Genomic DNA, 57,671 nt, shown 5'->3' on the forward strand with positions numbered 1-57,671 from the left:
CGGGTAGTCATCAGATAACACAAAATAAACGAGCATTCTGACTTATTTATTTTTTGAAGATGCCTAATAAAATAGAGAGAATGGGTTATTTTATCAGCCCATTCTCTCTACTTTTTATTTTAAGTTTATTTATACTTCTATTCTAGTTGGATTAGCTCTATTAAGGGTATCTATGTGATATGGAGATACAACAAGGATGTTACAGAAAAGCAAAAGAATCAAAATGAATTTTTTCATATAATTCATCTCCTTTTTCAGTAATTGCTATTTAGGTTATTATACTCCTTAGTAAAATTTTTATACATTTTTTCTACTTTATCATAAGTTTCATTGCTTGAAATATAAAGTGAATCCATAAAATCTTCCTTTATGTCCTTACTTTCCCTACGGACTTTTTCAGTTACAATAGCATATTTAATCTTATATAAGTAGTCATTATATAAAGATACAGTTTTTGAATAATCGTTATAAATTGATGAAAAATTATCTGGTATGGACATTTGCGATAAAACGTTTTGTACTGAAGCTAATTTTTTAGAAGTATCATCTATATTAGAAATTAAAAGTTCATAGGCCGTATTTCCGCTACGACATTTTAAAACATCTTCATAAAAGTCATGCTTTAGACTGTCTAATGATATGACTAACTCTTTTAAAGTGTCAAGAAATTTAGTAGCTTCTGCTAATTTTAAATCAGATATTCTTTTAAAATTATTAGTAGATATACAATAATCTATTGTAGAATTTATTACTGAATACATTGGAACACCTAAATCATAGTTAGAATTATCCATATTAATCAATCCATAATAGTTTTCTGCTGTATCTCTAAAAAGCTTTAGATTATTAGCTGCTATTTCTATGTCATTTCCAGCAGGATTTTTAAGCATGGCTTCAAGCTGCTCAATGATAAGAATATTTTCATTTAGACCTTTTAATAAATTTTTATGATTTTCTGCATAATTTGTGTCTTCGGCATAAGGATTAGAATTTAAATCTACAGATATATCTATTAGGTCAGTTTTCATTTCAGGTAGAGAACTAAGAGCTTTTTCAACATTTATGTTATTATTATCTAAAAAGTCTTTAGATCTATTATTAACTTTTAAGATGGCATTCATAGTATTATAAATATATCTCTCACCTTTATTAAAAGAAAAGTTACTAAAAAAACCGTAGCTCAAAAAAAATAAAATTATACCAATAATAAAAACGCATAAATATTTAATTACTACATTGTCTATTTTGAATTTTTTATCACCCACTTACAGCATCCCCCTTTGTATATTAAAAAGAATATTATAATTCTTTATATTAAAGTAAAAACTAAAATATTCATGGTTATTTATATTTATTTAATAAAAAATTTTTGTTCTAAAAATTAAATTTTATATTACAAATATGAGTATTGGTGTATAATTAAAATAGTATTATTGTTAGGTGGTGACTGTATGGAAAGCTTAAATTCGCTTATAAATATTTTTAAGGGAATGACTATATTTTCTCTAATTGACATCCTGGTGGTTTCTTTTATCTTTTATAAAGGTTACACCTTAATAAAGGAGACTAGGGCAGAGCAATTATTAAAAGGAATTGTGCTTATATTTTTATTAATACCTATAAGTGATGTTTTAAATTTAAGAACCTTAAACTGGATATTGGAGAATACTTTAACTATTAGTGTTATTTCCATTATAATTATATTTCAGCCTGAGATTAGAAAGGCTTTGGAACATATCGGAAGAACTTCCTTCGTAGATAAAATAATTTATGAAGATGAAGAAGTTATGAAAAATGTGATTAATGAAATAGTAGATGCTGTAGAGACATTAGCTGCAGATAAGGTTGGGGCACTTATAATATTAGAACAAAAGACAGGGCTTGGAGATATCATAAATACAGGAACTAAGATAAATGGAGATGTATCTTCGGCGCTACTTCAAAATATTTTTGTTGTAAATACTCCTCTTCATGATGGAGCAACTATAATAAGAAATGACAAAATTATAGCATCTGGATGTTTTTTACCACTTACCAATGATGATAAGTTAAATAAACAATTGGGAACAAGACATAGAGCTGGAATAGGAGTCACAGAGGTAGCTGACTGTATAACAATTATAGTTTCTGAGGAAACGGGAGTAATTTCTTTAGCTTTAAATGGAAGACTACTTAGAAATTATGATAAGGAGAAGCTAAGAAACGTACTACTTAAAGTAATGAGGAGTAGACAAAATAGAAAAGAATCATTTAAAGAGAGGGTAAGGCTATGGAGAAACAAAAAAGACAAGACATCATAATAAGAATTTGTTGCATAGTAGCAGCACTAGTATTGTGGATGTATATTCGTAGCAGCGAAAACCCTGTAACTACTAGTGTAATAAAGTATGTGCCAGTTCAAATACTCAATGAAGATACCCTAGAAGATCGAGATTTAGTGTTGATACCAAACCAGGATTTTTATATAAATTTAACGGTAAAGGCTCCTGCATCAACGATTAAGGATTTAGATAAAAATAAAGATTTTGCTCTTGTAGCAGACCTTCAGGGGTATGCTTTAACACCAGGAGAAAATAAAATTCAAGTTAAAGTAAAAGAAGTAACTCCTGGGGTTTCTGTTGTAAATGCTGATGGACTCTTAATGAAAGTAGATGTAGATACTTTAGCAAATAAATATGTAAATGTAACATCTAGAACTTCAGGAGAAGTAGCAGAAGGATATTATAATGATAATCCTGAACTATCACCTAATTCTGTAAAAATATCAGGGCCGCAGAGGTATTTAGATCAAGTAGTTGAAGCGGTAGCACAAGTAGATATAACTAATGCAAATGCTGATATAGATGCAACAAATAAAGTTACTCTAGTAAATTCAGATGAAAAGGAAGTCAGTGGACTATCTGTATACCCAGAATACGTGCAAGTAAAGGTTAAGATTAAAAAAGGTAAGTATTTAGGGGTGCATGTACAGACTACAGGAGCAACTCCATCAGGCATAGAGATATTAAGCATGGAAGTTGCACCAAAGAGTATAGAAGTAGTTGGTGCAAGTGAATTAATAGATCAAATTAAAGATATAAACACAGCACCTATAGACCTTAGTAGCATAACTGAAAGTACTACTGTAGATGCAAATCTAATAATACCTGATGGAATACACAGTGTGAATAATGTGCAAACTGTAAAAGTAAAATTTGCAGTAAAGAAACATAGTGAAAAAACTTTAAGCATACCAATAAACTATCCTAATTTAGGTGAAAATCTTACTCTAGAAAACTCTACAACAACACTTAAATTAACTATTACAGGAGAAGAGAGTGAACTTAACAAAGTTAATGAAGATACCGTTAAGGCTACAGTAGATTTAAAAGGTTTAACGGAAGGGTCTCATGAGGCTAAGATTCAGGTATCAGGAATACCGAATACAGTACAAGTTAAGGGTCAGACACCAGAAAGTGTAACTATAACCATAACCATAAAACCAACAACAGAGGAGAAAAGTAGCAATGCCAGTTAAGATAAATAATTTAGTTTTAGGGATAAATGAAGATAATTTAGCCACCTTAAAATCAAAGGTGGCTAATAAACTTAGAATAAAAGAAAGTGATTTTAAATCCTTTAAAATCACTAAGGAATCTATAGATGCTAGAAAAAAATCAGATATAAAGATAAATTATGCTGTAGAGATAGAGTGTGACAATGAATCTAAGGTTATAGCTAGAGCAAATAGCAATGATGTTAGATTAGGTGGAGATAGCTATAAGGCTGACTTTGAAATTGGAACAAAGAAACTAGAAAATAGACCTATAGTAGTAGGCATGGGACCCGCAGGATTGTTTGCAGGCCTTCTTTTAGCAGAAAATGGATATAGCCCTCTTATAGTTGAGAGAGGTGAAGATGTAGACGGTAGAACTAGAACTATAGATAGTTTTTGGACTGGTAGGATAATTAATACAGAAAGTAATGTTCAGTTTGGAGAAGGTGGAGCTGGTACATTTTCAGATGGAAAATTAACTACTAGAATTAAAGATCATAGATGTGGATATGTTTTAGAAAAGCTTGTTTCAGCAGGTGCACCAGAAGAAATTACATATATGGGAAAACCACATATAGGGACAGATATATTAAAAAATGTAGTTAAAAATATAAGAGAAAAAATTAAGGAATATGGTGGAGAAGTAAGATTCTCTTCTAAGCTTGAAGATATAGTAATAAAGAATGGAAAAATCTCTGAAATAGTAGTAGATGGTGACCGCATACCTTGTGATAATCTCGTGCTTGCTACAGGACATAGTGCAAGAGATACTTACGAAATGCTATTTTCTAAGGGAGTTTCAATGTCTCCAAAGCCATTTGCTATAGGTTTTAGAATTGAACATTTGCAGCATATGATAGATGAAAATCAGTATGGGGAATATGCAACTCATCCAAAACTAAGGGCAGCAGATTATAAATTAACATATACTAGTGATAAATTATCTAGATCAGTATATAGTTTTTGTATGTGTCCAGGGGGGCATGTAGTAGCTTCAGCCTCAGAAGAAAATACTGTAGTAGTAAATGGAATGAGCAACTATAAGAGAGATGGTATAAATGCTAATTCAGCTTTAGTGGTATCAGTAGACCCTAGTGATTTTGAGGGAAATACACCGTTAGGAGGAATCGCCTTCCAAAGACACTATGAAGCTTTAGCCTATGAAGTTGGAGGAAGAAATTATAACGCCCCAGTTCAGCTAGTGAAGGACTTTTTAAATGATAGAGTATCAAAAAGTTTTGGAAAAGTTAAACCAACATATACTCCAGGAACCGAATTTTCAGATTTAAGAAGATGTGCACCGGATTTTGTGGTAGATGCCATAAAGGAGGCATTACCTGTATTTGATAGAAGAATACCAGGATATGCAGGAGAGGACGCATTATTAACAGGTATGGAAACAAGAACTTCTGCCCCAGTAAGAATTAATAGAACTGAGAATTATGAAAGCGTTAATGTTAGAGGATTGTACCCAACAGGGGAAGGAGCTGGATATGCAGGGGGAATCGTATCAGCAGCGGTAGACGGACTTAGAGTTGCTGAGAGGATTATAACAGAATATTCATTAAAATAAAACAAATAGAAACTTGATATTTATACTATCAATTTGTTAATATAATATTTAAGAAGAGTATTTTATCCATTCTTCTTTTCTTTGGCCGGGGATATAATTTTACAGCAAAAGGTAAAGGTAGAATTTAGGATGGACAGAATTCTTAGAGCGTTGCTCTGTAGAACTCTCTATCCTTTAGGGTAAATTTTGCTAAGGCTTAGAAATTGATAAATTTCATCTAGTTCTAAGCCTATAGCAAAGATGTATTAAAGCTAATATAAATATTTTATGTGGAGGTATAGTTATGAGGGGAGATAAGCAAGTATTAGTAATTAATCCAGGGTCAACATCTACGAAAATAGCTGTATATTTGGGGAAGAAATGTATAGCCTCAGCCAATTTATCTCATAGTGCGGAGGAAGTGAAAAAGTATTCTCATATATGTCAGCAAAAGGATATGAGAACAGAAGGTATATATAATTGGCTCAATGTAAACGATTATCAACTTCAAAGTTTTGCTGCTGTAGTTGGTAGAGGCGGACTTTTAAGACCTATGCCAGGAGGAACTTATAAAATAACTTATAAGATGTTAGATGACCTTATTGTAGGATTCCAAGGACAACACGCTTCTAATTTAGGTGGAGTTATTGCCTTTGAAATCGCAGAGAAGGCTGGAATACCATCTTATATAGTAGACCCTGTTGCTGTTGATGAAGTTGATGATGTAACAAGAATATCAGGCATGGAGGATATATGTAGACGTTCTCTTGTACATGCTTTAAATATTAAGGCTGTAGTAAGAAAGGTATGCGCTGATAAAAATTTGGATTTTGAAAATAGTAATTTTGTTGTAGCACATATAGGGGGAGGAATAACTGTATCACCAGTAAAAGGTGGTAGAATAATTGATTGTAATAATGCAAATGAAGATGGGCCTTTCTCACCTGAAAGAACAGGAGGCCTCCCAGTTGGAGATTTAGTGAAACTTGCATTTAGCAAGAAGTATACACTACAGGAGCTAAAAAATAAAATTACAAGAGAAGGCGGATTAGTGGCATATCTTGGAACTAATGATGGAAGAGAGGCTGATAGACGTATTGATGAAGGAGATAAAAACGCAGAATTAGTATTGAGAGCTATGGCATATCAGCTTAGTAAAGAAATAGCTGGTATGGCTACTGCTCTATGTGGTAAAATTGATGCTATAATTTTAACTGGTGGTATTGCTTATAATAAAAGAGTTACTGACTGGATTACTGAAGACGTAAAATTTATTGCACCTATAGAAATTGTACCAGGGGAAAATGAAATGTTAGCTCTTGCTGAAGGGGCTTTAAGAGTATTAAGCGGGGAAGAAGAACCAAAAATATATGACAATGAAGTAAAATTTGATTAAGGCATCTTCAAAAAATAAATAAGCCAGAATGCTCGTCTATTTTGTGTTATNNGAACCTGTTTCCTTGTCTAACTCAAAATATACTTCCCATCTTTGACTTATTATTTATTTTCAGATGCCTAATATATGGGGGGTCTCAAAATGATGAAAACGTTTGACGAGGTAATTTCTAAAGTTAAATCTCAATCAATGAAGAAAGTAGCTGTAGCTGTAGCCCAAGATGAACCAGTACTCGAAGCTATAAGAGATGCTAAAAAGAATGGTATTGCAGATGCTATATTAGTTGGGGATAAAGAGGAAATAATAAAAATTGCAGAAAATATCGGAATGAATATAGGGGAATATGAAATTATAGATGAGAAAGATGTAAATAAAGCAGCAATAGAGACCGTTAAGCTTGTATCATCTGGAAAAGCAGATATGATGATGAAGGGATTAGTTGATACAGCTACATTTTTAAGAGCAGTACTTAATAAAGAAGTAGGTCTTAGAACTGGAAAACAAATGTCACACATTGCAGTATTTGAAGTTCCAGGCTATGATAGATTATTATTTGTAACAGATGCAGCCTTTAACATGTATCCAGAACTTAAAGAAAAGGTAGATATAGTAAAAAATGCGGTTCAAGTAGCTCATGCCCTTGAAAATGATATGCCAAAAGTGGCACCAATTTGTGCTGTTGAAGTTGTAAATTCTAGTATGCTAGCTACACTAGACGCTGCAAACCTTTCCAAAATGAATGAGAGAGGACAAATAAAGGGTTGTATAATTGATGGACCACTAGCCCTTGACAATGCACTTTCGAAAGAGGCTGCAGCTCATAAGAAAATATCAGGTCCAGTGGCAGGTGAAGCAGATATACTATTAATGGCTAATATCGAAGCTGGAAATGCTGTTTATAAGTGTCTAACATACACTACAGAATCTAAAAATGGTGGATTATTAATGGGAGCAGCAGCTCCGGTTATAGTTACATCAAGAGCAGATTCACCAGAAACAAAGATGAATTCTATAGCACTTGCATCATTAGTGGCAGGAAGATAGGGGGAGGACAAAAAATGGGGTATAAACAATTAATAATAAATCCAGGTTCAACATCAACAAAAATAGGTGTATATGATGATGAAAATCTTATATTAGTGGAAACTTTAAGACACTCATCAGAAGAAATTGGTAAATATAAAGAAATATATGACCAATTAGAGTTTAGAAAAGAAGTAATACTTAAGGTGTTAGAAGAAAAAGGCTTTGACATAAAAGAATTATCAGGAGTAGTGGGTAGGGGTGGACTTTTAAAGCCTATCGAAGGTGGAACCTATAATGTAAACGATATTATGATAAAGGACTTGGAGCACGGAGTTTTAGGACAGCATGCGTCTAACCTAGGTGGAATAATAGCTCATGAAATAGCTATGGAGATAAAGGTGCCATCTTTTATAGTGGATCCAGTTGTAGTTGATGAATTCGAGGATGTAGCTAGAATATCTGGTATGCCTGAAATTGAGAGAAAGAGTATATTCCATGCTTTAAATCAAAAGGCTGTATCCAAGAGATATGCTCAGGAACAAAATATTTTTTATGAAGAATTAAATCTTATTGTAGCTCATATGGGCGGTGGAATATCAGTAGGAGCACATAAGCACGGAAGAGTTGTAGATGTAAATAATGCCTTAGATGGAGAAGGTCCATTCTCCCCTGAAAGAAGTGGGGGACTTCCAGTTGGAGATTTAGTTAAACTTTGCTTTAATGGAAAATACACTATGGATGAAATAAAGAGAAAGATAAATGGCAAGGGTGGAATAGTAGGATACTTACAAACCAATGATGCCAAGGCTGTAGAAGATAGAGTACTAGCTGGAGATAAAGAAGCTAAATTAATATTTGATGCTATGGCATATCAAGTAGCTAAAGAAATTGGAAGATGTGCTGCAGTACTACAAGGAAAAGTTGATGCTATAATATTAACTGGTGGAATTGCATACTCACAATATATAGTAAATTACATTAAAGAAAGGGTGGAATTTATATCACAAGTAATAGTTTATCCAGGTGAGGATGAATTACTTGCTTTAGCAGAAGGCGGACTTAGAGTATTAAAGGGTCAAGAAGCTGCTAAGAAATATAAATAAGGTGAAGCTATGAGTAGAATAAGGGTTTTTACAGGTCACTTTGGAAGTGGAAAGACAGAAATAGCAATAAATTATGCAATCAACTTAGCTAAAGAAGGAAAAAAAGTAGCTCTTGTAGATTTGGATATAGTAAATCCATATTTTTGTGTTAGAGACCTTACACAAGAATTAAAAGAAAAATATAATATAAGGGTTATATCTTCAAATCCTGATTATGTTAATGCTGAGCTTATGGTAGTACCAGCAGAAGTCAGAAGTGTGTTTAATGATAAAAGTTATGAGGTTATTTTCGATATCGGAGGAGATGATGCAGGTGCAATAGCTCTTGGTCAATACAACAGATATTTTAAAGAAGAACCTTATGACATGTATTTTGTGATAAACGGTAATAGGCCTTTTACATCTAACGATAAGGATACTTTAGAGTTCCTTGGAGATATAGAAAGAGCTTCAAGATTAAAGGTGACTCATTTGATATCTAATACAAACTTATCATATGAAACTACAAAAGAACATATAATTAAAGGAGATAGGGAAATAGTAGAACTTTCTAAAAAACTAAATATACCTCATGCTTACACTGTATGTTCAGAAGAACTTGTAGAAGAAGTGAATGGAAAGATATTAGGAAAGATATTCCCAATCCATATATATATGTTACCGCCATGGAGAAAAGATTTAATTTAGCGCTATGATAAATTGACATCTTGTACTAAATAGTGATAAATTATATATGTAAACGTATTTATTTTTATTGTCATTAGGAAAATAAGATAGTAAAATGTAAACGTATTACACTTTGAGGCAGGACATAAAACAGTATATATAAATAAAATATTCAAAACAAATATTCTAAGCAAAATATTCAAAACAAATACTCGAAACAAAATATTCGAAACTTTCTATACAAGGAGGTAAATATTATGGCAAAGGTAACTTTTAGGGAAGAAAGATGTAAGGGATGTGGACAATGTATAAATGCATGTCCAAAACAAATCATAACCTATTCTGAGGAACTAAATGTAAAAGGATATCATCCTGCCACAGTTACAGAAGAAAATATGCCTAAGTGCATTGGTTGTGCATCATGTGGAAAAATGTGTCCAGATCTTGTAATTACAGTGGAAAAATAATAGGAGGGAAAGATTCATGTCAGAAAAAGTTTTAATGAAGGGTAATGAAGCTATAGGTGAAGCAGCTATCAAAGCTGGTTGTCAATGTTTCTTTGGATACCCTATAACACCACAAACAGAAATATCAGCATATCTTTCAAGAAAAATGCCTAAAATAGGTAGAGTTTTCCTACAAGCTGAAAGTGAAGTTGCTGCAATAAATATGATATATGGAGCAGCAGGAACAGGAGTAAGATGCATGACATCTTCAAGCTCACCTGGAATAAGCTTAAAAGCAGAAGGAATATCCTATATAGCAGGTGCAGAACTACCTTGTGTTATTATTGATATAGTTAGAGGCGGTCCAGGACTTGGCGGAATTCAACCAGCTCAATCAGACTACTTCCAAGCAACTAAAGGTGGAGCACATGGAGATTTCAACATGCCAGTATATGCACCATGTTCAATTCAAGAAATGGTAGATTTAGTTCAAGATGCTTTTGATGTAGCTGAGATGTATAGAACTCCAGTTATGGTTATGGGGGATGGAATGCTTGGACAAATGATGGAGCCAGTGGAGTTTAAAGAAAGAAGTGCAAAAGAACTTCCAGAAAAAACTTGGGCTGCTAATGGATTAAATGGAAGAGCTCACCATAATGTAATAAATTCATTATACTTAAAACCAGAAGGCCTTGAAGCTCACAACTTAAAGTTACAAGCTAAATATAAAGCTATAAAAGAAAAAGAAACTAAATATGAATTATATAATTGTGAAAATGAAGTAGATTTAATAATGGTTGCATACGGAACAACTTCAAGAATATGCAAGACTGTTGTAAAATTAGCTGAAAAAGAAGGAATAAAATTAGGTTTAATAAGACCGGTAACATTATGGCCTTTCCCGGTAGAAGCTTTCGAAAAAACTGTTGATAAAACTAAACATGGTTACGCATCAATAGAGCTTAGCTGTGGTCAAATGGTAGAAGATGTTAGACTTGCTGTGGAAGGCAGAAAACCAGTATTCTTCTTTGGAAGAACAGGTGGAATGGTTCCAAGTCCTAATGAAATCCTTGAAAATGTTAAAAAATTCATAGGAGGTGCTAAATAATGGCAATAGTATTTCAACCAACAAAAGCATTATTAGACGTGCCTACCCATTACTGCCCAGGATGTACTCATGGAATAATCCACAGACTAGTAGGGGAAGTACTTGAAGAGTTAAATGTTCTAGATAAAACAATTGGAGTTGCTCCAGTTGGATGTTCAGTTATGGCATATGACTACTTTGCATGTGATATGTTCGAAGCTGCACACGGAAGAGCACCAGCAGTTGCTACAGGAATAAAAAGATCTAATCCAGATAAAGTTGTATTCACATATCAAGGAGATGGAGACTTAGCAGCTATAGGAACAGCAGAAATTGTACATGCAGCTACAAGAGGTGAGAACATAGTTACAATCTTCGTAAATAACTGTATTTATGGTATGACAGGAGGACAAATGGCTCCAACAACATTACCAGGACAAGTTACAGAAACTTCACCATATGGAAGAGATGTTAAACTTCAAGGTCATCCAATAAGAGTATCTGAAATGATAGCTACATTAGATGGAGCTTGTTATGTAGAAAGAGTGTCAGTGGATAACGTACCACGTGTAAATAAAGCTAAGGCTGCTATTAAGAAAGCTTTCCAAAATGCTATTGATGGAAAAGGTTTCTCAATGGTTGAAGTTTTATCAATATGCCCAACTAACTGGGGATTATCAACTGAAGAGTCACTTGGATGGTTAAGAGATAACATGATGCCATTCTATACTCTAGGTGTTAAAAAAGATACAACAACTGAGGAGGGAAAATAATATGGCATCACAAGAAGTAATATTTGCTGGATTTGGTGGACAAGGAATATTATCAATGGGTAAATTCTTAGCTTATGCTGGAATGGATGTTAATATGAATGTTTCATGGTTACCTTCTTACGGTCCAGAAATGCGTGGAGGTACTGCAAACTGCTCTGTTATTGTTTCAGATGAAGCTGTTGGATCTCCAATAGTAACTAACCCTACATCACTAGTTGTTATGAATAGACCTTCTCTTGATAAATTTGAAAAAGAAATTTTACCAGGAGGATTATTAATACTAGATAGTGACTTAATTGAAAGACCGGTTGAAAGAGAAGATATTGAAGTTATAAAAATACCAGCTCAAACAGAAGCTGATAATCTTGGAAGCAAACAAATTGCAAACATGGTACTTTTAGGGGCATTAGTTGCAAAAACTCAAATAGTTTCTATGGATACTTTACTTCAATCTCTAAAAGACCATGGAAAAGAAAAATTCTTTGAAATCAATAGAAAAGCTTTAGAAGTTGGAGCTTCATATATTGTAAAATAGCTTATTAGCTTTAACTCCAGAGAGTATTTAATCACTCTCTGGAGTTTTTTATTTTCAATTTTTATAGTGCTTAGAGTTTTCATAGAACATTATATAAGAATCTAATAGATTTTCTAATTTAGGATGATTAAGTCATATGGTATACATTTTTATTTTAAATCATCTATGAAAGTTGATGATTTATCTTCTTCAATTTTTCAAAATAATCACAAACACAAAAAAATATTGATATGCTAAAAAAACTATTTACATGCGTAACAATGTTATGTTACTATAACAATATAGTAATTGCATATGAAATTTATAGCTATATATAGGGATATACACTGCAAATCATTAATTAGCGTAACATTATTACGTGAGATGTGGGTTTAAAATGAAAGGAGAACAAAAAATATGGTAAATAGCGAGCAATTTGGAGATTTAAGAATATCAGGATCAGGAAGTGCTGCAGGTGGAAGATATAAAGTTGCATCTATCAGTGGAAGTGGAAAAATCGTTGGAGATGTAAATTGTGAGAAGTTTAGTATAAGTGGAAGCGGAAGAGTTGAGGGGGCTGTTATAAGCAATACATTTAATATAAGTGGCAGTGGAAAGGTAACTGGTGATCTAAACTGTGTTACTGGAAGTATTAGTGGGAGTGGATCTGTTCTTGGTTCTATTCATGCAAATAAATTTAGCATAAGCGGAAGTGGAAAAATAGGAGGAAACTTTAAAGGTGAAGAATTTACTATGGCGGGAGCAGGTAAAGTTGAGGGTAGAATAAATGCAACTAATGTTAAGCTTTTAGGAGCTGTTAATGTGGGTCATGGTATTGAGGGAGAGTTTATAACTATAAAAGGTGCACTTAAAACCTTGGGGATGGTAAATGGAGATGAAGTAAATATTGAATTAAATGGTATATGTGAAGTTGAAGAAATTGGAGCTACTAAAGTAAAAGTTTTAAAGGAATATTCTACTATGAATGCTATTGGAAGATTCATATGTAAAATATTTAGTAAAAATTATGGATATCTAACTATTAGAACTATTGAAGCAGATGAAATTTACTTAGAAAATACTATTGCAGATGTAGTTCGAGGGGAAAAGATTACCATAGGAGAAGGCTGCAAGATTAAGAGAATAGAGTATAGTAAAAGCCTAGAAAAATTAGGTTCAGAGTATGTTATTGAAGAGGAAATAAAGCTGTAGAATTGATAATTATTAATTACTAAAGATATAGAAAAAGTTTAGATATAGGTGAGACTAAACTATAAAGAGGAGGAAATAAAATGGTGGAAGAAGATTTAATTTCTAAAAAAGAAATATTAGATATGACGGGAATATCTTATGGACAGCTGTATAGGTGGAAGAGAAAAGATCTTATTCCAGAAGAGTGGTTTATAAAGAAATCAAGTTATACAGGTCAAGAAACATTCTTCCCTAGGGAAAAGATAATAAATAGAATAAATAAAATTTTGGAGCTTAAGGATGATATGCCTTTAGATGACTTAGCTGCTATGTTCACTAATAAGCCGAAAGTAGATGATGTAAATGAAGAGTATGTTATAGAAAAAGAGATTATAAGAGAAGAAACTTTTCCGATTTATAAGGATATGTTTAGAGAGAAGGATAAGTATAATTTTAAGGATATTTTGCTAATGCATATACTTCAAAGCCAGCTAGATCTAGGTAAGTTAACTATCAATGAGATAGAGGTTATGTTAAAGCTTATTGATAAGGAATATAGAAATATAGAAGAAAAAGATGGAAGTGTATATGTAATAAGAAGGTTAGGGATTGGAATTTGTGTAGTAGCCTACAGAGAAAAAATAATTGTGGATGATGGTAGCAAAATCATAGGGGAAGTAAATATTAAAAATACTATAGAGAATCTTAAGATGAGATTGACACTATAGTTTATATTTAAATATAAAGAAAAATGGGGTGTAAAAAATGAACTACGATAATTATGCTGATTTAAAAATCAATGATAGTCTAGTATTACAAGGGGGAACTTATAGAGATATAAAAATAAGTGGAGATGGCACTATAAATGGAGATGTTAATTGTAGAAATATTAGCGTTAGTGGTGATGCAGAATTAAAGGGAAATATATACTGTGAAGATCTATTTAAAGTAAGTGGGGATGTGGATATTAATAGTAGTTTACAATGTGGAATAATGAGAGTTAGTGGGGACGTGGATATCCACGAGAACTTATTTATAAAGGGAGAGTTAAAAGTAAGTGGAGATGTAAATGTAAATGGGAAAGTTACTTGTGAAACTCTTAGGGTTAGTGGAGATATAGACATAAAAAGTGATTTAGAATGTAATGGACTCCTACATCTAAGTGGAAATGCTATTATTGAGGGTAATTTAAAAGGAAATGAGATTGAGGTTTCTGGAGATATAGAAAGTAATGGGAAAATTAGTGGTGGAGATATAGCTATATCAGGAGATATTACTGTAAAAGATGGAATAGAAGGAGAAAAAATAACTCTAAGTGGAGACACAAATAGTGATGGATTAATAAATGGAGATGAGATATATATTAGTATGGCAGGAAACCATCGCATTAAAGAAATTGGTGGAAGATTTGTAGCCGTAACAGAAAATATAGCTAGAGATGGGATAATAGTATCACTATTTACTAATAAAATTAGAAATAAAGGAAGTCTTCAGTGCCAATGTATAGAAGGAGACGATGTGCTACTTAAAAACTCTAAGGTAGATATAGTAAGAGGTAAAAATATTACTATAGGAAAAGGATCAATTATTGATAGAGTTGAATACTCAGGGGAACTTATTATAGAAGAGGACGGAATAGTTAAGGAATCTGTAAGAATATAGTTTCAAATATGGGGAAAAGAATATGTAGATTACACACGTTTATATAATATTTACATCATATAAAATAATGTAGTATAAGTAATCAATAGAAAATACATTTGGCGAGAAGGGAGAAAATCATGGGGGAAAAATTAAAAGATGAAGGGAAAAATATAAGGTTATGGAATAAGAACTTTTTCTTGCTTTGGCAAGGACAGCTAGTATCTATGCTTGGGGACATATTATATATGATAGCATTGGACTTTTGGATACTAGATATGACTGGATCTACTGGACTTATGGGACTTTTAAGCGCTCTTACAATGCTACCAAGAATAGTTTTAGGACCTTTTGCAGGAGTCTTCGTAGATAAGTGGAATAGAAGAAATATCATAGTTATAACAGATTTCATAAGAGGAATATTTGTAACCTTTGTAGGCATTGCTGGTATATTTGGATTTATACAGATATGGATGTTATTTATAGTTGGAATAATTAGTGGACTATGCTCTGCATTTTTTGGACCAGCTGTAAATTCAATAAAACCAGAATTAGTTCATGAATCAAAGTTTGTAAAGGCTAATTCTGTTACTAGTCTTGCAACATCTGGTATGGATATGATAGGAAATGCAGTTGGTGGAATTATATATGTAGCTATAGGTGCTCCGTACATGTTTTTAGCTAATGGTATATCTTATTTACTTTCAGCTTTTACGGAACTATTTATAACTGAGCCTAAAAGAGAGGAAAAGACTGAAAAAATAACTTTTATAGAAGATTTTAAAGATGGATTTAGATTCATTTGGAACTTTAAAACTTTAAGAAATCTATTCTTACTCGCATCATTATTAAATCTTTTTATTAATGCAGCATTTATATTAGTACTTCCATATTTTAAAGCTATGCCATTCTTAGGTCCAGAAAAATATGGTTTATTTATGGCTGTTATTCCTATGGGAATGTTAATAGGTAGTGCACTTTTATCTATAATTAATATTAAGAAGAATAAAAAGTTTAAGATTTATAGAAATAGTGCATTGGTATGTATTGGAATATTACCTATTATAGGTATAGTAGAAAATTTCTACATGATGCTACATATAGCATTTATATCCTTTTTATTTAATGTAATATTTAATACTATATTTAATTCTGCAATGATGTTTGTAGTACCATCAGATAAGAGAGGTAAAATTGGAGCATTAATGAATACCATAAGTGGAGGATTACAACCTATAGGAACTTTGATTGGTGGAATTTTAGGTGAGTTTTTACCTATAAGGGTAGCCATTTTATCTCTTCTAAGTATATCTTTCATATGCACTATAGCATTGGTTTTAGTTAAAGGAAGTAAGGAATTAATGGAGTATGATAGTAGTGATGGTACTGTAGAAGAACTTATAGAGAGAACCAATGGTATGGCTTTAGAAAGTTAGTATGCATTAATAGATTATAGTATATGATAGTTTAATAAAATTATGATCTCATATATAATAAAAGAGCATAACAGTATAGTAGAAGGGGTTTTCGCTGAGAAAGCCCCATTTGTTTTATATGTAAGTTTTATTAAAGTTTCTACACTAAATTTACTTACAATTTTAGATTACACTAAGGAATATTAGTGGATTTTTTATTGAAACTTATATAAGGCACCTTCAAAAAAATAAATAAGTCATAATGTTCGTCTATTTTGTGTTATACTGCGTCAACAGAACCCTTAGATAGTGCTACTATCNNTTTATTTTCAGATGCCTAATATGATAAAAATATCTAAAATACTTATAATTAAACTATTAGTTTACGAAAAGATATAATTACATTAGAAAATGAGGATAAGTAAACTTTTATTGTTAAGATACATAATTTGTATTATAATTAACCTGTATGTTATAAATCACAATTTGACATCATAATACAAACCTAAGAGAGAAAATAACATTATTGTAGATAAAAATCATATTAAGAGGAGAAGAATAGTATATGAGTAGAATATTCGGAACTGATGGAGTAAGAGGGATTGCTAATAAGGAGTTAACTGTTGAATTAGCATATAAACTTGGAAAAGCAGGAGCTTTAGTTTTAACTGAGTGTACTAGTAATAAACCTAGAATAATTGTCGGAATGGATACAAGAATATCAGGAGATATGCTAGAAGCGGCTTTAGTTGCAGGTATTTTATCAGTAGGGGCTGAGGCTCTTTGTCTAGGTGTAGTACCAACGCCAGCTGTTGCATATTTAACAAGAAAGTATAATGCTGAGGCTGGAGTTGTAATTTCAGCATCTCATAATCCGGTTGAATACAATGGAATTAAGTTCTTCAATAAAGAGGGATTTAAACTAAGTGATGAATTAGAAGACAAAATTCAAAAATTAATAGAAAGTGATTTTGAAGGAATTAATGTTCCTACAGGTGGAATGTTAGGTAGAAAATACATTGGTGAAAATGCAATAAATGACTATGTAGAGTTTGCTAAATCTACTATTGATGGAGATTTAAGTGGCATGAAAGTTGCCGTTGACTGTGCTAACGGAGCATCTTATAAGAGTTCAGTAAAAGCACTAAAAGAATTAGGAGCAGAAGTCTTCATAATTAATAGTAATCCAGATGGAGTTAACATAAACAAGGATTGTGGCTCAACTCATCCTGAAAAGCTAATGAAATTTGTTGTGGAAAACAGATGTGATTTAGGGTTAGCCTTTGATGGTGATGCTGATAGATGCTTAGCGGTAGATGAAAAGGGGAATCTTGTAAATGGAGATTTCATGATGGTAATAGCAGCTAAACACCTTAAAGAGTTGGGTAAATTAAATAAAGATACAGTTGTTGTAACTGTTATGAGTAACCTTGGACTTCACATGGCATTAAAGGAAGCAGGAATTAAAACTGTTACAACTAAGGTTGGAGATAGATATGTATTAGAGGAAATGGCTAAAGAGGGATATTCTATTGGGGGAGAGCAGTCAGGTCACGTTATATTCCTAGACTCTAATACAACAGGGGATGGTTTAGTTTCAGGACTTCAGCTTGTAGCAACAGTAAAAAGTACTGGGAAAACTTTAAGTGAACTTGCGGCAACAATGAAGGAATTACCTCAAGTATTAGTAAATGCTAAGGTACCAAATAATATGAAGGATATTCATGAAAAAGATGAAGAAATCATTGCAGATATAAAAGCAATGGAAGATAAAATGGCAGGTTGCGGTAGAGTATTGATCAGACCTTCAGGTACAGAACCACTAGTGAGAGTGATGCTAGAAGGTGAAAATCAAGAAGAAATAGATAAAATGGCTCATGATCTTGCTAAAAAAATAGAAGAAAAAGCAAATTAGATAAATGATAAAAACCCGTGAAATTTCACGGGTCTTTTTTATTAATAAAATTTACCTAGAGTTTTTTGCTGTAGTACATTTGTAGGATAACAAATATAACCATGTATACAATAAGGACAGTCCATAGAGTCCAGAATACAGCAAGGTTAAAAATTCCAGATATCATTAATCCTATATATACAAGAATGTTTAATATAATAGCTGCAGAATACATAGCTTTTTGTGTGATCATTTGATTTCTTTCATCTTGTTCTTCTAATCTTTTTTCTTTTAATTTCTTTTCATCCTTTAAAATCTTTTTTATCTTAATTATAAATACTAAACCTATTGTAATTAATGACGCACCGATTCCTGTATAAAATCCATTTAAAAAATCAGGTAGATAGTCATATTTTCCAGTAGAGAATATAAAACTAATAGCTATAGTGGCAACTCCAAGAATAATAATAATATAAAGTAAAGAAATTCTTTTCTTTAGAACCTTTTTATAATCTTTATCTGTTGTAGCATTAGAAATAATAGCTTTTAATAACATAGATTTTCCTCCTCTAAATCAAAAATAAAAATATCCTCAATATTCATCTCAAAATATTGTGCAATTTTATGTGCCAATACTAATGAAGCTTTATATTTTCCGTTTTCAAGAGAAATAATTGTTTGCCTAGTAACATCAACAGCATCAGCAAGTTCACTTTGAGTAACTTTTCTTTCTTTACGAAGTTCTTGTATTCTATTTTTCAACATATCACTTCCTATTCTATTCATTGCATACAGTTATAGATTTCTAGTAATTTTAAATGTATAGCATGCTTTACAATTTAAGTATAGTACGCTTTACCTTTAATATCAAGCATACTATACATTTTTGTGAAATTATTTTATACTTTAAGTATGAAAAATCTTGGAACCCGAATGGCGGCAACACCTATATAACTAGTTATATAGTTATATAGGTTTATATAAAAATTTTAACTATTTTTATATATAAATATTTGTATAATTAAGATTAGAATTAAATAAATATTAATGATTATGGAATTAATTTGAAATAGAATAATATAAAATTGAATAATATTATAATTGAAATATGTATATATATAGATGAATTTCATTTATTACACACTATTAATAAATACCATTGACCAAAATGCATTAAATGAATATAATATAATGAGATTAATTGGTTTTAGATTTTGGGATATATAAATATTAAAAAATGAAAGTTAAATAATTAATTTTAATATAAGGTTCACAAGCTTAATCACTCTTTATGTCGTATATGTGGAGTATGAGTTTAAGGAGGATATATAAAATGTGTACATCCCTGCTCTTTTATAATACACTTTGAAAACCGAGTGTTAGAAGGGAGAAGATAGTCTAACCACTTAACTAAGCGCCAGAACTTAAGTGAAAAAGGAAGCTAATTCTCGATGTACTGGAATGAGTAAGTTCGCCTAACTAAATCAAAGATTTAGAGGGGAAAAGAGAAAACTCCTTCTCATTGCATTGGAATGAGTAAGTTCACCTAGCTAAATCAAAGATTTAGAGTGTGAAAGAGGAAACTCCTTCTCATTGCATTGGAATGAGTAAGTTCACCTAGTTAAATCAAAGATTTAGAGTGTGAAAGAGGAAACTCCTTCTCATTACATTCGAATGAGTAAGTTCCACTAACCAAATCATAGATTTGGAGTGTCACTTAAGTTGACGAGGATGGGGATTATCGAATCTTCGGCGGGTGCCCCACGGTATCGCACTACCGTTAACGATTGATAAAGACAGAAAGTGATTTCTGTTACAAAGCAATCTGGTGTAAAACCTTAACTAAATGTGGATAAGTTGATAGATGTAATCTGAACATGTGGATGGTTAAAATTAATAATTTTAATTTCATGAAGCAATGTATGTTATTTATGTTGCTTAAAATAGCTATTTTAAATTTTATTAATAGTCATTTTAAAGGGTTATATCAAATCAAAGGTTTTTCTTATTCATATAGAGTTATATCTAATTTGAAATAGAAGACATTTAGGAGGAAGATTTTTATGTGCGGAATAGTAGGTTATTTTGGAAAGAGAGAAGCAGCACCACTGCTTATTGAAGGATTAAGTAAACTTGAGTATAGAGGATATGACTCAGCTGGAGTATCTATACTAAATGATAATGGAATTGATCTTACAAAATGCAAAGGTAGACTTGCGAACCTAGAAGAGAAGTTAGAAATAAATCCAATTAAAGGACATATAGGTATAGGACATACTAGATGGGCTACTCACGGTAAGCCATCAGATTTAAATTCACACCCCCACACTAATGGGAATGGGACTATATCTGTAGTTCACAATGGTATTATAGAGAACTATATGGAACTTAGAGAATGGCTTATAGAAAAAGGCTATGAATTTAAGTCAGAAACAGATACTGAGGTAATTCCAAACCTTGTAAATTATTATTACAACGGAGATTTACTAAAGGCTGTAATGGAAGTTACTAAGAAGTTAGAAGGAAGTTATGCTATAGGAGTTATAGCAGCTGATGAGCCAGATAAATTAGTAGCTGTAAGAAACGAAAGTCCATTAATAGTTGGCCTTGGAGAAGAAGAAAACTTTATTGCTTCAGACATACCAGCTGTATTAAATCAAACAAGACAAGTTTATCTTTTAGAAGATAAAGAATTTGTTCTTATGACTAAAGACGGAGTAAAAATATATGATCAAGATGAAAAAGAAGTTAAGAAAGAAGTATTTAATGTAACTTGGGATGCAGATGCTGCTGAAAAAGGTGGATATGATCACTTCATGATGAAGGAAATTCATGAGCAACCAAAGGCTATAAGAGATACTATGACTTCAAGAATTATTCCTGGTCAGCCAATAAAAATTGATGATATAACTATAACAAAAGAACAAATAGAAAAATTAAACAAAGTATATATAGTGGCATGTGGAACTGCATATCATGCTGGATTAGTTGGAAAATATATTATTGAAAAGCTTGCTAGAATACAGGTAGAAGTAGATATAGCATCTGAATTTAAATACAGAGATCCAATTATAGATGAAAATACTCTTATGATAGTTGTTAGCCAATCTGGAGAAACAGCAGACACTATGTCAGCTTTAAGACTTGCTAAGAAAAAAGGTGCTAGAGTAATAGCTGTTACTAATGTAGTTGGAAGCTCAGCTTCAAGAGAAGCAGATGATATACTATATACTTGGGCAGGACCAGAAATAGCAGTTGCATCAACAAAGGCTTATGTAACTCAATTAATAGCTATGTACACAATTGCTCTATTCTTTGCGGAGCAAAAGGGTACAGTATCTCAAGATGAGATAGAAGCTATTAAGACAGAAATGCTAACTCTTCCAGAAAAAGCTGAAGAAGCTCTTCAATGTGAAGATGTAGTTAAAGCTTTAGCAGCTAAAACATCTGATGAAAAAGACATGTTCTTCTTAGGAAGAGGCCTTGACCACGCTGTAGCAATGGAAGCATCTTTAAAACTAAAAGAGATATCTTATATTCATTCAGAAGCATATGCTTCAGGAGAGTTAAAGCATGGTCCAATTGCTTTAATTGAAGATGGAACAGTAGTAGTAACTATGGCAACTCAAGAAGACTTATTTGATAAGACTGTAAGTAATATGAAGGAAGTTATAGCAAGAGGTGCTAGAGTATTTGCAGTGGCTCAAGAAGGTCATACTGATATAGAAAAATCTGTAGAATCAGCAATCTATATTCCAAAAGTAATGGATTTATTAGCTCCAGTTGTAGCTATAATTCCAATGCAACTATTCTCTTACTATATGTCAATGGAAAAAGGTTGCGATGTAGATAAGCCAAGAAATCTTGCAAAATCAGTTACTGTTGAATAGGTATTAGATAAAAGAGTTTAAAAATTATGAGTTAAGAATTAATTAATACTTTATTAAATGAATATAAAGAAACTGAAAAAGCATTAGAATTAGGAATAGATTGGCTAAATGATAAAGCTTATGCTAAAGAAAAATTAGATTTGGCAAAAGTAATAATAGTTGATTTAAAAAAGTTGTCTAAGGAAATTTAGTAATAAGTATAATATAAGGCTGCACACTCTCACGATTAGTGGATGAGTGTGCAGTTTTTTAGGATATAATAACGTTAAGCAAAGCCACTTGTTGTTTTTTAACATTAAGAGTGTTTAGTGTTTAGAGAATATTTATTAGTCGGGAGACTAGACATTTTTTATGAATTTAAAATGTCTAGTCTTTTTTATTAAAGTGAAAAAATATATCTAAGAGCCCTACTTACACTAGTGACTACTACAGAACCATGATTCTCTTCAGGTGCAATATAGATATTACAGTTATTATTAAAGCCTTTAATTTTATTGTATATTTTTTGAGCTCCTTCAACCATATAACCTTCTCTTTCTCCAACACCTATAAATATATTCTTTTGGCTATTTTCTAAGTTAGGGAAGTTTAAAAGTTCGTAGTCATTCCACCACACTGAGGGACTAAAGGAAATTATATTTTTATATATATTTGATCCTTTCAATAAATTCCATAATACATAATATCCACTTAAAGAATGACCAATTATAGTAATATTATTTTTATCGAAGTTAATATTAGGTTCAATTATTGGTAAAAGTTCTTTTTCTATAAAAGAATTAAAATTCTCACTACCTCCAAGATTATCAGGTATCATAAACTTTCTTTTTTCATCTACAAAATATTTTTCTGCTGGAGCTGTAAAGTCTAAAAATCTTTTTTCTTTTTTTTCAAATTCTTGATGAGATATACCTATAACTATTGAAGGTTTAACTCCAGTTTTAACGTGTACTTGGCCTTGTTGTTTTACACAAGATTTAACTATTTCAAAACAATTTTCACCGTCTAGGACTATTATTAATGGTGAATTATCAGTTTTTGATTCTTCTGGGATATAGAAATTAATATCATAAAAGCTATTAGTATAATTTGATTTTATCTTAAAATTATTCATAGATTTACCCCCTTATGTTAAGATTTAGTAATAAGGCATTATCAAATAAATAATAGACCAGTTTTCTTGCCTATTTGCCACGATACTGCGTCGTCAAAAACCTGGCATAGCGTCACTATAACAGGCTTTTAACTCTTTGTCTTGTGACAAATATGCTTCGAATCTTTGGTCTATTCTTTATTTTCTCATGCCTAAGTATAAAATAATAAAAGGAAAAGGTCAACGATTATGAAGCGAAGTATTAATTGGTTAATTGAATATTTTTCTCGAAGTTCTATTGAGTTTATTGATATTTTTAAGAGCAGTTTACCTCCTAAAGAAAAAGATATTAATAGAAAAACTGCAAAAAACTTATGTGGAATAGTAATACCTATACGAGGAGAATGTTCATTTTCTGTAAATGAAGAAAAATATAGTTTAAATAAAAATACAATACTGCACTGTGGATCAAGTATGGACATAAAAGTTGAAACAGAGAGTTTAGGTATAGAATACTATGTAGTTCATTATAAAAATATTTTGACCACAGAGAAGTTCCAAGACATAGAGAAAGAATCTTTTTATTTAGAAGTTGAGGACAGGCTATCTTTATTAAAGTATTGTGAAACTATTACTGATAAATCATCAAGCCCAGATAATTACTCAAAATTTTCCTGTAAAGTAGACTTTATAAATTTAATAAATTCACTAATAAAAAATGTAAGAGTGTCACAATATAGTGAGAAGTTAAAGCTAGTAAATAAGGGAATTGAATATATAAATAAGAATTTTAATGAATTAATAACAGTAAGTGAAATATCAGATATTTTAGAAATAGATAGAAGAAGGTTCAGTGATATTTTTAAAGAGGTTACAGGATTGTCTCCTGTAAAATACTTAACAGAATATAGGCTAAAAGAAGCTAAAAGATTTTTAAAGTTTTCTTCTTATACAATTTCTGAGATAGCTGAAATGACTGGATATAATGATTGTTTTTATTTCAGTAAAACTTTTAAAAAAAATGTAGGGATATGCCCTAGAAAGTATAGGGAAATTAATAATGATATTGTTACAAATATAATAATTAAGAAGTAGATTCGGCAAAAGTACAAAAAAATATCCCGAAAGTCCATTTTACATTTCATAGGATTTTGCTAAAATAATAATGAATTGAAAATGATTATCAATAACAATAGGGGGATTGCTATGAAAAAGTATTTAACATTATTATTATCAACAGTTTTATTAGTAAGCTTAACTGCTTGTACTGCGAAAGGTTCTTCAGAAAAAAATGATGCAGAAGATAAAGATACAGCATTTACAATAAATTATTTAGGTAAAGAATATTCTTTCGATAAAAAGGCTGAGAATGTAGTTCTTGCAAGCTTAGAAGGAATGGAAGATGCAGCAACTTTAGGGGTTGAAGCAGTAGGAGTATTAGATGTTGCTGGCAAGGTACCTAAATATTTAGAAGAAGACTTTAAAAATGCAACTTTAGTAGGAGATAAAATGAATCCTAATTCAGAAGCTATCTTAGGCTTAAATCCTGATGTTATTGTGGGAACTTCAAAATTTGGAGAGGAAACGATGACTAAGTTAAATAAGATAGCAGTAACATTACCATATTCACACATATCAGCTAACTGGAAAGATAATCTTTTAGCATTAGCAGAAATAACAGGTAAAGTTGAAGAAGGTAATAAAATAATTTCAGATTATCAAGAAAAAGCTTCAAAGACTAAAGAAAAACTTTCAAATAAATATAAGGATAAAGATGTTTTAGTTGTTAGGATTAGACGTGGATTAATGTATGTATATCCGGCAGATGTATATTTAAATCCAGTTTTATATAATGATTTAGGGCTAAAGGTTCCTGAAGTAGTTACTCAGGCAAAAGCACAAGCTGAATTAACTTTAGAGACTTTAGCAGAAATGAATCCAGATACAATTTTTCTACAATTTGATGATTCAGAGAATTCAGATGCACCTAAAGCTTTAAATGAATTATTAGAAAATCCTATATTTAAAGGTATAGAAGCTTCTAAAAATAATAAAGTATTTGTTAATACTATTGATCCTTTAGCTCAAGGAGGAACAGCTTGGTCAAAAGTTAGGTTCTTAGATGCAGTTGTAGATAATTTATCAAAATAACAAAATTATGCCAGTCATATAATTATGACTGGATAATTTTTTAAGGGGACAAATATGAAGGGTTTTAATAAAAAGTTTTTATTAATATTTGTAATATGTATAGTAGGGATAATTAGCGTGACTATTTTATCTGTTAGGATGGGAACTAAAGATATACCAAAAGAAGTGGTTTATGATGCTATATTTAAATTTGATGAAAATAATGTAGATCATTTAATAATAAAAAATAATAGGTTACCAAGAGCGATTGCTGTATTAGTTGTTGGAGGGTTTTTAGCAGTTGCTGGAGCAATTATGCAAGGAATAGCAAGAAACTATTTAGCATCTCCTTCACTAATGGGAGTAAATGATGGATCAGCCTTTTTCATTACTATAGCTATGGTTTTTTATCCAGGACTTTCAAATGGAAGTTTAATTTTAGTTTCAATAATTGGATCTATAGTTGGAGCTCTATTAGTATTAGGAATAGGTTCAACAATAAAAAATGGTCTATCACCTGTTAGGCTCGCCATTATAGGAACAATAGTAGGTAGTTTTTTAAGTAGTTTGGGATCTACCATTGCAATGTATTTTCAAGTGTCTCAAACTATTTCAGCTTGGTATAATACAAAAGTTCATACTGTAAATAATGATTTATTAAAAATGATAATACCAATAGGAGTTATTGGAATTTTAATAGCAATAATAATAGCCAAGGATATTACTATAAGCTCACTAGGAGAAGATATAGCTGTTAGCTTAGGGCAAAGAACAAATATAGTAAAATATTTATCCATGGGATCAGTAGTACTACTTACAGCTACTTCTGTTGCATTAATTGGGAAGATTGCTTTTGTTGGGTTAGTAATACCTAATATAATAAGACTTTTAGTAGGACATGATTATAAATATATTATTTTCTATTCATTAATTGGAGGAGCTTTCTTTTTAGGATTATGTGATTTATTAAGTAGATACATAGGATATCCATTTGAAACACCTATTGGAACTGTAACAGCTATTATAGGAGTACCTTTCTTTTTATATATGATAAAAACTAAGGGAGGTTCAAAAAATGCATAAGAAAAAACTTAAATATTCTTTTGTGATAATAGTACTACTCTTACTAATATTATTTGCTTTTTATTTACATTTAACTAATGGGATGTTTAATATAAGCGTGATTGAAGTATTTGAAACACTATTTAATTTAAATGATAACGAAAAATTCAGGTTAGTAGTATTTGAATTTAGACTTCCAAGAATAATTATATCTGTATTAATCGGAATAGGATTATCAATAGCTGGTCTTTTTCTTCAAGGAATTACAAAAAATGAATTAGCTGATCCAGGAATATTAGGAATAAATTCTGGTGCAAGTGCAGCAGTAATTATGTATATGTATTTTGTTAATTTTAATTCATCAGTATCTAATGGAAGTAATTTTTTTAGTATCTTTGCTATGCCTATATTTGGGTTTATAGGTGGTATTTTAGCAGCGATATTAATACTATTATTTTCAAGAAATAATAATAAGATGGATATGCAAAGACTTATCTTAACTGGTATAGCAATAAATAGTGGATTTTCAGCTATTTCAATGCTTTTTTCTATGAAAATGAACTCTTCAGATTTTGAATTTGCAGCTATTTGGCAAGCAGGATCTATATATAATGCAAATTGGAGTTTTATTTATATGATGCTTCCTTGGATAATAATTTTAGGAATCTATCTTTATAACAAAGTTCATTTACTAGATTATTTTCAATTAGAAGAAAGTAGTATAGTTAGTTTAGGTATAAATTTAGAGAAAGAAAAAAGAAAATTATTATTTGCATGTGTTGGACTAATTAGTTCTTGTGTATGTGTTGCCGGAAACATTGGATTTATTGGATTAATGGCACCTCACATAGCTAGGCAACTAGTAGGTATAAAACATAGAAAACTTATGCCAGTAACTGCTTTAGTTGGAGTTTTTCTTTTAATATTATCAGATTTTATTGCTAAAACTGTTTTTGCACCATCAGAATTAGCTGTAGGAATAGTGATATCTATAATCGGAATTCCTTATTTTATATATTTATTATACAAATCATAAGAGGTAAGATATGAAAAATGCTATTAATATAAAAGATTTAAAAATAGGATATGATAAAAAAATAATAATAGAAGAGTTAAATCTTAGTCTTGAAAAAGGAAAAATAACTAGTATTATTGGTTCCAATGGATGTGGGAAGTCAACTCTGTTAAAAAGTATAGGTAGGATACTTAAAAAAGAAAAAGGAGAGATATTTCTTCTAGATAAAAATATGAATGATATGAGTAGTAAAGAAATAGCAGAAAAATTAGCTATATTATCTCAAAATCCTACTGCACCTCCTCAGCTAAAAGTTGAAGAGTTAGTTTCTTATGGAAGATATCCTCATAGAACTAATGTAAATAAATTATCTAGTAAAGATAAAGATAAGATTGAATGGGCATTAAAAGTAACAAATACTATTGATTTTAGAGATAGAGAATTATCAGCTTTGTCAGGAGGCCAAAGACAAAGAGTTTGGTTAGCTATGGCGTTGGCTCAAGAAACAGACATATTATTGTTAGATGAACCAACTACTTTTTTAGATATGTCTCATCAACTTGAGGTGCTCAATATTGTAAAAAATTTAAATGAAAGACATCAATGTACAATAGTTATGGTTTTACATGATATAAATCATGCAGCAAAGTATTCTGACTTTATTGTAGCAATGAAGGATGGGAAAATACTTTATAAGAATAAGCCAAACTTAATAATGAATAAGGAAGTATTAAAAGATATTTATAATATAGATGCCGAACTTATAACAAATGAAAATTATAATGTTCCTTTATGTTTAAATTATGAACTATTATAATGAAATTAAAGAAAGCACTCAAGATAAATAGGTGCTTTTTAACATTTCTAATTTAGAGATACGTTTCTTTATATATGCATAGTATTTAGGGATATTGGATTTATTTTTTTATTGTTCAGAATATCTATTACTGTTTTATATAAATTACATTACATTTCTATTAATTGAATTTTAGCGTGTTAAACTTTTGTGTCTATAAAATTATACTAACATCATAGATAAATATATTTAGGTTTTTGATTGAACTTTATTACAAAAATAAATGGATATAAATATAAAAAAATATTATTTTTGATTAAACTTTGTTTTAAGTCTACAAAAATATAGAGAGAAAATTAGGAGAAAAGCCTAGTTTTCTCTCTTTTTATTTTCCAAAATATCTCTGGCTTATTTTGCTATTAACAGATGTGATAAAAATATAAAACAGAGAGGAGTTGGTAAATATTTATAGAATAAATATAAGATTATAAATAAAAAATAAGGGGGTAATATTTGAACTTGGCGATTTTAAGATTCATACATAAAGGGGTGTTTAAATGAATATATCGGTACTTATTGGGCAATTTCCAATAACATTTAATATATATGAAAATTTAAAAGAAATAAAGTTAATATTAGAAAAATCACAAAAAGATGATTTAGTAGTTTTACCTGAAGGAGCACTATCAGGGTATAGTGATGATATTGCTTTTCTCAAAGATGTTAATGTGGAATATCTTAAAAATGCAATGAAATTGTTAAAAGAGGAAGTAATCAATAGGAAGATACACTTAATATTTGGTTCTTGCATATTTGATGAAGAGGTGTGGTGTAATGCAGCCATATGCTACTCATATAGTAATCCAGACTTTGTATATAAAAAATTAAATTTAGCATTTCATGAAAGAGGACATTTTCAGCAAGGAGACAAGCTAAAAGTTTATCCACTTAAAATAGGAGAAAAAACTGTAAATTTAGGTATACAACTTTGTAGAGAAATTCGATTTCCTGAGCAATGGAGATGGTTAGCACTAAATAATGCAGATATATTCGTATATTTGACAAATGCTGTACAAGGAAAAGGAATTTCAGTTTGGCGAAGCCATCTTGTTAGTAGAGCAGCAGAAAATCAAAGATTTCTAATAAGTTCCAATAATGCTCACATAACTCAACATTGTCCTACTATGTTAATTGATCCTAATGGAGAGATCATTGAAGAAGTGTTATCAGATAAGCTTTGCTGTTTTAGAAAAGAAATTGAAATCAATCAAGTTTCTAATTGGTATATAAGTCAATGTAGAAATGATATTGTCAAATTAATCAACGGTAAAAGTTGAATTACTATTAAGCAGTTACAGAGATTTATTTTAGAATTTAAAGCGTTATACATTAGATTTGTGAATTGGTTTAATAAAAGAATAAGAAACTGGAATCACCTAAAAGTAGATTTTAATTTTATGGATGAGATTAAATATACTCTTAGTGTCTAAAAAGGATTTCTCTTTAAAAAAGTAGAAAAGAAAAAGCAGGGTAACACCAAATTTAGGCGTTACCCTGTATTATGCTCATATCATATTTAATAAAGAAGATTATATAATTATAGCGACTTACTTTTTTACATTTTCAGAATTGAAAATTTCCTCATTAAACTCTCCTTCAGCTTTTGCTACAATCAATGTGCATACTGCATCACCAGTGATATTAACTGCGGTTCTTGACATATCTAGAATTCTATCGATACCCATGATTAGAGCAATACCTTCTACTGGCAAACCTACTGATTGCAATACCATAGATAACATAATCATTCCTACGCCAGGAACTCCAGCTGTTCCAATTGAAGCTAATGTTGCTGTTAAAATAACCGTTAAGAAAGCACTGAAGTTTAAATCAATTCCATAAACTTGAGCAATAAATACAGTAGCTACACCTTGCATAATAGCTGTACCATCCATATTAATGGTTGCCCCTAGTGGTAATGTAAATGAAGCAACATCCTTTGAAATTCCTAAATTTTCTTCTGCAACTTCCATGGATACGGGAAGGGCCGCGTTACTGCTTGAGGTAGAAAAGCCTACTGAAAAAGCAGGAAAGAACTTTTTGAAAAATCTTATAGGATTTAAATTAGTCAGTAACTTTAACAGACCACCATAGACAAAAACAACATGAATAAGCAAGCTTATTAGTACTAATGCCATATATTTTATTAAAGGTAGCATTGCATCGAGACCTTGGGTAGCAAAGGTACGAGCTATTAAACCGAATACTCCATAAGGTGCAATTAGCATCACATAATCTACAATTTTCATAATAAGATCATTTAATTGATTAAAAAGATTTGTTATCATTTTAGTTTTTTCACCTAGAGCAGATAATCCTACACCTATCAATATTGCAAATACAATAATTTGTAGCATGTTTCCATTTGCCATGGAGGCAATAGGATTGCTAGGTATCATATCAAGGATGACTTCTACTAATGGTGTAGCTTTATTAATAGTAACTTCACCTAAATTAGAATTTGATAAATTTAATCCAACACCTGGTTTAAATATTGTAGATAAGGATAATGAAATTGAAATAGCAATAGCAGTAGTAGCTAAGTAAAATAGTACTGTCTTCACTCCGATTCTACCTAGCTTTTTAATATCTCCCATGCTGGCAGCTCCATTAACTAGAGATATAAAAACTAAAGGTACTACAAGCATCATAATAGCTTTTAGAAATGCCTGTCCAATTAAGTAGAATACTCCATCAATTAATAGTTGATCGCGTATAAAACTCTGTGGAATAAAATTAAGTATAATACCTGTTATTAAACCCAAAATTAATCCAATAAATATTTTCGTTGATAAATTCAGTTTGTATTTTTTCATTATATCAACCCCTTCTAATTTGCTTTTTGAAGATGCCTTAAGTAAATTTTATACTATGATTATAAAATTATATATTGAATAAAATAAAAAGTCAAACTTCAATTATTGGAAAATTCATATGTATATATGTGTATTTTAAAAAAATATAGTGATATCATGTTAATTGCTGATTTAACTAAATTATATAGTGATTTACAAGGTCTGAAGTGTTGGCGTACTATAATGAAATTGAAATGGGTATAATAAATATTTGAAAGAATATTAAAGCTAATATGCAATATTTCGGGGAGCGATAGTAATATATTTGAAATGGAAGATAGAAGATTTCAAGAATTGTTTAAGAAAATTACTAAATAATGACGGGTAAGGGATTGCTATTTATGTGGATATATTTTACACTTAATACAATAGATTAACAAATATAGGCTACATTTGAAATTTTAGGAGGCAAGCTATGTTGTATGTATTTATGGGTCCAAGTTGTTCAGGAAAGTCCTCAACAGCTAAAGAATTAAAAAAGCTTACAGATGTGCAAATTTACACTGGGAAAGATTATTTGCGTATGGCTAAAAATGAAAGTAGTGCATGGGGAATTTTTGAAGAGAAATTAAAGGAAGCAAGTAGTAACAAAGATTTAAATTCTCAATCAATAGCTTATATAATATCAGAAAAGAAAGAGATATCAAAACTTAAACTCATTGATGCTATCACAATAAATTTTACAGCAGATGCAGAAATCATTAAATCTAGATTTGCTCAAAGAATGAATGGAGTTTTACCAAAGCCAGTAGAAAATATGATAGAAAAGCAGTTGACTGAATGGAAAGACATAAATGCCAAATTGCATGTAGATACAAGTAATAATAATGCTAAGGATATAGCCCAAAAAGTTTATGATTTAGCATTAATGGGATAAAGTTAATTAAATAAAAATGAGGAGTTAGCATGGGAATTGGAATAGGAAAGGAATTTTTATTTATTTTAGCAGTACCTATTTGGATAGTTACAAGAGTAGTTAGTTGGAAGCTTAAAAAGAAAAACAAAGAATCTATAAATAGAGAAATAGTTTTAAATATATTTTTTATTTATATATTATGTTTATTAGGTGCTACATTATTTCCCTTAAACATACAGTTAGGAAGTGAGAATGGGTACTGGGTGTCTATAAATCTTGTACCAGTTATAGCAACTTTTAAAGAAGTATCAAACATAACTAATGATCCTAATATGCATAACTTTATGATAATGTTCTGGATAAGGAATATTATGGGAAATCTGCTGCTAATGTTTCCATTAGGTTTAATGTTACCTATGTTATGGAGAAAGTTACAGAAAGCTAAGAATACAGTAGTATTTGCTCTCTGTTTATCATTTAGTATAGAATGCTTGCAGCTTTTTTCAAGCTTTATTGGAAATAGAGGAAGAGCTTTTGATATAGATGATATTTTAATTAATACAATAGGTGCTTGGTTAGGATTTATAATTTATGATAAGTGTATAAAAAAATACTTTGATAAGTATAAATCGCGAAGTCAAAGTGAAGATAATAGTAGAAATGCTATAAATCAATAAAATAGCCTGTGTCTTATATTTAATATAGGACATAGGCTTATTTTTATAGTTTAGAATCCTTCTCTGATATTCATTGATTTATGAACTTGTCTTATTGATATAAAATAGGCTATCAGCATGGAAATAATCATTAGTATTATATATAGACCTACTTCAAAATAGGGATAGGTATATAATTTAATAAGATCTACTTTAACATATTTATCATAAGCAAATTTACTTAAAGGAATACCAAAGCTTATTCCAATAAATAGTGAGGAGGACATGTAAACAATTAGTTCATTAAGAATAATGTTATTAATCTGTTTTTTCTTCATTCCAATAGCTTTATATATGGAGAATTGCTTAGATTTTGTAATGATATTTCCAACCATCATATTAATAGTTATTATAATACCGACAGAGAATAGCATAAAGGAAAAGAATAAAAAGAAATATTTTATAAATTCAGCATCTCTTTTAAGTTTTCTTTTATAATCTATATTATTATTAAACTCGGATATATTGCTTTTATCTAATTCCATTTGAAGAAAGTTTTCTAAATCTTCTTCATTAGCTTTATCTTTCAATTTTATACCTAGACATTTTGTTCCAGATTTGTTTAGAATTTTATCGTAAGTTTTATCAGATACAACAAAATAAACATCATCTTCAATATGTGCACTAGGTACATAAGGAAGGGAATTTACTATGGCTTTTACTTGGCCTATATACGTATTATGTTCTGGTGGAAAAGATTCTAAAAATACTTTATCACCAACTTTTAGGTTAACTAACTTCTCATGAGCTATACTGTTATTTATTGTGTCTATCCGTGAATCATTTATATATACAATAACACCGTCATCTAGATTTTCAGTATCAATCACTCCAGATTCTATATAATTTTTACTATCATTTAACAGCTCATAATCAAAAGATATAAGGTTTGATAATATTGTACCTACACCATCTTTAAATGGTATGTATTCGTAAGACGGGTGTTTCTTGTTTATAATAGATTCACTTACATTATAGAACATTGAAAGATTCTCTAAGGTGTTTACAGAATCTATCAATGAATTTTCAGATAAATAAGAAATATACTCCTCAGAAAAGTTATATTTACTGATCACTTCAAAATCAAAAGTATTAATTTTAGATTTCTCACCAAATTCATCTGTATATCCTAAAATAGAAGAAGTTATAGTTACTAAAATTAAACTTATTGAAAGGACTAAGACTATAAAAAAAGACTTTGATTTATTACTAAAGATATCAGTCAGTGCTAATCTCCATTTATAATTTAAAAATTTACATAGAACTTTTGGAACACAGCTATTAGAAGAAAGCAATTCAAAGGAATTAGGGTTGTTTATAGCATTTATCGGAGCTACAGATGAAGCTATAATGGCAGGGCGAAAAAGTGAGATTAAAATAGATGTTAGTCCATAGGCTATTGCTAATATTACGGAATGAGAAGTTAATATAACTGGAAAACTTAAAGAACTATATATCAAGAAATTATTAGAAAGAGCTAAAAAAATTTTGCTCATAAGAAAACCAATACCTAATCCAGTAGGTATTGAAATTATGCTATATATTAGTCCTTGTAAAATCACTAATTTAAATAACCTATTTCTTTTTAAGCCTATAGCTATTAATGTTCCATATAATTTTGTATTTTCCGCTACTGATAGTTTAAAGGTTGAGTAAATGAATATGATTACTACAATACCAACAATAAGTGATAGTGTATATAAAATTAAAGGTGTTTTATCAATATTAGTACTATATACTTCAGCAGCTTTTTTACTTGAAGTTATTAGAATATCCACTGAAACCATAAGAGCAATAGATATTATTATAGATATACAGGTTATAATGCTCCTACCCTTATTGAATAAAACATTATTTTTGGCTATTTTATTTAAACTATTCATATAAAACTCCATCTATCATATTAAGAATCCTGTGTGCATAACTTGCTATATATTTATCATGAGTAATCATTATAATAGTAACATTCATTTCTATGGATAATTCTTTTAAAAGCTGAACTACATCCATGGAACTTTTAGAATCTAAATTACCAGTTGGTTCATCGGCTAAAATTAATACTGGTTTGTTTACAAGAGCTCTTGCTATGGCAATTCTTTGCTGCTCTCCACCAGATAATTGTGAAGGATAATGATCTTCTCTGTTCTTTAGTCCTAGTCTTTTTATCAACATATCAATATAAATTTTGTCTTTTTTCTTATTTCTTATTTCATTAGGTAGAGAGATATTTTCTTTTGTTGTAAGAATGGGAATGAGGTTAAAAAATTGAAATATAAAGCCAATTTTATTTAATCTAAAATCAGATAAATCATTATCACTAAGTGTAGTAATATCTATATTATCTATAATGATTTTACCTGAGTCAGGGGAATCCATTCCTCCAAGTAAATTTAAGAATGTACTTTTTCCTGAACCACTAGGACCTAAAATAGCAATAAATTCACCAGTTTCAATTTCAATATCAAGATTCTTTAATATCTCTAATTTGTTTATATCAGCTTCACCATAAGATTTATAAAGATTATTAACTTTTATAATACTCATCTTTAAGTCCTCTCTTATACTTTAATCTTGGTATTAACTTTAAATTTAATAAGGTATATGTTTTTATTCCACTAAAAATTAATAAAGTTTCTATAATAAGATCATCGATTAAAATATTTTTAAATGTATATCCTAAAATTATAGATAATAAAATTTTTCCTGACATAGAAAGGAGTGGAATGAAAAAAGAAATAAAAAACTTATGGTATATTGGAGATAATATACAGATATAACCTAGTAGAAAACCTATTGGAACAAAGAAAATTAATTTGAATGATAAGTATGTAATTATAGCATGCAAAGAGACTTTGGTGTATAACATATATAGGTACTTGAAAGGAATAAAATTAATAATATAGTAAGAATTATGTTTAAATAATTCAATTGTATCTTTTTCAATAGGAAATGGCAAGAAATTCTCTGTATAGTAATAAAAAAGAAATAGAGATAAAATACAAATAACCACTATATGTGGTATCTCTTTGTTCTTTTTTAGATTTTTATATAGAACAAAAGTAAATATGATTATATAGGTCAAAATAATAGGAATATGAACTCTTCTTAACATAATAACAACTCCTTAAGATAAAATATAAACATAGCATATTATAAATTTATATGCTATGTTTATTAATATGTCGAAATTTACATTTAATAAATAGTTATATTTAGTATGAAGTAAAGACTCCAGTTCCATTTATATAGAAGTCATACGGTGAATGAGCCATGTATAAATAATATTTTCCACTTCCAACATTTCCCCAACTCACAGTAGATGTTCCGTTCTTCGGAAGAACGTTAGTGCTTATTTTTGTGTCACTAAATGCCCCATTTCTATACAATGTAACATTAAAGTTACCAGTACTTTGAGATGAACTCGTTCCAGTAAGTTTAATAGAGTTACCAGAGAATGATCTAGTTTGACCAGTTAGAGTTGAATTGAAATTCCAAGAAATAGAATAATTTTCTCCTCCTGCAGCATAGGCACTAATTGTTAAAAAAACGCTTAATACACCTGAAATCGCTAAAGATTTTAAAATTGTCTTTTTTTTCATTTTAACACCCCTTATTATGATATTACAAACAATATATATTTTGTAAAAGTTTGTATATATAGTATTATACTTGTATTTTATTAGAATTCAATATAAAAAAAAACTTATTTTTCTACATAGCTGTATAGAATGTATTATTATGGAGAAAAGTTTTTTTCTCAATATGTTACATAAAATTGACATATAAACTTTTTTTATGTAAGATTATAGAAAATGATTTGATACGTAAGGAGGTATATTGTAAAAAAGTTAAAAGGTTATTAGTAGATTTTAAAATCATTCTTTGAGTTTGGTTAAATTAGAAAAAGCACATAAGCTTTAAAATAATATTAAATAAAAGTGAGGGGTCAACATGGGAATTAGGATAGAGAAGGAAATTTTATTTATTTTAGTAGTACCTATTTGGATAGTTACAAGAGTAGTTAGTTGGAAGCTTAAAAAGAAAAACAAAGAATCTATAAATAGAGAAATAGGTTTAAATATATTTTTTATTTATATATTATGTCTACTAGGTGTTACATTATTTCCCTTAAACATACAGCTAGGAAGTGAGAATGGGTACTGGGTGTCTATTAATCTTGTACCAGTTATAGCAACTTTTAAAGAAGTATCAAACATAACTAATGATCCTAATATGCATAACTTTATGATAATGTTCTGGATAAAGAATATTATGGGAAATATACTGCTAATGTTTCCTTTAGGTTTAGTGTTACCTATGCTATGGAAAAAGTTACAGAAAGCCAGAAATACAGTAGTATTTGCACTTTGTTTATCATTTAGTATAGAATGCTTGCAGCTTTTTTCAAGCTTTATTGGAAATAGAGGAAGAGCTTTTGATATAGATGATATTTTACTTAATACAATAGGTGCTTGGTTAGGATTTATAATTTATGATAAGTGTATTAAAAAACACTTTGATAAGTATAAATTACGAAGTCTAAGTAAAGAAAATGGGAGCAATGCTATAAATCAATAAAAGAGCTTATGTCTTATATAGATAAAATATAAGACATAAGCTTTTTTATATTTACTAATATTACCTAGTGTAATCTAGGATTATAAGCAAGTTTTAATGTAGAAATTTTAATAAAATTTAAATATTAATAAATCATACTAATCTATTTGTTGAATTGTTACGATAAATAAAGAACTGGGTTTTTTATTATAAATGACAATATTCGTTGTATTCAGTTTAGATAGTTTCATTAATGTATACATTTACTACATTTTACATAGTGGATAACTAGGGCAATGATATATTAAAGTATGCAGAAAGAATATATAAGGAGTTGAAATTATGAAAATCGAGGATATAAAAGTTAAAAGTATCAAAACAAAGATGATATTATTACTTCTTCCTGTAGTTATAGCATCAATGCTCATATTAAGTTATATGTGTTATTCAAGTTCAAAAAAAATAATAAATAGTGAGCTTGAAATAAATATGAATGGTAAATTGAACGAAAAGTCACAGGAAATTGAGAAGAGTCTTGAAAGACATCAAAAAATATCAGAAAGTTTGGCTAAAGTGGTACAGAGCTCTTTATCATATTTAACTGAGGATAATTATGAAGAGTTATTAAAAAGTTTAATTGAGACAAATGATGAGACTTTTGGAGCTGGAGTTTGGTTTGAGCCGTTTAAGTATAATAAAGATATAGAGCTATTTGGACCTTATGCTTATAAGGTTAATGATAAAGCTATTTATTCAGATGAATATAGTAAGACTGATTATAAATTAAGTGATTGGTATAAAATAGGACAAGATATTAAGAAAAGTGTTGAGTGGTCAACACCTTATTATGACGATGTTGCAGAAGCTTTTATGGTGACATGTACATCTCCATTCTATGATGAAAGTAATAATTTTATTGGAGTTGCTACAGCTGATATAAATTTATCTACTTTACAAGATAACGTTAAAAATATAAAAATAGGTAATAAAGGAAGAGCATTTTTAATAGACAAAAATGGATTATATATCGCCAGTGAAGATGAATCCAAAATGATGAAAACTAATATAAAAGATGATGAAAATTCTACGCTGGCAGCTTTAGGTGAGAAAATTTTATCAGATAAAAATGGTCAGGGAATATTTAAGGATGACCATGGCGTTGAAAGGGTTTATTACAAGACTATACCTAATACTGAGTGGATTATTTCTGTATGTATCCCAGAGAAAGAAATTTATCAGGAAATTTATTCCCTTAGATATGAAATAGGTGTTGTAATGATAATTTCAATCTTAATAGTAGCTATAATTATATTACTATTTGCAAATTATATAGGAAAAAATATTAAAAAAGTTAATAGTTTTGCTATGAAGATGGCAGATGGTGACTTAACAGAACAATTAAAACTAAAAAGTAGTGATGAATTTGGTGAAATGAGTAACCACCTAAATAGGATGATAGAAAATATTCACTCTATCATAAAAGCTATAATGGAAAACTCTGAAAATATGAGTGCATCTTCTGAAGAACTTTCAGCAACTGTTGGAGAATTAGCAGCTAAAACTGAAAATATTAATGAAGCCATAAACGTCATAGCAGGTGGAATGCAAGAATCTAGTGCTAATACAGAGGAAATAAGTGCATCTATTGAGGAAGTGGATTCAAGTATAAATATACTATCTTCAAGGGCTATGGAAGGAAGCAACAATGCAAATGAAGCTAAAGAAAGAGCCAGCAAGGTACAATATAATAGTAAAGAGGTAAAGGAAATAACTAAAGAGTTATGTATTCAAAAGAAAGCTAATATGAAAAAAGTTATAGAAGAAAGTTCAGTAATAGATAGTATTAGGTTTATGGCAGATACTATATCCTCTATAGCAGCTAAAACTAATTTGCTAGCTCTAAATGCAGCTATTGAAGCTGCAAGAGCAGGAGAACAAGGACGTGGTTTTGCAGTGGTAGCAGATGAAGTAAGAAAGCTTGCAGAACAATCTTCTGGAGCTGTAGTAGAAATACAAAATACTATAGAATCAGTGAAACAAATATTTAATAGAAGTATAGAAACTGGTAACGATATATTAAAATTCATTGATACAGATATAAGGAAAAACTATGATAAATATGAGGAGACAGGTAAACAGTATTATAGTGATTCCGACTTTGTAAGTAATATGTCAGAAGAAATAGCTGCTATGTCACAAGAAATTACAGCAACAGTGGGGCAAGTAAACGAAGCAATTCAAAATATGGCTCAATCTTCACAAGAATCTAGTGAAAAGGCAGAAGTTATAAAAGAAAATATGGATGAAACTACAAAAGCAATAGAACAAGTGGCTGAAACGGCACAAAGTCAGGCTGAACTTGCACAACGACTAAATGAGATGGTACAGAAGTTTAAAATATAAATCTAAAAGTTTACCAACATAAAAGAAAAACTATGGGTATTAAATTAATAATACTCATAGTTTTTCTTTTGTCGAAGTATAATTTGTAACAATATTGACTTTAGAGTATTTTATTGGTAAAATTTATATATATTATACTAGGAGGTGCTATAAGATGATTATTACTACTTGCTAATTAATTTTTAATTAAAAATTAATGCAAAAGAAGTTTTGAATTACCTAATTCTTTAGGTTTATTTGTTGTGCTTCTTTCAAAGTTTTGCAAGTAGAGAATGTGAAATTTATAGTACTAAAATTAAAATCCTTGTTTTACACTTTAATTATTATAATAAACAGAGTTCTTTGTTTAAGAGGGAGTTTTTACTCCCGCTGAAGCCTAGAAATCGTTATCCAGGGCCGTAGCCGCTCTTTACTCTCACTTTGAAGAAGATGGGAGTATTAGAGCGGGTAGTCATCGGATGAACTTATTTAAGATTATATTTAGTAAGAGTATGAAGATTTCAATATTATTTAAGTAATATAAGTTGAAATAAGTAGAATAACTTTTATAGGATACTCTGAGTTTATTTAGTATATTTTTGTTGTGTAAAATTATTGTAGATATTTTTAGGCTGTAATAGAGCATTGCTTTATTATAGCCTTTTTAGTTTAGTTGAAGAAGTAAAACATCTAACCCTTTAAATTAGATAGGTAAAATTGAAAAAAATAAATAGGATAAGGGGTATGAGGGTATGAAAGGACAAGTAAATAATGAATTAAAGGAAATATTAAGTATATTTAATGAAGGTTATGTACAAAGAGATATCAATAAAATAGATAGTTTTATGGATAAATTATTTGATAAAAATGAAAGTGTAAATGTGATAGGTACTTGCGAGGGGGAGTGGTGTATAGGATATGATGAGGTTAAAGATATATTTTTAAGTGACTGGGAATATTGGGGAGATTTAAGAGTTAAAATAGATGAAGCGACTATAATAGAACTTGAAAATACAGCAGTAATATATACTCCAGGTATAGTTAAGTATTCTTTTAATAGTAGAAGCGAAACATATACACGTTACTTGGGATATGTTAAAGAGTATTTTGATGAAAATTCTTCTGATGGTAAAAAGTCTAATAAGGCTAAACTAACAGAAATAAATTGGAAGCTGTGTCACTTGTTAACTCAGAGAGATAGTATTCAAAGAGATTATCTATGGGATATACGTATTTCCTTTGTATTAATTAAAAAAGCAGATAAATGGATTATAAAGCATATGCAATTTTCTTTCCCTGTAGTGGGTTATTTACCAGAAGTAAGAATTGAAGATAGTCCTAATATAGATGAACTTAAGGAAAAACTAGAAAAACTAGAGGCATGTTCTGGTGAAAATAAGACTATAAAAAATGAAGTTATAAATCTTATTAAAAATTTTAATAGGGATTATTTAAGCAAGGATATAGAAGTAGATGATATAGTTCATAGATATTTTACTTCTCATAGCCCATTTGTTGCTAATACCAATAAAGAGATTTTCATTAGTAAAGAAGAAATTAAGAACTTAATAGAAAATCATAGAGCATATTATGATGAAATAAAGCTAGATAATGAAAATTGTATAGTTGATTTTAATGAAGATGTAGCTTGGATAATTATAAGAGGTACTATGAAAAAAGTAATTACTGAGGAAAATGCACTTAGAAATACTGTAGATATAATAAAAGATATATTTGAAAGGGATTTGGATGATAGAGAGAAACTCTTTAACATCAGAAGGAGAATTGCTGAAACTTTCAAGGAAAATGCTAGAGGTGAGGAATATATTTGGCCATTTAGATTGGAAGGTGTACTTATTAAAGAAAATAACAATTGGGTATTTAAATATCTTCAATTTGCATTTCCATTTGACTATATTCTTGAAGGAAAGACAGAAGCATCATCTTTAATAGAGAGAAATATTTAAACTTATTCAATTTACTCAAGATAAAAATTAAGAATTAAGTAGATAAAATAAGGGCCAGTAGGGAAGTAAAGTGGAACGTATTTGAAGGACGTTGTGAAAAAGACTATGCATCTAAAAGCTTATTTCTGTATTGTACGGGAATAAGCTTTTTTAAGTGAACCCTACATGGGTATAATCTAACGAGTGGAAGTTAAGAACGTGAGCTGATAGTGCCAAGTGCATAGTTTAAGCAAAGGGTGTTCACGGTGATGTGAAATTTTAATAAAGTTGGTGGCAAAACTCAGATTCGACGAGCAGAAACTACATATAAGGCATAGGTCTATGATGAAGGTCACTTATTTATATAATAAATTTATTTATTTACTGCAGATGATGTTATAATTGTAGTAGGATATGATTATTTAGGTGATAAAAATTTAAATATTTAAGGGGACATTATGAATTTAAATTATAATATAAAGAATAGTTCTTATGAAAATTCAATATTAATATCAATGATAATAGGATTATTATCGCAAGTGTTTTTTGAATCAGTAATGTCGAACTTTAGAATATCTTTGGCAATTATAATATTACCAATATGTTTCTATATATTAGAAAACATTAATATAATAAAAATTGGATTTTTATCTGCCATGTCTGTTTACTTTATAAGAGTTTGCACCTATTTTTTTAGTTTTAGGTTAGAACTAGAGGCTTTAAGTAATGGAATGAAAATTTTTTTCCCAGAGATATTTTTTTATCTTACATATTTCGCAATTTTTAAATTATTTACAAGTAAGGTGTATGATAAGAGAATAAATAAAATATTTATAATATGTCTAGGTGCCGATTTTTTAGGGAACTTTATAGAAATATTATTTAGACATTTCATAAATGCAGAAAAAATTAATATAGAATTAATATTAGGATTAATTTTAATTGCACTATTAAGGTCCTTAATTATATGGATTTGTCTTAATATTACAGCAAAATATAAAATATTTATATTAAGGAAAGAACATGATAATAGATATAAAAGGCTATTATATACTACATCCAAGTTAAAAACTGAGATATATTGGATGGAAAAAAGCATGAAAAGTACTGAGAAATTAATGGGTGATGCATATAATTTATACACTAATATAAGTACTAATATAGATAGTGACACATGGGCAGAAGAATCCTTAGATATAGCGAAGAATATTCATGAAATAAAGAAAGATAATCTCTTAGCATTAAGAGGACTTGAAGAGGTATTAGAGAATACTAAAGAAGATAAAGGACTTTATTTAAGCGAAATATATGATATATTACAAAACTCTTTAAAAGTACAAATAAATAGAGACAATAAAAAGGTTAAGATATTTTTAAAATACAAAAAGGATATTTATACAAGAAATCACTATTGTATTATGTCAATTTTAAGAAATTTAATAATGAATTCTATTGATGCAATTAAAGATAAGGGGAATATTTATGTGTATCAATATGAACACCGGATAAAAGATATTCCATACTATATATTTACTGTTGAAGATGATGGGATAGGTATAAAAGAAAGTGAAATAAAATATATATTTTCACCGGGTTTTTCTACTAAGATAAATTATAAAACAGGTAATATAAATAGGGGACTAGGTTTAAGTATAATTAGAGAATTAACATATAAGAGTTTAAGTGGTTTTATTGAAGTGGAATCAAAGGAGAAGCAAGGAACTAAATTTAATATATACATACCTCAAAAGGAGTTGGAGAATTTTAATGATGGATATAATAATTGTAGAGGATGATATTAATATTGGTATAATTCTAAAGCTAATTATAGAAGATAGACAATTAGGCAAAGTTGTTGAAATTTGTACAAACCCCATGGAAGGTGAAAAACAAATATTAAAAATAAACCCAGAAATAGTTTTAGTTGATTTATTAATGCCTTTAAGAGATGGAATAACCGTAGTAAACCATTGCAAAAAGAATTTTGTTAAATCAAAGTTTATTATGATTTCTCAAGTTGCCACTAAAGATATTATAGGGAAAGCTTATGAAAATGGTGTGGAATTTTATATTAATAAGCCTATAAATGCTATTGAAGTAGAAAATGTTATAAAAAAAGTTAGTGATAAAATTAAGGTTGAACAAAAGTTAAGTAAAATAGAGGAAGTATTTAACATTAATAACTTGGAGTCTTATGAGGATGTAGATACTAAAAATAAAATAAAAAATAGTGAAGAAAATATTAATTACGTGATGAAAAGAATAGGTATTATAGGTGAAGTGGGATGTAAGGATATTAAAAATATATTGTTGTATTCAATAAAAGAAGATATAAATTTAGAAGAATTTACATTAAAAGAATTGTTAACTATGTTTAATAAAAATTATAAATCTATAGAGCAAAGAATTAGAAGAACAGCGTTAATTGGAATGAAAAGTTTAGCTAACTTAGGAATAGAAGATTATATGAATGAAACATTTTTAGAATACTCTACTAGCTTATATAATTTTGAAGAGATAAAGAGACAGATGGATTTTATTAGAGGTAAGAGAAATGAGGGCGGGAAGGTAAATGTAAAAAAATTCTTAGAAGGATTAATAATATATTGTGATAAAGAAAAATAATTAAATTTAATTAATTATTTATAAAAAGTTAATTCAAGGAATGAAGAAGTAAAGAGATTATTATATCCAGCTTATAGATTCTAAAGTATTAGATTAAATAGAAATCAGATAAGGAGCAACAAAGTAAATATTATTTTTCGAAACTTTCTGAAACTTTTAAAAACAACGGGTTTAAACTAGAATTAGAAAATTCTAAAAATTATGAAGATGGTTTTGAAAGGACGTGTTATTTTGTTAAATGTTATTACTGGTATTGGATTATTATTAGTAACTCTAGTATTTTTTTCATTTTTTAGTATGAAAGCTCCTAAAGGTAGTAAAGCTATGTCTGGCTTAGCTAATGCAGCAGTAGCAACATTTTTAGTAGAAGCAATTCATAAGTATATAAACGGAGATTTCTTAGGTCTTAGATTTTTGAGTGAAGTTGGAACAATATCTGGAACAATGGGAGGAGTTGCAGCGGCAATTTTAGTTCCTATTTCAATGGGAGTTAATCCAGTTTATGCAGTGGTGGGAGGAGTAGCATTAGGTGGATATGGTATACTTCCTGGTTTTTTTGCAGGATATATAATAGGGTTAGTAGCACCAATATTAGAAAAAAAGTTGCCAGAAGGGTTAGATATAGTTATAGGAGCAATATTAATAGCACCATTTGCTAGATTTTTGGCTATGATGATAAATCCAGTTGTTGATGCTACATTACTTAATATAGGTAATATGATATCAGTAGCATCAGTACAATCTCCCATTGTAATGGGATTCTTACTTGGTGGAATAATGAAAATGATTTGTACATCTCCCCTGAGTTCTATGGCAATAACAGCTATGTTAGGATTACAAGGCCTAGCAATGGGGATAGCATCAATAGCATGTGTAGGAGGATCTTTCACTAATGGAATAATATTCAAAAAATTAAAACTTGGAAATGCAAGTAATGTGATAGCTGTTATGTTAGAACCATTGACACAAGCAGACATAATAACTAAAAATCCTGTTCCTATTTATTGTTCTAACTTTTTTGGTGGAGGCTTAGCAGGTATAGGAGCAGCTTACTTTGGAATAATAAATAATGCACCTGGAACAGCATCACCAATTCCAGGATTGTTAGCTCCTTTTGCCTTCAATAATCCTATAAATGTTATATTAGCACTTATATGTTCAGCAATAGGAGGGATATCAGCAGGATATATAGGATCAAAAATATTTGGAGCGCTTGAAAAAAAGAAAGAAAAGAAACTTGATGAGGAAGCTATGGAACAAGCATCATAAGGATATATATAAATACATATTGTGGTTCTAAAACTACACATTCTCATATGAAGTTGGGGTGTGTAGTTTTTTATTATAAGGTATTCATAAATATTTTAACTTCGTCTGAGCTTATATGGACTTAAACTAAATTTTACTAGTATTTCGTATAAAATAAGTGAGATTTTAAATTTAAAGAGAGAGTTTTATATAAATAATATAAAACTCAGTTAAAGGGAACAAATATAGTTGGGTGATATATATGTATAAATTCATAAGCAAGAAACACTTTATAAAAATTAGTTCTATAATAATCCTAGTTATTTATTTAGTTTTTTTATACATTGACTTTGTGTCTAAATATTTAAGAAATATATATTCAGTAGGATTAAAATACTCAACCATAGTATTTTGCTTTATTATATCATTGTTAATAGGTTCTAATGGGTACGGTAAAGAGGATACACGGTTAGTTCAGCTTGCACGGTTCTTTAATTTAATTGCAGATTATTTTCTTGTAATTTCTTGTGATTTCAGCGTAGGAATTTTTTTCTTTGCCTTAGTTCAAATAACTTACATAATAAGGCATAGCATAATGGAAGATAAAAAGTATAAAAATCTTATATTTTTTATAATAGCATTGACGATAGCTTTAATAGCGCTAGTAAATATAAACATCGCATCTATAGAAAAAGAGCTGATTATTTTAGTAATTATATACGCAGCTCTATTAACTACTAGCCTTTACTGCGCAGTAAGTACCATAAGTAGGGGTAAGTATTCTAAAAAAAGCTCATGGATAATTGCCTTGGGAATGTTTTTATTTTTTATGTGCGATTTAAATGTGGGACTTTACAATATATTGAGAGAGAGTGATATGAAATTTTTTCTAGGATATTTAATATGGCTATTTTATCTTCCATCTCAACTTTTGCTCACTTTAAGTGGTTTTAATATTGACTATCTAGAAAAGATTTTTTAAGATAAAAAGTAGCATCTTTTAAAGAGTTAAAGATAACATTATGAGCAAGATAGTTCTAAAAGCTCTCTAAAGGATATAAGTTTTGCTAAAGTCTCTACATTAAATTTGCTTAAAATTCTAGATTACACTAAGGTGTATTAATGGATTTTATTTATTGGAACTTATATAGGAAAGTTGTTAATAATTTATTTTCTTATATAGATATAACTATTCATATACCTAAGAGTTAAGCATAAAAAGTAAACCCTAAGAAATAATAAATTTATTAAAAGCTATTAAGGAGGAAAAGATGACACAAAAGGTAATAAAAAAATCAGTAACATTTATTGAAGCGATCGCAATAGTAGTTGGAATGATAATAGGTTCTGGAATATTTCTAAAACCAGGTATTATATTTAATGATGCAGGCTCACCTATAATGGGTATACTGGCTTGGATAGCTGGAGGTATTATAACTTTAGCTTCTGCACTTACAATTGCAGAGGTAGCCTCAGCTATACCGAAAACTGGTGGACTATATGTTTACCTCGAAGAATTATATGGAGAAGTATGGGGATTTTTATTAGGATGGGTACAAACAGTAATATCCTACCCAGCATCAGCAGCAGCCTTAGCAATAGCTTTTTCTACTTATACTACATTTTTTATTCCAATGAGTGATTTTCAACAGAAGCTTCTAGCTATAGGAATATTACTATTTGTAATAATCATGAATATAATTGGTACTAAGTATGGGGGAGTAATTCAAACTATTTCGACAGTAGGTAAGCTTATTCCCATAGTTGCTATCATCGTATTTGGCTTAGCGAGTGGTAAAGCTCATGATTTTCGTTCTATTACTGTTATGACTGAAGGCGCAGGCTTTGGAGCTGCAATTTTAGGTACCTTATGGGCCTATGATGGTTGGATAGGTATTACCAACATAGCAGGTGAACTAAAAAATCCTGTAAAGGAAATGCCTAGAGCAATTATTTTTGGGGTTACATCAGTTATATTTGTCTATGCGCTAATAAATATAGCTATGGTTAATGTATTGCCTATTGAAAGTATAGTTGCATCAAGAACACCAGCCTCAGATGTGGCAGTTGCACTCTTTGGGAATGATGGAGCTGCATTTATAACCATAGGAATTATAGTATCTGTATTTGGAGCTATGAATGGATATCTATTAACAGGTGCCAGAGTACCATTAGCTATGGGAGAAAGAAAACAATTGCCTTATTCAAGTCAATTAGGGAAAATACACGAAAGCTTTGGTACTCCTGCCAATGCATTAATACTTGAAGGTGTATTAGCCATTATATATATTTTCTCAGGCAGCTTTAATACATTAACGAATTTGTTAGTATTTGTTTTATGGATATTCTTTGTTATGGGTGTGTTCAGTATATTTATACTTAGAAAGAGAGTACCTGCTGAGAAAAGATCATATAAAGTTCCACTATATCCATTGGTTCCAATAGTGGGAATATTAGGAGGGCTTTATATACTATATAGCACAATCATGTCTACACCTTTAAATTCTATAATAGGAATTGGAATAACTCTTGCTGGTCTGCCAGTATTTTATTACTTAAAAAGAAAACATTAATTATGGTGTCAGTATATGATCTCATAGTTAATTAATAAAATATGAAACTTATAGGAGTCTACTTATTCAAATCTATGACTACTATTCACATGAATATATATACAATATTTTAAAATGTTATATAGGAAAAATTTTAAAATGGCAAATTGTTATATAGGTAAAATTTTAAAAAGGCGCATAGGGAAAATTTTAAAATGTTAACTTTTTTAAATTTTGAATAGTTATATTACTTATGATATGCTTAGAGATCTAACTGGTTGGATAGTACAATTATGGCTATGCGATTTACTATAATTAATAGATGAATTAGTAAAATTGATTTGTATATATGAGAAGGGAATTTTATTAACTTGATAGATAGAGAATTAATTATATAAGTTTCGTTTATACTAAACTTATATAATTAGCTTTAAGAATGTCTTTTTAAAAAAATATATTATATCCTGAATATCCTATATTATGTGAACAGGATATTCAGGGTATAGTTGTCCTTTTTCTAAGCCATGAGAGTAATAGCCCATGGAATACCATAGGAAATAATACACATGATAACTGTAGCAATAATTAATCCAAAGAATATTGCCCAAAATGCTTTTTTTAATTTAATACCAAGAAGGGATGCTATAAGAGCACCTGTCCATGCGCCTGTTCCTGGTAATGGGATTCCAACAAAGAGCATTAATCCCCAAAATTCATATTTTTTTATTTGATCACTCTTACTTATAGATTTCTTTTCAAGTTTTTCAACAATTGGACGGAATAGTTTTGTTTTTTTCATCCAACTAAAAATTGGTGTAATAAAAAGCAGTATAAATGGAATTGGAATTATATTTCCTACAAAACAATATCCTATAGCACGAAACATATCTATACCTAATACAGAAGCTGCAATTAATCCGCCTCTAAGTTCTAAAATAGGAACCATAGATATAATAAGTACAACAATCTCTTTTGGCATAAAACCTGATAAGTTACTTGTAAACCAATTTACTAATGACTCTACCATATAGTTACTCCTTATAATTTATATTTTATACTTTTTTATACTTTTACATTATAACTCTGAAATAGTGATAATAATAGAGTTATTGACAGTTTATTATAGGTTACTATATGGAAAAGCATAATGCAAGAAAAATGCAAGGAAAAAGTTCTTGAATAGTAAGGTTTATTTGTTATAATTAAGTAGTAATAGATAATAGAATATTTCCGGTAGGTAAGGTTACCACAGGGATACGGGTTGCTGCCGCGGAGTAGTGGAGACACTATGAGAAGGTTAGCAGGTTATATCGAAACCAAGGTATAACTTAATGCAATTTCATCGCCCTGTGAAGCTAAAGCTCAAACGGTGGTGCAATTATATTTTTAAATATAATTATATATTTATGTGGATTTTTTCCCTTGCCATTGTTTATGCTTTGGCAAGGGTTTTTCTATTATATTTGAAATTATATGGATAACGAGAAATTATGGAGGTGAGGAAATGGAAGCAGGTAGTAGTAGTGGCACAAAATCTGATGAACTAGGTAGTAAGAAGAATGTGATAGCTTCTATGCCTATCCATTTTTCGAATCCTAGTGTTGATAAAATGACTTATAAATATTAAAAAGTTTGTTAACAATTAAATATATTAAATTTTGTATATGTATGTCAGATTTTGTGTCTTATTTTCAAAGTACTATTTTAAATGTAGGATAGGAGGATAAGACCAATGAGAAGAAAGAGAATTAGCAGAAATGCAGAAAAAAGAATTAATGACGAAAAAATCAGAGTAGATGCAATTAATAAAAGATTATTAGATGCATCTAAAAAATATAAATCTACAGTATTAAAGAATATGGATTCTTCATTCCAAGGACTGAATGAAAATCAGATTGAGATAATGAGAGAAAAGTATGGGAAAAATGAGATTACTCATGAGAAGAAAGATTCTTTAGCTAAGAGATTGATAGAATCATTTATTAACCCATTTACTATTGTATTATTTATAATAGCAGTAGTTTCAATCTTTACTGATATTATTATTGCAAAACCAGGAGAAAAGAATTTTACAACAGTTATAATTATTTTAACTATGGTTACAATTAGTGGACTTCTTCGATTTATACAAGAAATACGTTCTAATAATTCAGCAGAAAAATTAAGTGCTATGGTTAAAACTACAACTTCTGTGGAAAGATATGAATACGGGAAAATAGAAATACCTCTAGCAGATGTTGTATGTGGAGATATTGTATATTTAGCTGCTGGAGATATGATACCAGCTGATGTGAGAGTTGTGCAGGCAAAAGACTTATTTATTAGTGAATCTGCACTTACAGGAGAAAGTGAAGCTATTGAAAAAGTAGCTGAGGCAGAAAAAAATATTATATATAAATCACCAATGGAATGTCCTAATTTAGCCTTTATGGGAAGTAATGTTATTAGTGGGTCAGCAGTATGTATAGTTGTAGCAACAGGGGATAATACCATATTTGGGTCTATGGCAAAGACAATTGTAGATACAGAGGCAGTATCTAGTTTTGAAAAAGGTGTAAACTCAGTATCATGGCTACTAATACGCTTTATGATGATAATGGCACCTTTTGTACTATTTATCAATGGATTTACAAAGGGAGATTGGATGGAGGCTCTACTATTTGCTCTATCCATAGCAGTTGGATTAACACCTGAAATGTTACCTATGATTGTAACCACAAGCTTAGCAAAGGGCGCCGCTGAGATGGCAAAGAAAAAGACTGTAATAAAGAAATTGAATTCAATTCAAAACTTTGGTGCTATGGATATTCTTTGTACTGATAAAACTGGAACATTAACACAAGATAAGGTTGTTCTAGAATATCATATGGATATACACGGAAATGAAGATGAAAGAGTTCTACGACATGCCTTTATGAATAGCTATTATCAAACAGGACTAAAAAATCTAATGGATTTAGCTGTTATTAATTATGTTGAAGTTACAGGGAATAGAGAATTATATACCACATATGAAAAAGTAGATGAAATACCTTTTGATTTTAACCGTCGTAGAATGAGCGTTGTTTTAAAAGACGAAGTAGGGAAGACTCAGCTTATTACTAAAGGTGCTGTAGAAGAAATGTTAAACATTAGTACCTATGCAGAATATAAAGGTAAAGTAACAAAATTAACAGAGGAAATCAAACAAGAAATTTTAGCGACAGTAGATAAATTAAATGATAAGGGTATGCGTGTTATAGCAGTAGCACAGAAGACAAATCCATCCGTGGAAGGATTATTTTCTATTAAAGATGAATCTGATATGGTACTAATGGGGTATTTAGCATTTTTAGATCCTCCAAAGGAAACCACAGAAGCTGCAATTAGAGCTTTGAAAGAACATGGTGTAGGAGTAAAAGTTCTAACAGGTGACAATGATAGAGTTACTAGATGTATTTGTAATCAAGTAGGCCTAGAGGTAGATAACATTCTTTTAGGTGGAGAAATAGACGAAATGAATGATTCTGTATTGGCTAGTAAATTAGAGAAAACAAGCGTATTTGCAAAACTTACACCTCAGCAAAAAGTAAGAATTGTACGTGTGTTAAGAGAAAACGGTCATGTTGTTGGTTTTATGGGAGATGGAATTAATGATGCTGCAGCTATGAAGGAAGCGGATGTAGGGATTTCAGTTGATACTGCAGTAGATATTGCAAAAGAATCTGCAGATATTATTCTATTAGAAAAAGATTTGAATGTATTAGAAAATGGAGTAGTAGAAGGTAGAAGAACCTTTGGAAATATGATTAAGTATATTAAAATGACAGCTAGTTCTAACTTTGGAAACATGTTTTCTGTATTAGTAGCAAGTGCATTTTTACCTTTCCTTCCAATGCTTCCAATACAATTAATTGTTTTGAATTTAATTTATGATATTTCATGTATATCTATTCCATGGGATAACATGGATGAAGAATTTTTAAAGAACCCTAGGAAGTGGGATGCTTCTTCTATAGGTAGTTTTATGATTTGGATTGGTCCCGTAAGCTCTATAATTGACATTGCCACCTATATAATTATGTACTTTATTATTTCACCAATAGTATGTGGTGGTAGTTATTATACTCCAGGTGTAGACCAAACTTTATTTATGGCAGTATTTAATGCAGGATGGTTTATAGAATCATTATGGTCTCAAACTTTAGTAATCCATATGATCAGAACGCCTAAAATACCATTTATTCAAAGTAGAGCATCATTTTATGTTTTGATTACTACAACCTTATCTATTATAGTTGGCACAATTATTCCATATACACCATTAGGAATTAAACTTGGTATGTATCCAATGCCAGCGATTTATTTTGGATGGTTAGTTGCTATAATTGCTTGCTATATGGTTTTGGTAACTATATTAAAGAAAGTCTATGTTAAAAAATATGGAGAATTACTTTAAAAATAGTGGGGTGAATAGCCATGAATAAAAAAGCTGTAGTAATAACAATTAATGATAAAGTATGTAAATGGGTATGTCAAAAAATACAAGAAGAAAAGAAATCAGTAAAAGCTCTAAATGATTTAGAAGAGGGATTTCAAGGATTAAAAGATAGGGAATATGATTCATTAATAATCAACATTAATAATATAGATAATGGGTTAGACGAGATTCAAGATAAAACACAGCAGGATAATATTGTAGTCTGTGAAAAGCTATATATAAATGGAGATTTAAGAAGTGTATATTATGGTGGAGAATTAATACAACTTACACCTAAAGAGTTTGATATATTGTATCTCCTTGCAAAGAATAGAGGGAAAATATATTCTAAGGAGCATATATATAATCAGGTTTGGAAAGATAATTATTCTTTTGATGATAGTAATATCATGGCTCATATAGGAAAATTAAGAAAGAAAATAGAACCTAATCCAGCAAAGCCAATATTCATAATAACTGTTTGGGGTGTAGGATATAAATTTAATTCTAGTTTAGTATAGAAAAATATTTGCAACAAGTAATTCTGGAAATAGTCATATAATAATGAGTTTAAACTCATTATTATATGACTATTTTCTTTCTATATATGAGCTCTATTAAATAAAATTCATTAATGCTCTCTAGTATTAATGTAGGATCTCAAGTAAATTAAAGGGAGCTTTAGGAAAATGTAATATAATGTAATGCTATGATAATTGCTTCACACGGTTTTCAGAAAATGAATAAAAAGTTATTTTGTACTTCATAAATAAAAAAATGTTAATATGAAAAATTGAAAAGCTTTAAATTGAAAATATGATAAAAATCCCCAAGATTCCATTGAATTGTATAATTATTTTATATATAATTAGAAACTAAATACTACTAAATGTAAACAAAGTATAAATAAAAATTTTTATATTTATACAGTAGAAAGTATTTTTATTAATATAATATAGGAGGGATAGGTTATGCAGGGAGAAAGTAACAGAGGACAATGGGCTTCTAATATAGGGTTTATATTAGCAGCAGCAGGCTCAGCAGTAGGTTTGGGTAATATATGGAAATTTCCTTATCTAGCTGGAGCAAATGGGGGAGGAGCTTTTGTTGTTATTTACTTAGCTATGGTTGTAATAATCGGATTTGTAATCATGTTAGGTGAGATGGCTATAGGACGTAATACTCACTTAAGTGCAGTGGGAGCATATAAGAAGTTAAGTGAGAAGTGGGCTTTTATAGGATTTATTGGAGTAATTGTAGGTTTTTGTATTCTTTCGTTTTATAGTGTAATAGGTGGATGGGTACTTAATTATATATATAAGTATTTAACAGGTGGTATAGTAGGGGCAGAAGCAGGGGCTTATTTTAGTGGATTTATATCAGGTACTACAGGGCCAATAGTATGGCACTTATTATTTATGATTCTTACTTGCGTTATAGTATTAAAAGGAATAGCTGGGGGTATTGAAAAAGCAAGTAAGTTTATGATGCCAGCACTATTTATATTATTAATTGTAGTTGCTCTTAGGTCAGTAACTTTAGATGGAGCTATGGAAGGAATAAAATTCTTCTTAAAGCCTGACTTTTCAAAGGTTACAATTGAAACAGTTATGGCAGCTTTAGGTCAGGCATTTTTCTCTTTAAGCTTAGGAATGGGGGCTATTATCACTTATGGTAGTTATCTTGGAAAGACAGAAAATTTAGAAAAGAATGCAATAATTATACCAGCCATAGATACAGCTGTAGCTATTCTTGCTGGATTTGCGGTTTTACCAGCAGTATTTGCCTTTGGTTTTGAGCCTGGAGTTGGACCAAGCTTAATGTTTATCACATTACCTTCAGTATTTGATGCAATGCCTTTTGGTCAGTTTTTCGGTATTCTATTTTTCATATTAATCTTATTTGCAGCACTAACATCAGCAATAGCACTACTTGAAGTTGTAGTATCTTTTATAATCGATAATTTTAAAATAGGAAGAAAGAAAGCTACTATAATAATATCTATTATCATATTTATTATAGGAATACCATGCTCTCTAGCTAATGGACCAGTAATGGGGGATTTTCTAATATTTGGACAAAATTTCTTTGATTTTATGAGCTTCTTAGCTGAAAGTGTACTTATGCCATTAGGAGGACTTCTAATGTGCATATTCATAGGATATGTATGGGGTGTTGATAACATTTCAAATGAAATTAGCTGTAATGGAAAGTACAGATTTAGAAGTAAACCTTTCTTTGTAATAATGATAAAATATGTTGCACCAGTTTTAATATTTATTATATGGCTAAATGCAATAGGTATATTGCCAGCTATAATGAAGATTTTTGGAATAACATTATAATAACTTCAATAGTATTACAATTCTAATGGAGTACTACCAAACTGTAACCTAGTATTGCAGTTTGGCAGTACTCCTTTATTTCATATACTATTTAAATAGATAAATAGTTAGTATAAATGTTAAGGGTAGTGGAGATATATGTTATTATATTGTTGTGAAATAAATGAGGAATTTAATTGGATTTAGATAAAGTGAAAGATTTTTGTGAAGCTCATAGTAGCTTTACGGGAAAAGACAAGGATTGTCTTAGATTTTATAATGAGTTAAGGATAGGAGAGGGTTACCAATGGATATAAAGGAAGAAAAAAAACAACTTCGTAATGAGGTTATGAAACGTATTGGGGAATTATCAAAGGAATATACGTTAGAAGCCGATAAAAAAATCTATGAAAAGATCATAAATTTAAAAGAATATAAAGAAGCTAACACTATCTTCTGCTTTGTAAATAGAGAAAATGAAATTAATACAAGAGATATCATAGAGAATGCCTTGAAATGTGGAAAAAGAGTTGGCGTTCCAAAGTGTATAGTAAAAGGTATCATGGAAGTATATGAAATTAAAGGATATTCTTCATTGAATAATGGAAAGTATGGTATTTTAGAGCCTAAGGTAGGATGTCCCTTAATTAAACCAGAGGAAATTGATTTTGCTATAATACCTTGTGTTTCCTGTAATAGAGAAGGATATCGTCTAGGATATGGTGGTGGTTTTTATGACCGCTATCTTGCAAATGCCAACTTTTCTACAGTAGTTATATGTAGAGAAAAAATCCTTTGTGATTATATTCCTCATGATGACCATGATATAAAGATAGACAGAGTAATTACAGATAAATAAGGCATCTGAAAATAAATAATAAGTCAAAGATGGGAAGTATATTTTGAGTTANNAGATAGTAGCACTATCTAAGGGTTCTGCTAAGCTAAGATATTTATAATCTTTAAGTTTTACTAGCATAAATAATTTTTACTCATATAATAATTATGAATAATATTTTTGAGGAGAAAATTATGGAGAAGGGCTTTATAAAGGTAGAACTTCTTACTGCTAGAGAGGCAGTACCTGTCTCAGGAGGAAATATATTTGTTTTAAAAAGTACTTCAGTAGATTTTGATAAGGGTCAAATATTAACTACTGATTCTAGTGGAGTAACAAAAATATTAGAGGTAGACACTCCAGATATTCAATTATCAGAGGATATGAATTCTAAGCGAATACCTTATGCAGTCTATGATTTATATGTTAGAGCTCCAGGATATAAGGATGCAGTAGTGGAAGGAGTTCAAGTTTTCCCTAAGGAAGTATCAATACAACAAATAGAGATGATACCAACATCTAAGGAAAGAGAATTTTTAGAAGAGCTAGAGCATAATTATATTCCACCACATCAATTAGTAGAGAAAATGCCACGGGATAAAGTAGAGAATCCGACTTTTCAAAGCAAAGTAACAATAAAGCCGTATATTCCAGAATATATAATAGTACATTTAGGTGCACCATCCTCCTATGCAGAAAATGTTACTGTTAGATTTCCAGAATATATAAAAAATGTAGCATCTAGTGAAATATACCCTACTTGGCCAGAAACTGCTATAAGAGCTAATATATATTGTCAAATTTCTTTTGCTCTTAATAGAATATGTACAGAATGGTATAGAAATAAGGGATACAATTTCCAGATCACTAACTCTATAGCTTATGATCAATGCTTTGTCAAAGGAAGAAATATTTTCCAGAACATAAGTAGAATAGTGGATGATATATTTAACGAATATATTACTAAAGTGGGTGATACGGAACCGATGTTAGCCAAATATTGTAATGATGCAACAGTGACTTGTAAGGACTTATCACAATGGGGCACTGTAGAACTTGCTAATAATGGTCATGGAACTATGGAGATTCTTAAGAATTATTATGGTGAGAATATTGAATTAGCAAAAACTAATGATATAAGAGGGATAGAGGAATCTTATGGTGGAACTCCTCTAAAACTAGGCAGTACTGGAGAAGATGTAGAAACAATTAAAAGAAAGCTCAATAGAATTTCTGACAATTATCCTGCAATTCCTAAAATAGAGCTTGTGAATGGAGAATTTTGTGCGCAGATAGAAGCAGCAGTAAAGGTATTTCAAAGAATATTTGACTTATATACCGATGGAATAGTTGGAAAATCAACTTGGTATAAAGTATCAGGGATTTATGCGGGAGTTAAAAAACTAGAAGATTTAAAATTAGAAGGTGAAAAGCTAGTAGGAACAGGAGCATATCCAGGATATTTATTAAAGCAAGGTACCACAGGAGATGCTGTCTCTGAAATGCAATATTACTTAAATGTTATATCTCAATATTATAAAGAAATACATCCTATTAGTGGAGATTGTATTTTGGGAGTAGATACTTTAGATGCAGTAATACAGTTTCAAAAGAAGTTTGGATTAGATGTGGATGGAATTGTTGGAAGACAAACTTGGGATAAGATATACTCTGTATATAAAGATATAATTAATGGAAGCAATAAATCAGAAAGTGAAGGTTCTCAATATCCAGGATATTCATTAGAAGAAGGGGCAAGAGGAAATAATGTAACTAAATTACAGACATACTTAAGTACTATAGCAGACAAAGATACAGCTATTAAAAAAATAAATGTAGATGGAATCTTTGGAAAAGCAACAAAACAAGCAGTTATAGATTTTCAAAAGCATTTTGGATTGTCTCCTGATGATATAGTAGGACCAATAACATGGGATAAGATTGTACAGATTTATGAAGAACTTTTAACACAAGTAATATAATATGATAGAGACTTTGAAGCTTATTTTATGGGTGCTAATTCTATAG

General features: G+C 29.9%; 48 protein-coding genes and 1 riboswitch. Of the genes, 39 read left to right on the forward strand and 9 right to left on the reverse strand.

Going from position 1 to position 57,671, the window contains the following annotated elements; translation table 11 throughout:
* Positions 1-254: 254 nt before the first annotated feature.
* On the reverse strand, positions 255-1,265 hold the full coding sequence (locus B3W71_RS18600; RefSeq protein WP_346890430.1) for a hypothetical protein: 1,011 nt from the start codon (positions 1,263-1,265) through the stop codon (positions 255-257).
* A gap of 186 nt (positions 1,266-1,451) precedes the next feature.
* Here B3W71_RS18600 and cdaA point away from each other — a divergent pair, with 186 nt between their 5' ends.
* The 16 genes from cdaA to glmM all read left to right on the forward strand — a co-directional run bounded on the left by cdaA (position 1,452) and on the right by glmM (position 18,260).
* Complete coding sequence (cdaA, locus tag B3W71_RS18605) at positions 1,452-2,300, forward strand: diadenylate cyclase CdaA (RefSeq protein ID WP_346890431.1); 849 nt, start codon at positions 1,452-1,454, stop codon at positions 2,298-2,300.
* The gene (locus tag B3W71_RS18610; protein ID WP_346890432.1) at positions 2,270-3,517 is read left to right on the forward strand and encodes a CdaR family protein; all 1,248 of its coding nucleotides are present in this window, start codon (positions 2,270-2,272) and stop codon (positions 3,515-3,517) included. The genes cdaA and B3W71_RS18610 overlap by 31 nt, the downstream gene beginning before the upstream one ends.
* Positions 3,507-5,108, forward strand: coding sequence for an NAD(P)/FAD-dependent oxidoreductase (locus B3W71_RS18615; RefSeq protein ID WP_346890433.1), 1,602 nt, complete (start codon positions 3,507-3,509; stop codon positions 5,106-5,108). Before B3W71_RS18610 ends, B3W71_RS18615 begins: the two co-directional genes overlap by 11 nt.
* Before the next feature lie 283 nt (positions 5,109-5,391).
* Positions 5,392-6,483 carry a butyrate kinase gene (buk, locus tag B3W71_RS18620; RefSeq protein WP_346890434.1) on the forward strand — a complete coding sequence of 364 codons (1,092 nt, stop codon included), beginning with the start codon at positions 5,392-5,394 and terminating at the stop codon, positions 6,481-6,483.
* Positions 6,484-6,624: 141 nt separating this feature from the next.
* Positions 6,625-7,527: a phosphate butyryltransferase gene (gene ptb, locus B3W71_RS18625; RefSeq protein WP_346890435.1), complete on the forward strand. Its 903-nt coding sequence runs from the start codon at positions 6,625-6,627 to the stop codon at positions 7,525-7,527.
* Positions 7,528-7,541: 14 nt separating this feature from the next.
* On the forward strand, positions 7,542-8,612 hold the full coding sequence (gene buk, locus B3W71_RS18630; RefSeq protein ID WP_346890436.1) for a butyrate kinase: 1,071 nt from the start codon (positions 7,542-7,544) through the stop codon (positions 8,610-8,612).
* Between the two features lie 9 nt (positions 8,613-8,621).
* Positions 8,622-9,299, forward strand: a complete 678-nt coding sequence (locus B3W71_RS18635) for an ATP-binding protein (protein ID WP_346890437.1) — start codon at positions 8,622-8,624, stop codon at positions 9,297-9,299.
* Positions 9,300-9,535: 236 nt separating this feature from the next.
* Positions 9,536-9,745, forward strand: a complete 210-nt coding sequence (locus B3W71_RS18640) for a 4Fe-4S binding protein (RefSeq protein ID WP_343825738.1) — start codon at positions 9,536-9,538, stop codon at positions 9,743-9,745.
* 16 nt (positions 9,746-9,761) lie between these two features.
* A complete protein-coding gene (locus B3W71_RS18645; RefSeq protein ID WP_346890438.1) occupies positions 9,762-10,832 on the forward strand; it encodes a 3-methyl-2-oxobutanoate dehydrogenase subunit VorB in 1,071 nt (356 codons plus the stop codon).
* The gene (locus B3W71_RS18650; RefSeq protein WP_346890439.1) at positions 10,832-11,584 is read left to right on the forward strand and encodes a thiamine pyrophosphate-dependent enzyme; all 753 of its coding nucleotides are present in this window, start codon (positions 10,832-10,834) and stop codon (positions 11,582-11,584) included. Before B3W71_RS18645 ends, B3W71_RS18650 begins: the two co-directional genes overlap by 1 nt.
* Before the next feature lies 1 nt (position 11,585).
* Positions 11,586-12,119 carry a 2-oxoacid:acceptor oxidoreductase family protein gene (locus tag B3W71_RS18655; RefSeq protein ID WP_346890440.1) on the forward strand — a complete coding sequence of 178 codons (534 nt, stop codon included), beginning with the start codon at positions 11,586-11,588 and terminating at the stop codon, positions 12,117-12,119.
* A 396-nt stretch (positions 12,120-12,515) separates the two neighbouring features.
* Positions 12,516-13,310, forward strand: a complete 795-nt coding sequence (locus tag B3W71_RS18660) for a polymer-forming cytoskeletal protein (protein WP_346890441.1) — start codon at positions 12,516-12,518, stop codon at positions 13,308-13,310.
* 80 nt (positions 13,311-13,390) lie between these two features.
* Positions 13,391-14,017 (forward strand): DUF4004 family protein, encoded by a 627-nt coding sequence (locus B3W71_RS18665; RefSeq protein WP_346890442.1) that lies wholly within the window; start codon positions 13,391-13,393, stop codon positions 14,015-14,017.
* A gap of 37 nt (positions 14,018-14,054) precedes the next feature.
* The gene (locus B3W71_RS18670) at positions 14,055-14,951 is read left to right on the forward strand and encodes a polymer-forming cytoskeletal protein (protein WP_346890443.1); all 897 of its coding nucleotides are present in this window, start codon (positions 14,055-14,057) and stop codon (positions 14,949-14,951) included.
* A gap of 119 nt (positions 14,952-15,070) precedes the next feature.
* Complete coding sequence (locus tag B3W71_RS18675) at positions 15,071-16,366, forward strand: MFS transporter (protein WP_346890444.1); 1,296 nt, start codon at positions 15,071-15,073, stop codon at positions 16,364-16,366.
* A 544-nt stretch (positions 16,367-16,910) separates the two neighbouring features.
* Entirely contained in the window at positions 16,911-18,260 is a 1,350-nt protein-coding gene (glmM, locus tag B3W71_RS18680; protein WP_346890445.1) for a phosphoglucosamine mutase, read from the forward strand.
* 55 nt (positions 18,261-18,315) lie between these two features.
* Here glmM and B3W71_RS18685 read toward each other — a convergent pair whose 3' ends face one another.
* Together B3W71_RS18685 and B3W71_RS18690 are read right to left on the reverse strand one after the other, a co-directional pair.
* Positions 18,316-18,795, reverse strand: coding sequence for a hypothetical protein (locus tag B3W71_RS18685; RefSeq protein WP_346890446.1), 480 nt, complete (start codon positions 18,793-18,795; stop codon positions 18,316-18,318).
* Positions 18,786-19,001, reverse strand: coding sequence for a helix-turn-helix transcriptional regulator (locus B3W71_RS18690; protein ID WP_346890447.1), 216 nt, complete (start codon positions 18,999-19,001; stop codon positions 18,786-18,788). Before B3W71_RS18690 ends, B3W71_RS18685 begins: the two co-directional genes overlap by 10 nt.
* 1,301 nt (positions 19,002-20,302) lie before the next feature.
* Between B3W71_RS18690 and glmS the strand changes: the two genes are divergently transcribed.
* Positions 20,303-22,129 carry a glutamine--fructose-6-phosphate transaminase (isomerizing) gene (gene glmS / locus B3W71_RS18695; RefSeq protein ID WP_346890448.1) on the forward strand — a complete coding sequence of 609 codons (1,827 nt, stop codon included), beginning with the start codon at positions 20,303-20,305 and terminating at the stop codon, positions 22,127-22,129.
* A 379-nt stretch (positions 22,130-22,508) separates the two neighbouring features.
* Here the strand turns inward: glmS and B3W71_RS18700 are convergent, their stop codons facing one another.
* Positions 22,509-23,243: an alpha/beta hydrolase gene (locus tag B3W71_RS18700; protein WP_346890449.1), complete on the reverse strand. Its 735-nt coding sequence runs from the start codon at positions 23,241-23,243 to the stop codon at positions 22,509-22,511.
* A 228-nt stretch (positions 23,244-23,471) separates the two neighbouring features.
* On the opposite strand from B3W71_RS18700, the gene B3W71_RS18705 reads away from it, so the two are divergent.
* From B3W71_RS18705 to B3W71_RS18730, 6 genes are all read left to right on the forward strand, one after another.
* Entirely contained in the window at positions 23,472-24,317 is an 846-nt protein-coding gene (locus tag B3W71_RS18705) for an AraC family transcriptional regulator (protein WP_346890450.1), read from the forward strand.
* A gap of 111 nt (positions 24,318-24,428) precedes the next feature.
* Positions 24,429-25,373 carry an ABC transporter substrate-binding protein gene (locus tag B3W71_RS18710; protein ID WP_346890451.1) on the forward strand — a complete coding sequence of 315 codons (945 nt, stop codon included), beginning with the start codon at positions 24,429-24,431 and terminating at the stop codon, positions 25,371-25,373.
* Positions 25,374-25,427: 54 nt separating this feature from the next.
* Positions 25,428-26,435 carry an iron ABC transporter permease gene (locus B3W71_RS18715; RefSeq protein ID WP_346890452.1) on the forward strand — a complete coding sequence of 336 codons (1,008 nt, stop codon included), beginning with the start codon at positions 25,428-25,430 and terminating at the stop codon, positions 26,433-26,435.
* Positions 26,428-27,450, forward strand: coding sequence for an iron ABC transporter permease (locus tag B3W71_RS18720; protein WP_346890453.1), 1,023 nt, complete (start codon positions 26,428-26,430; stop codon positions 27,448-27,450). Before B3W71_RS18715 ends, B3W71_RS18720 begins: the two co-directional genes overlap by 8 nt.
* Positions 27,451-27,460: 10 nt before the next feature.
* Positions 27,461-28,246, forward strand: a complete 786-nt coding sequence (locus tag B3W71_RS18725; protein ID WP_346890454.1) for an ABC transporter ATP-binding protein — start codon at positions 27,461-27,463, stop codon at positions 28,244-28,246.
* A gap of 536 nt (positions 28,247-28,782) precedes the next feature.
* A complete protein-coding gene (locus tag B3W71_RS18730; protein WP_346890455.1) occupies positions 28,783-29,562 on the forward strand; it encodes a carbon-nitrogen hydrolase family protein in 780 nt (259 codons plus the stop codon).
* 270 nt (positions 29,563-29,832) lie between these two features.
* Here the strand turns inward: B3W71_RS18730 and B3W71_RS18735 are convergent, their stop codons facing one another.
* The gene (locus B3W71_RS18735) at positions 29,833-31,101 is read right to left on the reverse strand and encodes a dicarboxylate/amino acid:cation symporter (RefSeq protein WP_346890456.1); all 1,269 of its coding nucleotides are present in this window, start codon (positions 31,099-31,101) and stop codon (positions 29,833-29,835) included.
* Between the two features lie 454 nt (positions 31,102-31,555).
* Here B3W71_RS18735 and B3W71_RS18740 point away from each other — a divergent pair, with 454 nt between their 5' ends.
* The gene (locus tag B3W71_RS18740) at positions 31,556-32,017 is read left to right on the forward strand and encodes a hypothetical protein (protein ID WP_346890457.1); all 462 of its coding nucleotides are present in this window, start codon (positions 31,556-31,558) and stop codon (positions 32,015-32,017) included.
* Between the two features lie 29 nt (positions 32,018-32,046).
* Positions 32,047-32,673, forward strand: a complete 627-nt coding sequence (locus tag B3W71_RS18745; protein WP_346890458.1) for a VanZ family protein — start codon at positions 32,047-32,049, stop codon at positions 32,671-32,673.
* Between the two features lie 50 nt (positions 32,674-32,723).
* Here the strand turns inward: B3W71_RS18745 and B3W71_RS18750 are convergent, their stop codons facing one another.
* The 3 genes from B3W71_RS18750 to B3W71_RS18760 all read right to left on the reverse strand — a co-directional run bounded on the left by B3W71_RS18750 (position 32,724) and on the right by B3W71_RS18760 (position 36,311).
* Positions 32,724-34,595, reverse strand: coding sequence for an ABC transporter permease (locus B3W71_RS18750; protein WP_346890459.1), 1,872 nt, complete (start codon positions 34,593-34,595; stop codon positions 32,724-32,726).
* Positions 34,588-35,256, reverse strand: coding sequence for an ABC transporter ATP-binding protein (locus tag B3W71_RS18755; RefSeq protein ID WP_346890460.1), 669 nt, complete (start codon positions 35,254-35,256; stop codon positions 34,588-34,590). The genes B3W71_RS18750 and B3W71_RS18755 overlap by 8 nt, the downstream gene beginning before the upstream one ends.
* A gap of 668 nt (positions 35,257-35,924) precedes the next feature.
* Positions 35,925-36,311 carry a hypothetical protein gene (locus B3W71_RS18760; protein ID WP_346890461.1) on the reverse strand — a complete coding sequence of 129 codons (387 nt, stop codon included), beginning with the start codon at positions 36,309-36,311 and terminating at the stop codon, positions 35,925-35,927.
* A gap of 352 nt (positions 36,312-36,663) precedes the next feature.
* Between B3W71_RS18760 and B3W71_RS18765 the strand changes: the two genes are divergently transcribed.
* The 8 genes from B3W71_RS18765 (at position 36,664) to B3W71_RS18800 (ending at position 48,043) form a co-directional block, all read left to right on the forward strand.
* Positions 36,664-37,290, forward strand: coding sequence for a VanZ family protein (locus B3W71_RS18765; RefSeq protein ID WP_346890462.1), 627 nt, complete (start codon positions 36,664-36,666; stop codon positions 37,288-37,290).
* 321 nt (positions 37,291-37,611) lie between these two features.
* Positions 37,612-39,672, forward strand: coding sequence for a methyl-accepting chemotaxis protein (locus B3W71_RS18770; protein ID WP_346890463.1), 2,061 nt, complete (start codon positions 37,612-37,614; stop codon positions 39,670-39,672).
* 731 nt (positions 39,673-40,403) lie between these two features.
* Positions 40,404-41,618 carry a hypothetical protein gene (locus B3W71_RS18775; RefSeq protein ID WP_346890464.1) on the forward strand — a complete coding sequence of 405 codons (1,215 nt, stop codon included), beginning with the start codon at positions 40,404-40,406 and terminating at the stop codon, positions 41,616-41,618.
* Positions 41,619-42,055: 437 nt separating this feature from the next.
* Positions 42,056-43,393, forward strand: coding sequence for an ATP-binding protein (locus B3W71_RS18780; protein WP_346890465.1), 1,338 nt, complete (start codon positions 42,056-42,058; stop codon positions 43,391-43,393).
* Positions 43,365-44,222 (forward strand): response regulator, encoded by an 858-nt coding sequence (locus tag B3W71_RS18785; RefSeq protein WP_346890466.1) that lies wholly within the window; start codon positions 43,365-43,367, stop codon positions 44,220-44,222. Before B3W71_RS18780 ends, B3W71_RS18785 begins: the two co-directional genes overlap by 29 nt.
* Before the next feature lie 231 nt (positions 44,223-44,453).
* Positions 44,454-45,491, forward strand: coding sequence for a PTS sugar transporter subunit IIC (locus tag B3W71_RS18790; protein ID WP_346890467.1), 1,038 nt, complete (start codon positions 44,454-44,456; stop codon positions 45,489-45,491).
* Positions 45,492-45,732: 241 nt separating this feature from the next.
* Positions 45,733-46,452, forward strand: a complete 720-nt coding sequence (locus B3W71_RS18795) for a lysoplasmalogenase family protein (RefSeq protein ID WP_346890468.1) — start codon at positions 45,733-45,735, stop codon at positions 46,450-46,452.
* Between the two features lie 289 nt (positions 46,453-46,741).
* Complete coding sequence (locus B3W71_RS18800) at positions 46,742-48,043, forward strand: APC family permease (RefSeq protein ID WP_346890469.1); 1,302 nt, start codon at positions 46,742-46,744, stop codon at positions 48,041-48,043.
* 496 nt (positions 48,044-48,539) lie between these two features.
* Here B3W71_RS18800 and B3W71_RS18805 read toward each other — a convergent pair whose 3' ends face one another.
* Positions 48,540-49,049 (reverse strand): small multi-drug export protein, encoded by a 510-nt coding sequence (locus B3W71_RS18805; RefSeq protein ID WP_346890470.1) that lies wholly within the window; start codon positions 49,047-49,049, stop codon positions 48,540-48,542.
* A gap of 195 nt (positions 49,050-49,244) precedes the next feature.
* A riboswitch (M-box (ykoK) riboswitch) is annotated at positions 49,245-49,405 on the forward strand.
* A gap of 121 nt (positions 49,406-49,526) precedes the next feature.
* On the opposite strand from B3W71_RS18805, the gene B3W71_RS18810 reads away from it, so the two are divergent.
* From B3W71_RS18810 to B3W71_RS18835, 6 genes are all read left to right on the forward strand, one after another.
* On the forward strand, positions 49,527-49,649 hold the full coding sequence (locus tag B3W71_RS18810; RefSeq protein WP_346890471.1) for a hypothetical protein: 123 nt from the start codon (positions 49,527-49,529) through the stop codon (positions 49,647-49,649).
* Positions 49,650-49,754: 105 nt separating this feature from the next.
* Positions 49,755-52,460, forward strand: a complete 2,706-nt coding sequence (gene mgtA / locus B3W71_RS18815) for a magnesium-translocating P-type ATPase (RefSeq protein ID WP_346890472.1) — start codon at positions 49,755-49,757, stop codon at positions 52,458-52,460.
* Between the two features lie 20 nt (positions 52,461-52,480).
* Positions 52,481-53,002, forward strand: a complete 522-nt coding sequence (locus B3W71_RS18820) for a winged helix-turn-helix domain-containing protein (protein ID WP_346890473.1) — start codon at positions 52,481-52,483, stop codon at positions 53,000-53,002.
* A 450-nt stretch (positions 53,003-53,452) separates the two neighbouring features.
* Positions 53,453-54,826 (forward strand): sodium-dependent transporter, encoded by a 1,374-nt coding sequence (locus B3W71_RS18825; RefSeq protein ID WP_346890474.1) that lies wholly within the window; start codon positions 53,453-53,455, stop codon positions 54,824-54,826.
* A 286-nt stretch (positions 54,827-55,112) separates the two neighbouring features.
* Positions 55,113-55,664: a 5-formyltetrahydrofolate cyclo-ligase gene (locus tag B3W71_RS18830; RefSeq protein WP_346890475.1), complete on the forward strand. Its 552-nt coding sequence runs from the start codon at positions 55,113-55,115 to the stop codon at positions 55,662-55,664.
* A 173-nt stretch (positions 55,665-55,837) separates the two neighbouring features.
* Positions 55,838-57,625 (forward strand): peptidoglycan-binding domain-containing protein, encoded by a 1,788-nt coding sequence (locus B3W71_RS18835; protein ID WP_346890476.1) that lies wholly within the window; start codon positions 55,838-55,840, stop codon positions 57,623-57,625.
* The last annotated feature ends 46 nt before the right edge of the window (positions 57,626-57,671 follow it).

The sequence above is a fragment of the Clostridium sp. UBA1056 genome, from assembly GCA_002316385.1.
Classification (GTDB): Bacteria; Bacillota; Clostridia; order Clostridiales; family Clostridiaceae; genus Clostridium_J.

Excerpts from the sequence above, each read along its gene's own strand:
- glmM (WP_346890445.1), top strand. The coding sequence starts at position 16,911 with ATGAGTAGAATATTCGGAACTGATGGAGTAAGAGGGATTGCTAATAAG.
- buk (WP_346890434.1), top strand. The coding sequence starts at position 5,392 with ATGAGGGGAGATAAGCAAGTATTAGTAATTAATCCAGGGTCAACATCT.
- B3W71_RS18750 (WP_346890459.1), bottom strand. The coding sequence starts at position 34,595 with ATGAATAGTTTAAATAAAATAGCCAAAAATAATGTTTTATTCAATAAG.
- B3W71_RS18730 (WP_346890455.1), top strand. The coding sequence starts at position 28,783 with ATGAATATATCGGTACTTATTGGGCAATTTCCAATAACATTTAATATA.
- B3W71_RS18770 (WP_346890463.1), top strand. The coding sequence starts at position 37,612 with ATGAAAATCGAGGATATAAAAGTTAAAAGTATCAAAACAAAGATGATA.
- B3W71_RS18735 (WP_346890456.1), bottom strand. The coding sequence starts at position 31,101 with ATGAAAAAATACAAACTGAATTTATCAACGAAAATATTTATTGGATTA.
- B3W71_RS18610 (WP_346890432.1), top strand. The coding sequence starts at position 2,270 with ATGGAGAAACAAAAAAGACAAGACATCATAATAAGAATTTGTTGCATA.
- B3W71_RS18725 (WP_346890454.1), top strand. The coding sequence starts at position 27,461 with ATGAAAAATGCTATTAATATAAAAGATTTAAAAATAGGATATGATAAA.
- B3W71_RS18740 (WP_346890457.1), top strand. The coding sequence starts at position 31,556 with ATGTTGTATGTATTTATGGGTCCAAGTTGTTCAGGAAAGTCCTCAACA.
- B3W71_RS18700 (WP_346890449.1), bottom strand. The coding sequence starts at position 23,243 with ATGAATAATTTTAAGATAAAATCAAATTATACTAATAGCTTTTATGAT.
- B3W71_RS18825 (WP_346890474.1), top strand. The coding sequence starts at position 53,453 with ATGCAGGGAGAAAGTAACAGAGGACAATGGGCTTCTAATATAGGGTTT.
- B3W71_RS18705 (WP_346890450.1), top strand. The coding sequence starts at position 23,472 with ATGAAGCGAAGTATTAATTGGTTAATTGAATATTTTTCTCGAAGTTCT.
- B3W71_RS18675 (WP_346890444.1), top strand. The coding sequence starts at position 15,071 with ATGGGGGAAAAATTAAAAGATGAAGGGAAAAATATAAGGTTATGGAAT.
- B3W71_RS18665 (WP_346890442.1), top strand. The coding sequence starts at position 13,391 with ATGGTGGAAGAAGATTTAATTTCTAAAAAAGAAATATTAGATATGACG.
- B3W71_RS18635 (WP_346890437.1), top strand. The coding sequence starts at position 8,622 with ATGAGTAGAATAAGGGTTTTTACAGGTCACTTTGGAAGTGGAAAGACA.
- B3W71_RS18760 (WP_346890461.1), bottom strand. The coding sequence starts at position 36,311 with ATGAAAAAAAAGACAATTTTAAAATCTTTAGCGATTTCAGGTGTATTA.
- B3W71_RS18820 (WP_346890473.1), top strand. The coding sequence starts at position 52,481 with ATGAATAAAAAAGCTGTAGTAATAACAATTAATGATAAAGTATGTAAA.
- B3W71_RS18795 (WP_346890468.1), top strand. The coding sequence starts at position 45,733 with ATGTATAAATTCATAAGCAAGAAACACTTTATAAAAATTAGTTCTATA.
- B3W71_RS18660 (WP_346890441.1), top strand. The coding sequence starts at position 12,516 with ATGGTAAATAGCGAGCAATTTGGAGATTTAAGAATATCAGGATCAGGA.
- B3W71_RS18685 (WP_346890446.1), bottom strand. The coding sequence starts at position 18,795 with ATGTTATTAAAAGCTATTATTTCTAATGCTACAACAGATAAAGATTAT.
- B3W71_RS18780 (WP_346890465.1), top strand. The coding sequence starts at position 42,056 with ATGAATTTAAATTATAATATAAAGAATAGTTCTTATGAAAATTCAATA.
- B3W71_RS18755 (WP_346890460.1), bottom strand. The coding sequence starts at position 35,256 with ATGAGTATTATAAAAGTTAATAATCTTTATAAATCTTATGGTGAAGCT.
- B3W71_RS18805 (WP_346890470.1), bottom strand. The coding sequence starts at position 49,049 with ATGGTAGAGTCATTAGTAAATTGGTTTACAAGTAACTTATCAGGTTTT.
- B3W71_RS18765 (WP_346890462.1), top strand. The coding sequence starts at position 36,664 with ATGGGAATTAGGATAGAGAAGGAAATTTTATTTATTTTAGTAGTACCT.
- B3W71_RS18835 (WP_346890476.1), top strand. The coding sequence starts at position 55,838 with ATGGAGAAGGGCTTTATAAAGGTAGAACTTCTTACTGCTAGAGAGGCA.
- B3W71_RS18655 (WP_346890440.1), top strand. The coding sequence starts at position 11,586 with ATGGCATCACAAGAAGTAATATTTGCTGGATTTGGTGGACAAGGAATA.
- B3W71_RS18670 (WP_346890443.1), top strand. The coding sequence starts at position 14,055 with ATGAACTACGATAATTATGCTGATTTAAAAATCAATGATAGTCTAGTA.
- B3W71_RS18710 (WP_346890451.1), top strand. The coding sequence starts at position 24,429 with ATGAAAAAGTATTTAACATTATTATTATCAACAGTTTTATTAGTAAGC.
- B3W71_RS18650 (WP_346890439.1), top strand. The coding sequence starts at position 10,832 with ATGGCAATAGTATTTCAACCAACAAAAGCATTATTAGACGTGCCTACC.
- cdaA (WP_346890431.1), top strand. The coding sequence starts at position 1,452 with ATGGAAAGCTTAAATTCGCTTATAAATATTTTTAAGGGAATGACTATA.
- B3W71_RS18745 (WP_346890458.1), top strand. The coding sequence starts at position 32,047 with ATGGGAATTGGAATAGGAAAGGAATTTTTATTTATTTTAGCAGTACCT.
- buk (WP_346890436.1), top strand. The coding sequence starts at position 7,542 with ATGGGGTATAAACAATTAATAATAAATCCAGGTTCAACATCAACAAAA.
- glmS (WP_346890448.1), top strand. The coding sequence starts at position 20,303 with ATGTGCGGAATAGTAGGTTATTTTGGAAAGAGAGAAGCAGCACCACTG.
- B3W71_RS18720 (WP_346890453.1), top strand. The coding sequence starts at position 26,428 with ATGCATAAGAAAAAACTTAAATATTCTTTTGTGATAATAGTACTACTC.
- mgtA (WP_346890472.1), top strand. The coding sequence starts at position 49,755 with ATGAGAAGAAAGAGAATTAGCAGAAATGCAGAAAAAAGAATTAATGAC.
- B3W71_RS18645 (WP_346890438.1), top strand. The coding sequence starts at position 9,762 with ATGTCAGAAAAAGTTTTAATGAAGGGTAATGAAGCTATAGGTGAAGCA.
- B3W71_RS18800 (WP_346890469.1), top strand. The coding sequence starts at position 46,742 with ATGACACAAAAGGTAATAAAAAAATCAGTAACATTTATTGAAGCGATC.
- B3W71_RS18640 (WP_343825738.1), top strand. The coding sequence starts at position 9,536 with ATGGCAAAGGTAACTTTTAGGGAAGAAAGATGTAAGGGATGTGGACAA.
- ptb (WP_346890435.1), top strand. The coding sequence starts at position 6,625 with ATGATGAAAACGTTTGACGAGGTAATTTCTAAAGTTAAATCTCAATCA.
- B3W71_RS18615 (WP_346890433.1), top strand. The coding sequence starts at position 3,507 with ATGCCAGTTAAGATAAATAATTTAGTTTTAGGGATAAATGAAGATAAT.
- B3W71_RS18830 (WP_346890475.1), top strand. The coding sequence starts at position 55,113 with ATGGATATAAAGGAAGAAAAAAAACAACTTCGTAATGAGGTTATGAAA.
- B3W71_RS18785 (WP_346890466.1), top strand. The coding sequence starts at position 43,365 with ATGATGGATATAATAATTGTAGAGGATGATATTAATATTGGTATAATT.
- B3W71_RS18775 (WP_346890464.1), top strand. The coding sequence starts at position 40,404 with ATGAAAGGACAAGTAAATAATGAATTAAAGGAAATATTAAGTATATTT.
- B3W71_RS18810 (WP_346890471.1), top strand. The coding sequence starts at position 49,527 with ATGGAAGCAGGTAGTAGTAGTGGCACAAAATCTGATGAACTAGGTAGT.
- B3W71_RS18715 (WP_346890452.1), top strand. The coding sequence starts at position 25,428 with ATGAAGGGTTTTAATAAAAAGTTTTTATTAATATTTGTAATATGTATA.